Raw genomic sequence first — 57671 nt, 5'->3', positions numbered from 1 at the left:
TTCTCATCACTTTTCTCATAGAGAAATACATTCTCCATATTTCCTGTTCTACATTCTTCGAGTGAAGTGATATGATGTCCTGTGAAGTGCTTCATACATTCGAGTGCACTGTTCTCATCGAGAATCACAGGAATATGCGGTCATTCTTGGGAAAAAGATGAGAGAAAATATTGGAGCATAGTTTTTCGGTTGCGAAATAGAGGAGAATTTGTATTTTCCTGATTTTCTCTATAATCTTCCTAATTGCAAATATTTCTATGCGTTCAAGACTTCTTGCCATCATTATCCTTTTTCTCCTCGTTGTTCTTCCATGAATAGCGTACTGGTATTTTTTCTATGCGAATACGAGTTCGATCACTTTTCAGTCGACTGAAAAGTGACTCACTTTCGATGTTTCTCTCGAAGGAAAGCTCGAATATACATATCTACCACTTGCGGACAAAGTTTTGGTTTTCCATCAGACATGTCAGGAAACTTGTACTATCGTGATTCCTCCCGCAAGATATACGTTCTCGCTCACAGCATCTGGTAAAGAAAATATTTCAGATAATATCACCATGACGATCGGACAAAAACAAAATTATCGTGCTGATTTTACCAATGCTTTTGTCTATTCTCCTATTACTGGAGAAAATATTGATACTACACTTGAATCATCACTTCTTGCGAATGCGATGAATTCTTTTTCCTGATCATTCCAATCTATCGGAACAGGGAAATGAGGGAAATATTTCGTACTTCGTACATTGGATCGTATTTCAGAAATTGGAATTCTTACTGCTGATAGATTTGTGAGCATTTCTTCGCTTCCATTCCAGCCAGAATCGATTGCTCTCGATATTTCGCGACAATATATTGTCCTCCAGCGTTGATCTGCTGACCAATACATTATTTCACTGGATGGCCATGAATCGACCGCATTTCCATATGATGATAGTATTGAGTTGGTTGATAATACGAATTCATGGAAGATCAAGACGAAAAATGGTGTATATGGTTTCGAGTATGGAAATTGGCAGAAAAATCCACGATTTACGGATTATATAGATATCTCACCTTCTCTTCGTATCGGATATATCGACACATCAGATTCAGCCAAACTCTCACTCCAGAATCTGAAAGAAAATACATCGTATATTATTTCTCTAGAGAGAAATACGGGAATTTCGAAAGTTCTCAAGACAGGCATGAATATTCAGGGATTTCTCTTCCACGATGGTTCACCCGCATTTCTCGATACAGAATGACGCGTGAATGAGATGCAGATTCAAGACTAAATTCACTATGATTATCGACACACATGCACATTGCTATTGGGAAACGCTTGAACCTCGCATCGACGAGGTAGTTTCGAATATGAGAAAAAATGGAATCACACAGGCGATTCAGATTGGCTGCGACGTTCTGACTTCCGAAAAAGCTATTGTTCTTGCACGTCGTTTTCCGTGAATTTTTTTCGCAACCGTCGGCTATCATCCAGAAGAATCACAAAATCAAGAAATCGGAGGAAAAGAAATGCAAGAACTCGAGGAACTTATCATCGAAAATCGTGATGTTATCGTCGGGATAGGGGAGACGGGATTGGATTATCATTATTTGACGGAAGGGAAGGAAGAAATACAAAAAGCGAATCAACGGGCTTGGTGGATATTCCAGTGGGAACTCGCTCAGAAATATGACTTACCACTTGTGATTCATACACGAGATGCGCGCGATGATACTCTCGCATTCATCCAGGAAAATGATATCCATCGATGCGTGATGCATTGTTTTTCTGAAGATTGGGATTTTGCCGATGAACTTCTTCGGTTTTCTGAAGATATTTATTTCTCTTTCTCAGGAATTCTCACATACAAAAATGCTTCCAAGATTCAAGAAGCTGCATCAAAAATTCCCTTGAATCGAATTCTTCTTGAGACGGATGCTCCATTTCTCGCACCACAAGAAGTCCGTGGCACGGTGAATGAGCCCGCGAATACACTTCTCACATTCGAAAAACTCTGTACATTGCGTACAGAGTCAAGAGAAGAAATCGAGAATACAGTATATCTGAATTCCCGAAGACTTTATCACATCTAGAAAACTAGAATCCTGTCGGAGTGTCGATATCGTTCATAAAATATCAGATATAGTCTTTCTCATCGACCAATCCTTGATCACGGAGCATATCTGCATATTTTCGCATAGAAATCATACCATCTTGATTTCCTATTTCGATAGTGTTGTTTATCTGTGCGAGATCTCCTTTTATGATGAGGTTTTTGATTCCAGAGTTTACGTACATCATTTCACGTATTGCGACACGACTCTTTTTATCTTTTGTCGGAATGAGTCTCTGAGAGAGTACTCCGATGAGCGATTCTCCGATACGTGCACGAATCTGAGGCTCAACTGTTGTCGGAAAGAATTGTGTCATACGATTGATCGTCTGGACGCTTCCAGATGTATGGAGTGTCGAGAATACAAGGTGTCCTGTTTCGGAGAGGCTGAGTGCTGTTTCCATAGTTTCTGCATCGCGGATTTCCCCGATCATGATGATATCAGAATCTTCACGCATCGCGGATTTGATCGCATTTCCGAATGAATGTGTATCTCGTCCGACTTCTCGTTGTGCGAAAATAGATTTCTTGTTCTTGAAGACGTATTCGATCGGATCTTCGATCGTGAGAATATGACTCGAACGTGTTTCATTGATCGTTTCGAGAATGGATGCCATTGATGTTGATTTTCCACTTCCTGTTGGTCCAGTCACGAGGAATAATCCTTGTTTTGCTTGGAGTACCTTCTTGATACTTTTTGGAATTCCGAGCTCTCCGAGATTCTTCACATTCTCCGAGATTCTTCTGAGTGCAATAGCAACCCTTCCGAGATATATATATGCATTTCCACGATAAGAGCTCCCATCACTATGGATATATCCAAAATCAATTTCGAGATTTTTCTCGAAGAATTCTATACGTTCCTTTTTTTTGTAGAGCAATTCGCTCAGCACTTCCAGCATAAATGGTTGTGTCGGGATGCTCATATCATTACTCCTCAAAAGCTCTCATTCGATGCGGAGAATCATTGGTTGTCCTTCTTTGAGATGGATATCAGATCATCCACGTTCGCTACATTCAGCGAAGATATTGTCGAGAATCATAAAAAAAAGATTAGAGATATGGTAATTGTAGCAGATATTTTCTATCAACACAAAGATACAGTTGTTATTTTTAGAAAATCCTGTTGACTTATAGATATTTTATTCTTTCTTATTGTACTTTCACGAGCACTCTCTGTAATTCCTCGAACTGTTCTATCTGCTTATCAAGCCGAGCCTGTTGAAGTTCAGAAATTTGTTCGAGTTCAATAGTTCAGTGAATATTTTGCTCGACTTCAGACTTGGCTTGTTCGAGAGTTTTCTGCTGTTCTTCGAGGCGAAGCTGGAGGTCGGAACGGAGATTAGAAAGGACATGAAGTATCCATTCTATTGTATCTCTTATTAATCTTCAGTATCTCTTATTAAGAGTTTTCTGTTGTTTTATCTTTTCATCTAACTTACTCAATTCTCCGCGAAATTCATTTATTTCATCGATTTTACCGAGAATTTCATCTATTGATTGTATAAGCTCTAATTTTGAATTGATAATTGTATATAGACTCCTTATATTTCGGAATATTTCTTTCAATCTTATTTTTCAATATTGACTAAAATGATACCGTGTTATACGAAAGAATAATTTTGTTCAATAGAATCATAATATTGGGTAAAATATAAATAAATATTCTACACCAACATCTCCACTACCTCCGACTTTTGTTCAAATCGACATAATAAGAAATGGTAATATTATAAACCATATAATACTCATGAATGATGCATATACACTTGCATCATAGTGAGATTTCTTTTCCAATTCACTTAGAAATCGATTATATCGGTTTAAAAATCGGGGCATTGTGATATTTGTAGAATTTTGCATATTTCCTATTTTACTTTCTCGAACCAACTCTGATGAGATTATATGATGATTCTACCAGAAATTTCATAGAAATACAAAATCCCCAACCGAATTACGGGTATTTCCGATAAATATCTTTCCGATGAAGGAATCTGTCGAGTTGAATATATGTATCTCAGATTATACGAAAGCCTAATCGATATTCTCCAAGCCTTATTCTATAAAACTCCTTGAACCCAGAAAGTTTCTTGATATTTGCAATATCTTGGAGTGAATTAGTTTTCTCTAGTAAGTCGATAAATTCAAAAATCTCCCGAATTTGTTCAGGAGATGCATATTTTTTGATATCTTTCTCGAATTACCTATGATATCTGACTTTCATATTTTGCCTTGAGCTCAGAAATTGGATAAGAGGTTTCTCCATTTTTCGCGATATGAAGACCAAACAGATGGTCTTCGAGTTCATCTAGATTGTATTCACGTACAAGTGTACGAAAGAAATCTTGATATTCTGCTTTCTTCGTTTCAGGAATGTTATCGATAATTACGCTAGTCATGATGGAATTATATCTCTATTTTTAGAAAGTCAATTACACCTTCACGAGCACTCTCTGTAATTCCTCGAACTGTTCTATCTGCTTATCAAGCCGAGCCTGTTGAAGTTCAGAAATTTGTTCGAGTTCAATAGTTCAGTGAATATTTTGCTCGACTTCAGACTTGGCTTGTTCGAGAGTTTTCTGCTGTTCTTCGAGGCGAAGCTGGAGGTCGGAACGGAGGTTTATAAGCGATGAGAGTTGGAGCTTATTGATTTCGGTTGATAAATGTATGAAAGATTTCTGAATATGTGTATTTGAAGCAAGTTTTAGCAACTTCTTATAGAGTATAATTTTCTTAATAGTAGCGTATATGACATAATTACGTATCAATATTTCATTTATTGTCTATATGGCTTCAAGATCTTTTGTAACATTCTCTATTTCTCGATTGAGTCTATCAGGTAAAGAGAGTATTTTCCCTTTGAGAAATCTATAACATGTTATCATCATGATATTCAAAAGCATGATTCCAGTAATAATTATAACTATCATTGTGGGGCTCATGATAGAGAAAGGGTCTTCATATATGGTAGTATAATAAGCAAAAGTAAGAACTATTTCTGATAAGGTTACTATGAAAAATGATTCCATAAAAGATCGTGGCATCTCGATGTTCACTTGTGCAGCAATATCACTTTTGATATCTTGAATATGTTTTTGAATGTTATAATTTTGTAGCATATTTTATTTACCTTGTTTTCTCGAGCCAACTCTCATACACACTCATATCCACCATCTTGAGTGAAGATGGAGTTTCTGCAAGTGTTTTTCGGAGAGAATTCATGGTGATTTTATTTCATTCGAGGAGCTCATTAGTGAGTTTTCCATTTTCTGCTTCATCGACGAGATCGAGGAGATTTCTCGATGCATCACGAGCAACTTCGTCACAGATGGCTTCGATATCCGCTGAGACGTATCCATCAGAGATTTTTGCGAGCTCATCATAGTCGAGCTTCTCATGCGGGCGACCCATTCTCTCTATATACATTTTGAAGAGCTCTTTTCTCGCGATTTCATCAGGAGGTCCGATATAGATTTTTTTATCGAGGCGACCAGATCGGAGAATTGCGGGATCGAGATGGTCAGGACGATTGGTTGCGGCTATTACAATCAGATTCGGTGCTGTTTCGAGTGCATTGAATTCCTGGAGAAATTGTGAAATCTCTTCCGCTTTGTTCGCATCGACGCGGTCGGTACGTGCAGATACGAGCGAATCAATCTCGTCAAGAAAAAGAATAATCGGTTCATTTTCTGCCGCTTTCTTGGCTCCCGCGAAGAAATCTTTGATATTCTTGGTTGTCTGATGGAGATATGATGAACCGAATTCTCCCATATTTTTCGCGACGAATCCGCATCCGAGTTCTTCAGCGAGTTTTTTGGTGATGAAGGTTTTTCCTGTTCCTGGAGGTCCATAAAAAAGCATTCCTGTCGGGATGGAAATCTTGAATTTCTCATATTCGGTGTAGAGCTTGAGGAGGAGTTCTTGTTGTTTCTGTCATTCCGTGCTTGTCACGGAATCTAGTATTTCTGTTTTCTGGATTCCTGCATTCGCAGGAATGACATCACGAGCATCCTCCTCTTTTCGTAGTTTCTCTATGAGAAACTTGAATTTCAGTGGTTTGATGAAGCTATTCTTGAGTTCTTCCTTTAGGTTATCCATCCCAGCAACTGCTTCGAATCCCCATGGTTTTCCTTCTTTTTTCACAAAGTGCTGAACCTCTATAGCTGAGACTTGTTCGTCATCTTTCGGATTTCCAGTTTTTGGTGGATTTTGTGCTGAATTCATCGCTGCGGCTTGCGCTTCTGGAGTGTTGTATGTTGCTTCAAATTCCTTCATCATATCAGCAGCCTTGTCAACTCATGATTGCATACTACGAAGTGAGGCTTCAAGGGCTTCCATGGAATCTCATTTCCAGTCTTTTGTGACTGCGGATTTGAATTCTGGGGAAGTAGTGATTGCTTCGAAGAAAGCGTCGAAACCGGTGTCTTTTGAAGGCATGTTTTTATTGATTAAGTTTGTATTTTGAAATAAACAAAGAAAAAAGAATCTTAAACATTAACAGAACTATAATTCCGCCAATAAATATTGTATCTACAAATGGAAGAGTCTGTATTGTTGGTATGAAATCAACAACAAGCTTATAGAGTATTACGGCACTCCCTATAAATCCAATATTGATGAAAAATATATCTTTAGGTGATTTTTTCATTTCTTCTAAAAGAAGTGTACGAGCAAAGTTCAATGATTTCCAAGTTATGTATATTCATGGAAATGTCATCGGAATGAGTATAAGACAAATCCATCAAATCGGAATATTCCATCAAAGCGAATAGAATCCGAATACACCAAGAAATAGTATACTCACTGAAATTCATAATCCTCAGAAAAACCAAATCACGAATATGTACCAAGAAATAATTCACATAGAGTGTTAGATGAGTTTCCCTTTATATCCCTCGAGCATTCCTATTACTCGTTCGAAACTTTCTTTCTGGAGTATAAGTCTTTCTTTTTGCAGTTCGAGTGGTTTCTGGAGTGATGGATCTGATGTCTCAGAGATCTGAGCATCGAGAGAAATAATGGTTTTCTCGATTGTAGCATGATTGGTCTCAAGAAGCAAAAGTATCGATTCGATTGGTTCGAGGATTTGTCTCTTTACCCAGTTTCCATATTTCACGAAGTTGAAAATATCCTTGTATTTTGATTGTTCGAGTATATTGCGAAGTTTCACAGTATCGCTCGTGGCATCGCCCGCGATTTCTCCGAGGAGTTTCGTAGACTCATTTATCTTCCCGAGAAGATTTTCTTGCCATGCATTCTGTGAAGCCTCATCGAGGAGATTGATGGTATTTTCTTTTTCTATTTCGATTTTCTGTGCACTCTCATCGATTTCTCCGAAAAGCGTCTGAATCGTATGTTCCGTATTGCTCGTTGCCAGGAGATACTTATTAGCAAGCCAAGAAAATATATTGCCAAATATCGCGATAAAGAAAATACCGATAAAATAGACAGCACCCATCATGAAACTATACAAGAATCCAGCAACAAGAATCACGAGAACTATCCCACCAGAATCACGAGAACGTCCGACATTTTCAAGTATTTTTCCTCCACCCATGGCAACTTCTTTGAGATTATCGAAAAGTGCCTTTTTCTCGAGCTCCTTCTTTTCTGCAAGTCCAGACTCTCCTAGAAACTTCTCATGGAAGGTATCTTCGTATCGTGTGAAGCTATTGCGAATATTTTCTATATCGTTTTTTTCGAGGATTTTTCCTCATTGGATATAGTGATTATCGGTGATGACGACATTCGCACCGCGAGTATAGAGATAAGATTTTCCGATGAATCGAATAAAGAGTATTACAGAGACAATCAGGTAGAAAATCCCAAGTACTCCAAGAACAGCGAGAATTGTTCCGAGAATCCCACCAGCAAATCCAATGAATCCCACAATTGCCACTATAATAGCCAGAGGAATGCTAGAAACTCTGACGGTTTTGAGATAATCACTATCAAGTGTCATGCGGAGTTCTTCCTGGGAAATCCATTCATAGAGATAAAAGCCACGTTCGTTCACTTTTTGTTCTATGATTTCTGTATTTTTCTGTGTTGTTCGTTCCTGGGTTCGTGTCAACATGGGAATAGTAGGGAAGAGATATTCCCTTGATTATATGAAAAATAAGAGAAATACAAATCAGTACTTGCTACGGAGACACCAAAAAATCTAACCCATATTTCTGACATTCCTCCTGAAGGATAGAAATGTTTTTCTCTGTCTTATCGAGAGCACGTTTTATGTTTTCTTCGAGTGTGTAGTTAATTACTCGTTCGAGATCGATGAGATCTTTTCCTGATACAGTTGATTTTTTGATAGCATTGAGTGAATACTCTCCTTTGCGAAGGGAATTATATCTCTCTGTGAGAACTCAGCGAATTGTTGTGAGAAGTGAAAAAATATCACGATATAAAGATAGAATATAATCATTCTCCTCGGTAGCACTTTCTTTTCCTATTTTCGTTTCGAGTTTCTCGATTTTTTGGGCTCTAGAGAAGATTTGGGAAAATATTATAGAAATAGTATCAAGGTGTTTTTCGGTATTTCGTGAAAATCATTCTCTCTGAAATACCGTCTGGAATGTATCAAATTCTCGGGAAAAATGCAGTCGCATCTTCTGGAGTTTCCTGCGGAGAAGTTGTGCATAGAGAGAAGCGAAGTATTGAGTCATCATAGATTTATACTATTTTGGTGATCATTATATCCAATCTTTCAATATTTCCATCCAATTCTCTCAATACCTCTTCTCCTCGTCTGGTAGCGAGTTCTCTATTTCCTGTAAGTTCACTTGATTCTCCGACTATAACTTTTGTGAGTTCTTTTTGTGATTGGAGAAGCTCTTCTCTCTGTTCTTCGAGAAACTTCTTCAGTTCCACCAGTGGTGTCACAATATCTGTACGAAGAGAACTAATATACTTCTCAGAATCGAAAAGATTTCCTTTATTTGCTTTCTTCTCGACTCTTTCGAGCTTCAATACGAGTTCTCCAATCTCCGAAAATGTCGTAGAAAGCTTCTCGAATCCAGAATGTAAAACGGAGAAATTCTGATCTTTCTCGAATTCTGATTGGATAATTTTACTCTGTGATTCTATTTCTGGAGTGAATTTCTGGATTTTCTCTCAGATGTTTCAGAAAGCGTAGAGGGGATTGAAGTATGATGAGCTAATTAATACTATTGCAATGAGAAGGTAGGGTACCACTAAAACTATTAGAAAAACTAAATAATATTGACTATATATTCAGTTAAGATAAAGAAAAAGTGATAGTAGTGCAATGAAGAATATGAAGATGAATGTTAAAATAGTAACCACATTACGTCGTATATCATCATTATTTGAACAGGTGTTCTTTATTCTTTTCATAATCAATGGATTATTTATTTTATATTTATTATGAAAGGCAATTAATCCATCTGCAGTATAAAATAGCCTTCCAACGAGGAGTGAGTTTATTATTTTTTGGAATTCGCTTTTTATAGATGGAAACAATTGGTATGTCAAAAATATTAGAATAATTCAAAACAAGATTGATAGAAATATATTGACCATGGGATTAGTATAGGACACCTCTTTTCAGATCCATAGCAGTGGTGCAATAAATGATCAAAAAGAAATACCAGCTGCACATATTATAAATATAAATTCAGTAAGTATTATTATACTGGAAAAGACGCACATCAAATCCATTCTCTTTTTAGTGAGGAATCCTCTTTTTTCCAATTCTTGTCTCTCCTCAGATGTCAGTTCCGTATTTTCCATAAACAAAAAGCTATAATATTTCTATCATAGCTTTTCTTGTGAATTTTTGCAAATTAGGATTGTATCATCCGCATGTAGTCTCTGAGATTCTCATGCACAATATCTGCATAGAAATTCTGGAATATCTCAAGGCTTCCTGTGAGAGAATGAAGGGAAGTGATATAGTCCATACGACGAACAACGGGAAGTACTATCATCGGATATCCGCGACTCATGAGAATCATGTTCGCAAGAAGTCGTGCGGTTCGACCATTCCCATCGACAAATGGATGAATCTTCACGAAGCGGTAGTGGAATTCACTCGCAAGGAGTGCAGGATGAATATCTCCGTGAGTATTGTACCAATCAAGAAGTTCATCCATAAGTCTCTGAACTTCGTCCGATTTTGGAGGTTTTGATTCGTCTCATGATATGAATACTTGGATTTTCCTATATACCCCAGCATTCTCATCATCGATATTCTTCATGATAAGTTCATGAAGTGTCAGAATCGTTTTTTCTGTGATATTTCCATGGTGAGTGATTATCTCATCAATAGCTTTTGCGAGGTTCTCTGCTTCATGCATTTCTCGTATAGATTTCCCTCCGATAGTGATCCCATCCTCGATAACGAGCTTCGTTTCTCCGAGTGTGAGAGTATTTCCTTCTATGGCATTCGAATTATAGACTTCCATCACACGGAGACTCTTCTGGAGCTCTCTGAGTTCTCATGTCGAAAGAGGCTTCATAGAATGGATATCTTCCATGAGGACATCGATTTTCGCGAGAAGTTCAGTAATGGGAGGGAATTGCATGTTGGTATTATATAGGGAATTGGAAAAATACAAAATATCTTCTTACCCTATCTTCCCGATCATTTCTCCGAGTTTGGAGATATTTCCATCCAATTCTCTCAATATCTCTTCTCCTCGTTTTGTCGCGAGGTCTCTATTTCCACTGAATTCACTCGATTCTCCGACTATGACTTTCGAGAGTTCTTTCTGTGATTGGAGAAGCTCTTCTCTTTGCGATTCCAGAAACTTCTTCAGTTCCACCAGTGGTGTCACAATATCTGTACGAAGAGAACCAATATACTTCTCAGAATCAAAAAGATTTCCTTTATTTGCCTTCTTCTCAATTCCCTCGAGCTTCAATACGAGTTCTCCAATCCGAGAAAATGTCTCAGAAAGCTTCTCGAATCCAGAATGCAATACTGAGAAATTCTGATCTTTCTGAAATTCCAACTGAATCAACTTACTCTGTGATTCTATTTCTGGAGTGAGCTTCTGAATCTTTTCTCAGATGTTTCAGAAGGCGTAGAGGGGATGTGAATATTGAATAACGATCTGAACAATGAATGTCAGAAGGACTACGAATATAAGGAATAATCAGCTTTCTTGAGGAAAGACAACAAATGGGAAGATACTATATATTATAAATATAGAAGATGATTCTGCTTGAGAAAAGTTAGTATTTATAATATCTGGATATGTGGCGATTTCCGTTTTTCCATTCATTCATATTGTGTAATAATTGCTACTTTCCTCGTATAAGAAACGCTTTTTATTGAAAAGTACTGTAAACCAACTTCTTGCAACCATAAATATGGATATAATTCCCGTGACTGGAATAACTCCATATTTTAAAACAGAGAGTTCAATGTTTCATGCATTTATTCCAAGTAATCAATAAATAATTCCTGTAATACCAATGTAGGCAAGACATGAAAAAATAACCATTATACCAAAATTCGATCATATTCTTAGCCAAATCTTGAAAATACTCTTTATCGAATTTGTAGATTTTATCAAAAAACCTCTGTGATTCAAAGATTCTCTTTCTTCAGGAATTAAGAAAATACTTTCCATAAACAAAAAGCTACGATATTTCTATCATAGCTTTTCTTGTGAATTTTTGCAAGAATCTATTCGATGGTGACTTTTTTCCTCAGATTTTCTGTCACCGTCTGGAAATCTTCACTATAAGGCGCCTCCATACGAGCTTCGTGATACGCAGAGAGGATATCCGCCTGCTTCACGAGATTCCCATGCTTTTCTTGCCAAGGCTTCAGCATTTTCTTCTTGATGAGTTCGCGGAAGCTATGTCCATCGAGATATGAGAGAAGATAATCCTCGACCATATCGTGTTCGATGTGTTCGATAGCCTCTTCGAGTCCTGGAACCGCCTTCTTGGTCGGAGTGATGATATCACCCGTGATAGCTTCAGGCACATCATGATAGAGCGCTGTCAAGAGCATATCGACGAGTGTGTCTTCATCGAATTCTTCTCTTCGTGCGATGAAGTAGGTGAAAAATGTGATGATATAGGTGTGAGAAAGAACAGAAATAGGATACTTTCGCACCGAACGATTCCAGCGGAAGCTCGATGCCAACCGATGAATCACGAGGAGATACCGTTCGAGGTCATTCTGATTGTGTGGCTCGAAGTCGAGATACGGGAGAAATGGTGCGAAATCAGGATTTTTCGACCGTTCTATCATATTTCGTATGACTTTCCCATAAGCATCTGGATAGACGACAGAATTATTATAGACTTCATAGTATGATGCCCAGAGTTTCGCGAAAGCGATGAGCTCATCTTCCTTGGATTTCTCTTGAATCGCAGAGATATCTTCCCGAATGCGTGCATCCAGATCCCAAGAATTCATATGTTCATAAAGTGCATTCTCGAGTTCTGTATATATTTCTGGATTTTTATTTCGGAGTCGAGACTTCACGTCAGAACTGATATCAGAGTAGGTGAAAGTGAAAAAACCAGAAAACAAGATTTTTCGCAATAAGAGAGAAATGTCGTACTGGACTCACTCTTCCTCCTCTCGAGTGAAGGCAAGCAGAAGGGAAATATGAGCAACAAACGTCAGATGATCGAGTGCTGTGATTTCTCGGAGTCTCGGAAAAGTATTCCAGCGATAGATAGAAAGTCCGGAGAGAATGCTCTCTATGATTGGATGCGATGTGGTGAGAAAAGGAGGCATTTATTTGAAAAGTTTGAGAATGAAAGAAGTAATTCCTGATACCAGTGCAATCACAATGATGGGAACAATACCATTCAGAGTGATGCCTGGCACCAGTTCATCAGCAACTTTCACGACAATCAGACTGATAACGAATGAAAAAAGTCCGAGAGTAATGAGTCGAATCGGAAAAGCAATAATTCGCAATAGTGTTCCAAGGAACAGATTCACGAGTCCAAGTATGACTGCAAAAATGAGAATGGAAGTATATCCATTCTGGATTTCTATACCAGAAACATACCCAGACTGTGCAACAAAGTAGATGGCTCAAGCCGAGATGAGAAATTGGAAAAGATAGTACATAAGAAGTGAGGTTAGGATTTTTTATTTTTCGTATTTGCCCTGATTATATGTACTTTTTTCTTTTTTCGAAAAAGAGTTTCTTGATTTTTGCATTTTTCCATGGAGTATGTTAGACTAGACTCATTCGTAAACCCTTTTCTATGTGACTTTTTGATAATCTTTTTCTCGATACGAATACACCGATGGCAATCAATACCAATGGCACAAAAATGGATGATTCAGTGAAGGCGGTCTCAGAAGAGGCGGTTCATCCTGCAGATCCAGTTCCAGAGGTTCTTTCGGTCGTAGAAAACGATACAAAAAATCCAAGTAATGATGGGAAAACTGTTTCTATTCCTTCTGCTTCTTTTCCTGATATTCCTCTATCATTTGATATTGGAGGATTGGATTTCTCGAATGATTCATCTGTCTCAGATATTGCTTCTCCGGCTTCAGAAGTTCTCGAGCCAAAAGAAATTCCTGTCGAACCATTTGTTCCAATGATGGACAAGACTGATGGTACCACAGATGAGAATATGATAAATGATGTACCAATTCAGTCGATGAATAATTCAGAGAAAGCAAAGTATTCTTCTCGTCTACGTAAGAAGCTCGCAGAACTTGTCTCTGGTCTCAAAGAGCTGAGTAATGATGAAAATGCTGAATTGGCAAAAGCCAAGAAACAAAAAGAAATCGAATTGTGTGAATTTCAGATCAGGCAACTCGAAGAAAAACATATGAAGGAAGTTCAAGAAATCGAACGGAAGAAAGAGAAAATACACGAACAAATGGCATCCATATGAGAAAAACGAAGATATATTCAGCAAGTAGCAGATAAATTCGAGCGTGAACTTGGCACGGTCTCATCCTAACAACTCTTGATTTTTTCTACTTTCCCTTTACTATACGCAATATGCGGTTCAAAAATATCATTCTCCTTTCTTTATTTACCATAGCTTCTTTGGGAATTTTTTCTGGGGCTTGGGCGACTCTCCCATCTGAGCTCAGCGTTGTTGGCGATGTTTCTATAGGAATAGATTCATCAACTTGAGATCTGATCGATCAGACTCAGAGTGTTGGATTCAGGATTTTGTCACTTGCGAAAATTATCATATCAGGATTTGCGCTCATTTATCTAGTGATGATTGGTGTGTATATGGTGGTGTTTTCAGAAAATGAAGAACGTATAAAAGCTCAAAGAAAACAGATTATGCTCGCGCTTATCGGTTTTGTTTTTATCAATATTCCAGGGATTATTTACCAAATATTTTTTTCTACTCCACGAAGTGTTGAGGTTATCGGTGATACACCTATTAGTTGGTCTTCGACGGTCGGAGGATTTTTCTGGGATACGACTATTACCGATGGATTCTTGAGGAATCTTATTCTCTTTTTCCAGGTATTCATATTTGGTGCTGCGGTTATGACGTTTACTTGGTGACTCTTTGCTCTGATCACTTCTGCTGGCAATGAAGAGCAACTCAAAAAAGCAAAAAACCGTATTCTCTACGGAACTCTTGGGCTTCTTTTCTTGAGTTTTGTGCGTCTGTGGGGGACGATGATTACATCATACAATTTTGTGAGAGATGTAACCACAGTAGCAGGAAAATTCTTTGTTTTGGCACTCTACTTTGCTGGTCCAGTTGCAGTATTCTTTCTCATCTGGGGCGGATACTATTATATCACTTCTGGTGGTGATGAAGAACGCACAAAAAAAGGAAAAAATATTATCGTGAATACATTCATCGCTACACTTATCCTGCTTGCCTCATATAGTTTCCTCGCGGATCTTATCAATTTTACTTTTTAGAACTATGAAGAAAATAATAAAACAAGGAATCCTTTTTCTTTACATAGGTAGTCTGCTGATGGTTGGAAATTATGTATTTTCTGCTGAAGCTTCGGTGAGTACTGATTCAGCAATCGGTTCAGATTCCATTCCTAATGGAACTTTTGATATCAATGGTACAAGTACTATGGCTGCCGAAGCTGTCGATAGTGCTACTACAGCATCTTCAACATCGTCTGATCCCACCAAAATCATTGTCACAGAAAGAGTTCCTGGTGGAGATTGTACGTGTATCGCAGAAGGTGCGAAGACACAGTGAGAGGCTGCATGTGGTACACCAGAAAATCGGAAATATGAGTGTACTGTTCCTCAGTGATTGTCAGGTTTTCAAAAAGTTTTTGCACAGATTATTCGCTATTTCATCTATATTGTTCTTCTTCTCGGTGTTCTCGGAATTGTTGGACTTGGTATTGCGTGGGCATTCGCTGGAGGTGATGATGTGAAAATGAAAACAACACTCAAACACTGGTGAGTGAATATTGTGATTGGACTTGTTCTCCTTTTTCTCTTCAGCTATATCCTTACGGCACTGGCTCCTTGGGTCTTCACTTCTTAGATTTTGCGATTTTCTTGGAAAGAGTATGTTTTTCTATATTATAGGAAATATACTCTTTTTTATGATTCCAGATACTCTTCTCATTCAGGTTGCACCAATTCGATGGATAGGGAATTTTTCTTTCATTGATGGGATATATACTTTCATGATTATTGTTCTCATTTTCGTCGTTTTCTCTGTATTACAACTATTCCAAAAACAGAAGAGAAAAAGAAAAATCCAGAAAGAAATTCTCGGAGTTCTCCCGATTCTGGAAGAGAAAAACTTCGAACAACAAGCAGCGGTGTTATTACGAAAGTATATACAACATATTTATCTGCCTCATCCGAGTCAGGCACATACGGCAAAGGATATAGAAGAATATCTGTCTGATCATGAGATTCTTGCTATTCTCATCATGTTGGAACAGGCAGAATATAGAAATACAAGATTGAATAAGGAAGAACAAGTCCGAGTACTTGATTGTCTGAAGGAATTGAGACACAAGATAGATGTATAAAAAATTTCTAAAAAATCCCACTTTTGTGGGATTTTTCTTGATTTGCATGTATAGTAGTCAAATCAACTCTATCAAATTCTTCTGAGACTCAGAAATTTTTGATTTTATGAGTAGAAAAATAATGAAATAAGTAAGTGTGGAACAGTGTATTGAGAATATTACAGTTGTAAAGAGTACAGAGATATATTCGTTCCAGAATTTGCATGGAAACATAATTTATGGTATCATGCATTGTATGTTAGACCAAAGATTACAAGATTTACAAAAAGTGCCTGATAGAACTCCCCAACAAGAGGCTGAACTCCGTGGGTTATTTGCTCATCCAGATAATCCCAGAGCACGAGAGCTTTTATGAAAAGAATATCTTACAAGTGTTTGAGTATGAATGATTTCAGACGATGAGCGAGAGGAGCTTAGAAAAATACGAGCTGCGATTTATGCTAGCCGAAATAAAACAATGGGTATTCTTGAAAATAATCCTGGCGATAGGGAACCTGTGGTAACTATTAACCAGCAAAATCAAAATGGTACCATTGATGAATGGTATTACTTGGCTACTGTTGCCAAATTGCGGTCATTACAAGAATGATGGGGCAATCAAGACCCAAAGAGTTTACTTGATAAATTTATCAATGCTGTTGAATTACCGAAAACTCAAACCATGGAGGAAGCCATGAAAGCTAAGAATGACCCTTCGGATTTTGAGTTATTTATGATATCAAAACTCTGAAATACACAATTTCAATGGTCACGGGAGAATAAAAATGCTTGAAGTTTATGAGTATTAGAAAGTATGGTATGTATGAGGGATTTGGTACGGACTAAGAAATTTTTGCAAGCTATTGCTTGAGATATTACTAAGCTTGATGGTCAAATAGACTGAGAAATATCTATGTGTGATGCATGATGTGGGTCAGTACCAATTCTTGCGATCTATGCCTGCTTATGTTCTCCGAAGGTTCGATGTACATGTTTAGAACTTAATCAGGATGCTATTCCAGTCGCTCGTGCTATAGTTGATTCATTTTGACTGTCTGATAGAATTAATGTTCTACAATGAAATGCAATAACGTATCAACCTGAATCATGATTTAATTATCTTGTCTCTGAAACAATGCATAGCGGATTAACCGAGGAGCCAATGGCGCAGATTTTTGCGAACTTGAGCAAAAAAGTATTAAGTACTTGACTTATACTTCCTCGAAATGTAGATGTGCGTGGTGATTTAGTATCCATACAAGAATTCTTTGCTAGTAAAAAAGTCGTAAAAGTTGGAAGGAATCCTCATCATTATTTCGAAAGGAGGCTCCCATCCAGATTTACACTCAATACACGGAAGCCGGAAGAAGATATAGAATTTGAAGTTACTACTCCTGAAGATGGACATTATCTACTCATATTAACAAGTACTGTGGACCTAGGAGATTTTCAGCTCCGAGAATATGAAGCTCTTATTACTATGCCCCAATCAGTCCAAGAAGAAAATGGAGATCCAAAACTTCTACATTTGAAAAAATGAGAAAAATATAAAGTTTCTTATAAGGCTGGAAGTCGTCAGAGAAACATTTCTATTGCCCCTCTCCTTTAATTTGCATACTCTGATCAATCTTGAATTATAGTTATTCTATGATAAATGAATTAGAAAATCCCTCCAGTAATGGGGGATTTTTCTTGATTTGCATGTATGGTGGACCGGGCGGGGCTCGAACCCGCGACCTAAGGATTAAGAGTCCTCCGCTCTACCAACTGAGCTACCGATCCATGAAATGTGTGTGGAATATAGTGAATTCTTCCGAAAAATCAAATTTTTTCGTGAAAAAACTATATTTTCTTCATCCAGAAGAGGAGAAGCGTATGGAATCCGATAAGTATAATGAGGCTGATGAATAGAGGAAATGAGAGGTGTATTTCTCTTTTTTCTGTGTAATATTCAGGTTTGGTGATGAGTTCAGTGCTGAGGTTGTCGAATATTTTCTCGAAAAGGTGCGTGTCATTTGCTTGGAAAAAGTGCCCACCAGTGGTTTTTGCAATATTTTCGAGCATGACATTATCGATGTCGGCACGGAGCTTTTCTCATTTCTCATCGAAAAAATACTGGCGTTTCCCATCGTTATCGAGATACGAAAGGATAGCTCCAGACGATTCGCCTATGCCGATAGTGTATATGGGAGTTTTGTGATTGTGGAGATATTCGGCTGAAGTGATCGGATTGATTCCGATATTCGCTCGTCCGTCAGTGATGAGTATGACAGTGTTGTTTCCTGATTCATTTCTCACGAGTTTATCCGCAGCGAGGAGTGCATCTCCGATATTCGTTCCAGAGAGTCATGGAAGTTGTTGTTTGATAGTGTCAGTTGTGATATTTTGTATGATATTGATGATAGCAGATCTATCATATGAGAGGGGAGAAAGTGTGAATGCTTTTCCTGCAAAAATCACCAGTCCAAACTGATTGCTACTCTCATGCTCGAGAAAGGAAATGAGTACTTTTTTCGCTCATTCGAGACGGCTCGGAGAGATATCATCCGCGAGCATGGATTTCGATATATCGAGTACGAGCGTGATACTTTTATTCGAATAGAGAGGTTTCTTTTCGGTTTTTGTATAGCTTGGCACCGAGAGTATAAGAAAAGTCAAAAAAATAATACTACATCGTACTATCCAGAGAATCATGAAATTTGGTGACGTTCTCGAATATCTTTTCGCGAGTGAATTCGGGAAACTGTATCCGACTTTTTCACGCCAAAAAATCCACCAGAAGATCAAAAAGGGGATTGATGCGAAAAGCATGAATGAATACTGGAAGTTCATCAGAATGAGTATAGAAAAATTCCTCTCCAAAGCAAGAAAAAGAGGACTCTGAGAGCCCTCTTTCGGAATTATTCACCGCGATGTCCACCATTCTCATCTCGACGAGGAGGTCGGCTCGTATGATGATCATGATCATATGATCGGTATCCGCCAGACGAGCTTCCTCGGTAGCCTCCACCAGAAGAACCTCCACGGTATCCACCTTCTGAACCACCTTCACTTCGTCCACGATAACCTCCACCAGAAGATCCTCCTGATGATGAACCACGGTATCCACCTTCTGAACCACCCTCACTTCGTCCACGATATCCTCATTCGGAAGATGAACCGCTAGAAGAACCTCCACGATAACCTCCACCAGATGAAGAACCTCCGCGATAACTATTTCCCCCTGATGATCTACCTCGGTATCCTCCTCCACCAGATGAAGAACCTCCACGATAACCTCCACCAGATCGCCCACGATAACCGCCTCCGCCTCCACCACCGAATGAACGACGTTCTTCTTTTACACGAGGAACCACATTTCCTTCGATATCGAGCTCAGTGATTTCTATCTTATGCATACGTTCGATGCGTTGGAATGGGCGCATTTCTTCAGTCGAGACGAACATAATCGCGCGACCATCAGCCCCAGCACGACCAGTACGACCGATACGGTGAATATATGACTCTGGATCGTGAGGAACATGGTAGTTGATCACGAGATTGATATTGTTCATGTTGAGACCACGAGAAGCAACGTCAGTCCCGATGAAGATGCGAACCTTTCCCTCCTTGTAGTCCTTGAGCGCCTTCATACGATCGCGTTGGTGCATATCTCCATGGATAAATGCAGCCTGGAATCCATCTCGGAAAAGATAGCGTTCGAGTTCTTCTGTTTCGTGTTTCTTTGCCGTGAAGATCATGACTTTATCCTCTGGATATTTTTCGAGAATACGCTTCAAGACAGGATATTTATCGCGAATACCTACTCTCATGAAAACGTGATTGATGGTATCAACAGTCACAGAAGTAGAGAGTGTGAGAGTCTCTGTTTCACCTTGGATATGTGTATCGAGAAGTCTCTTGATCACTGGGGTGTATGTTGCAGAAAAAGTCATCACTTGTTTGAGGGACTTGAGTGATTCCCAGATTTCTGTCACGGCAGGAGCGAATCCCATATCCATCATCTGATCTACTTCATCGAGAACGAGAGTCGTGACATCATCGAGATTGATCCATCCACGTTCCATGAGGTCGATGAGACGTCCTGGAGTGGCGATAATTACCTGTGGACCTGCGCGAAGTCCTTCTTTTTGTTTCCAGATGGGTGAACCACCGAACACAGCGAGTGAACCCATACGCATGTGGCGAGAAAGGTTGAATACTTCATCACGAGTCTGACAAGCGAGTTCACGAGTTGGTTCGAGGATGAGTACTTGTGGAGTACGCTTTTTGGAATCGATCGTATTGAGTGCTGGGATACAGAAAGCAGCAGTTTTTCCACTTCCAGTCTGTGACTGGACGATGATATTTTTCCCTGCTATAGCAAGAGGAATTACCTGTGACTGGACAGCAGTTGGCTCGTGATATCCGAGATCGGTAAGTGCCTGGAGAATCTCCGGGCGGAGTTCGAGAGTTGCAAAACTCATAGTATAAAAAAGATAATGAGAGAAGACATCAAAAAATAATCAGAAAGTCTTCGTCCAAAAAATAAAAACACGTCAATCCTTCGAGAAAAAGCAAAATGCTCTCAAAAATATATATGCCAGACCTGTGGCAAAAAAGAACAAGATTATCGCTTCAAATAGGGGAGAAGCGATATACAGATTATCTATATGGCTCCTCGGGAAAAGGATTTCGTGTGCGCACTATATAGAGAAATAAGGAAAAAGCAAAAAGAAATTACTCTATCTTCCTGATTATCCCTTCGAGCTTTCCGATATTTCCCTCAATCCTTACTGAAAATAAAAAACCATGATATTTCTATCACAGCTTTTCTTATCAATTTTTGCAACATTACTGATTCAGTTCTTTCGCGAGCTCTTCTTGATCTTTTGCATTGAGAACTTTGACTTGTTTGAGCTGTTCAGATGCATCGTCGAAAGCCTTCTTTTCTGCATCAGCTTCGATTTTTACCTGGGCGCGGTATGCTTCGATCGTTTCGAAGTGAGTCTTGAGTTTTGTGACATTTTCGACGAAGACTTGAGATGAGAGAACTGGCTTCGATGCGAGTTCTTCGCTCTTGCGAGATGATTCGATGGCTTTGTCTGTGAGTTCAGTTGACATCTTGTCGATAGTTTCACCCATAACACCAATCGCTTTCATGCTGGCGTCGAGGGCTTTCTGTGAACTGGTCTCGATGAGAGCCGTCGAGAGAAGTGTCTTAAAAATCGGACGACTAGAGCTCATAGAGAGCGAGAGCTTCGATGCGGCATCGAGACGCATGAGGAGGCGCTTACGAGCCATATCGAGATTTCCGATGAGGACATTGAGATTACTTTGGAAGTACTCTACCTGGCGAATGAACATATCGAGCTTCATTTTCGTATTCTCATCCGTTGTTTCTGCGGATTTCGTCTTGAATTCTTCGATCTTGCTTGAGAGAAAATCACGATAGGCGATTACTTTTCCGAGATTTTCATCGATACCTTCGAGGAATTTTTTCTGCATGTCGACGCTTGTGTTGAGAGAGATGTATGCCTGATCGAATCCTGAGAAAATCATCTCGATTTTTCCCTGAAGTGTCTGGATGTTGAACTTCGCTTCGTCCCACTTCGAATCGAGAGATTTCATGAGAGAACCGAGAAGGGGAACAGATTTCGCTACACGCATGAGTGTACCATCATTGTTGATGATCTCTTTGTAGACGGATTGTACTTCTGTATTCATCTTCGAGAGTTCATCAGAGACATTCATGATAGGATCACTATCGATAACAGTTGCCGTTTCGGCGATGATAGAATCGAGAGGCGCAGTGATTTTTTCTCCGAGAGAACGAAAATCTGTCGCTTCAGCAAAGGTTTTCTCTACTTCTGCTTGTTCTGTGGCAGAGAGAGGTTTTACGACTGCAGATGCTTGAGGGAGCTTGATTTCTGGATCCTGGGTTTGGACTTGAGTATCAGCCATATGAGAGAAATTAAAAAATACTCCCTCAGTGTATCGGAAAGGAGTATTTTTTCAAAATCTTTTATACGAAATGGATTTCTACTTTGAAGACTTTATTTTCACAATCAATACTCATCCGCCATCCCGAAATATCGACGATTTTTTTCACAAGTGCGAGCCCGAGTCATTGCCCTTGAGTATTGCGTGAGACATCCGCCTGATAGAAGGCTTCCGTGAGTTTCTGGATTGTTTCTGTATCCATCTCGCAATCTACGGTATTGGATATTGTGAGGATTCCAGATTTTATTATGACATTGATGATTCATTCGGATTTATATTTGAGTGCATTTTCGATGAGATTCATGACCACACGTCTGTAGAGTTCAGGATTTCATTCGATGATGTTTTTCTTTTTGTCTTGAGAAAAATGGATTTCCTCATTTTCGTAACTCGATGCTATATCTTCGGTCAAGGTATTGATATCGATTTTTTCAGAAGTATGGAAGTGCTTTTTTGGATTTGCCATGAGAAGCAGCGTATCAATAGTTCGTTCCATAGAGATAACTTCTTCATTGGTTGAATCAATGAGTTTTTCTGACTTTGAGAGCTTCAGGAGTTCCATATTGGATCGCATGACAGCAAGTGGAGTCTTGAGCTCATGAGCAACATTGTGGCTATATGATGCGAGCGATGCATTGTGTTCGCGGATTGGCTCGATGACCATTCGGGCGAGAGAAATCGAGAAATAGTAAATCACTATAAATCCCATAAGACTTCCGATAACTGCTAGAGCAATGAGCCATTTATGGAATTCGATGAGTTGTGTGAGGTCACGCGTGAGAAATATTGTATAATCACCGAAATCTTTTTTGTAGATGATATAATAATGCTCATCGATTTCTACGATATTTTTTGTATTATTATCCAATTCATAGAGGCTACCAATCTCATTCATATCCAGATCGAGATAATCATTCTTTATAATGGAATGATTCTTATCAAAAATCAGTATATCTCGAGGTCATCGCGAATCTTTTTCTCCGTCAGAATTGGGAGGTTGTATAATATCTGGAAAAAGTCGTCATGAATCTCAGAGAACTTCCCGAACGTTTTTTCCGACTTTTCCTCCCTCGAATATCTTGATTTCATCACGGAATTCACGATACATTTTTTCTCTTTGGGCATAATAACTTGTTGCGATTATGCTCGAGAGAATACCTATCAGAACCAAAAAAGAGACTCCACTGATTTTGAGTGCGAGTTTCTTTTCTTCAGAAATTCATCTGAATTGATTGGTGATGGATTTTATGGTATTATGTATCATACTCATTTTATGGTTTGGATTATGTCTTTACTGAGTTTCTTGCGAATGGTGGAGATGTGTGCTTCGAGAGTGACACTATCGAATCCGAGATCACGCTCGCGGATTCACCATACTGCTTCGAGTATATCTGATTTGCTCTTTGGGTATCACTTATTACGTCCGAGATATTCGAGTATTCCGTATTCCTTATTGGATATTTCGATGACTTCTTCTCACTTTCTGAGAACTCGTTTCCCGACTTCGAGTTCGTATTCTCCGAAAAAGATAACATTCTCAATTGTTTTTTCTTTTCTTCGAGAAAGAGCGATGATACGTGCTTCAAGTTCTCGAAGATCAAATGGTTTTGTCAGGTAATCATCTGCGCCGAGAGAAAACATTTCGAGCTTATCTTCCATCATAGAGTTGGATGTGAGCACCATAACAGGAATATAGTTTTTCTGTTCACGGATTTTCTGGATAAATTCAGTTCCATTCATCACCGGCATATTCATATCGAGAATGATAATATCATAATTCATGTAGAGTTTCTCGAGTGCTTCTGCTCCATGAATTGCCCCTTCAACGGTATAACCTTTGAGCTCAAGGTAAGTGATGATATTATCACGGATTTTCGGATGATCTTCGATAATAAGGATTTTCATAAGAAGAAAAGTTAAGAAAAGTATATAGAGAAAACAATTTTCGACAAAATTTATAGAAAATATACTAGCCATCCTCTTTAAATAAACTTAAAGTTTCCATAGAAAATACCTGCTTTTATGCAGGTATTTTCTGTTATGAGTAACTCGGAGAATTATGCACTTGTAGTTGCGCTTGTATCATCTTCTTCAGGAGGCTGTCGATCATTGTGAGTCCGACGACTTGCTTTTGCTGCATCATATTTTGTCTTCACTTCTGGATATTTCGAGATGACTGCTTCTGTAGCCGTCTCTTCTTCTGTTCGAAGTGCTTCCATTTTTGTTTTATAACTCTCTCGAATTGTCTTTATTTCTGTTTGAGCATCAGTCGGAAGTGCTGAGAGGATGGAATTCATAGGATTTCATTGTCTTCGTTCACCACGTTTTCCCATTTCTCCACCTTGTGGAAGTGCTGTCTTGAGTTCAGGATACTGAGTCATGAGGGCGTCCATTTCTGTTTTGAATGCCTCCATATTTGCCTTTCGTGTTGCTTCATCTACAGTTGTTGTACTATTTCTTTCTGCGTCCATTTCTGTTTTATGTTTTGTCATGAGTGTCTCGAACGCCGTGAGTGCCTCGGTAGAAACCTTTCCAGAAAGAGATTGTACCATGTCTTCAGGATTTCATCTCTCCATTCTCTGAGAATGTTGAGTTGTAGTATTCGTTGTTGATGTGGATGTAGCTGCGTATATTCCCGTTCAGAGAAGGGCAGATCCGGTGATAGTAAGAGTTGCTACACCAATAATAAGTGATTTTTTCATATATGTTTAAAGATAAGGATAAAGATAAGAAACTCGGAGATAGTGAATATAGAGACCCGGAATCCATATATCCAAATTCTATCGCTCCTCGTATGTGACTCGATACGTGTTGGACTTCAATACGCGAAGGTTAATTTTAATTCTTGTTCGCGATTTGTATGAATGACCTTTTTTATCAGAGTACGTGGCAAGTATAACAATAAGTGTTTAAAAGAAGTTGAAAACAACCATCTTATTACAACAGTATTTTCATCAGAAATATATAGTAAAAGTTTGCAAAAATATATAGTATGATTATACTTCCTGTATGTGAAAAATAGAGAATAGCGTTTCTGACATTTTCGTGAAGAAGATATGTGAAAAGATGTGAAAAATCCTCACAAAGGAGGATATTATCGAGCTCTGGTTACGATCTGGTGGCTCAAAATCGAGGACATCATATGCCATGAGCATCCTTTCGGGAAGAGAATTGATAGATAGAATAGCCAACAATCTCTATAGAATCAGAAATAACGAATGAAAAATAAATAATTCTCATTTTCTCGATGAAAATTATTGGGAAATCATCCGGAAACTCATCACTATTCATGCTCCTGCTGGGGCAATAATTGGTGGAGAAAAAGCACTTGAATTGCATCTTCGAGATTTTGGGATTCCAGATGTATTGATTCTTTATACACGGAATACCAATCTTCGGATTATGCTTTCTGATGGGAAACTTATTCATTTTCGTACACTGGTTTCCTGAGAAAAGACACGCAAAAAGAATCTTTTTACCGTAATCTCAGAACACCAAGAATTTCTCTCGGAAATTGCCAATATTTCTCTTCCATCGCGAGAATTCTCCCTTCTCGAAGCGCTCACGATTCGTCGACATGATGAATGAGTCTGAGAATACAATGTGATTCGTTTTCTCAAACGTTATGAATCAGAGATTGACCAAATATTCCTCGCGAAACTGGTCTCACTTCGGTATATCCGCGCTATCAATCGTCTTCGAAGTCTCGCGAAGGCACAAGGTTTTTCTCGAATATACCAAGTGTGTCTCGACATTATCAAAAAAGAGGGTGGAGGATGTTTCGTTTCTTTTTAGATGATATTTTCGATTTCCTGTCTTTTTGGAATTCTATTCTTGATTACTTGATAAATAGAATGTGCATGAGGAATATAGTGCACTTTTCTGACATCATTTCGTTGTTCGAGTATGAGATGTCCATAGTTCAGTATATTTGCGATGATTCCATGACGTTCCACATCAACTTTTATGATGCTTTTCATATCCATGAATTCGATGTCATCGACCAAGAGGAGGCTCGTATGGATAAAAATAATCGAATGATCACCCACGAGCATGATTCGTCCATAATAATCAATAGCATTCAGAATGAGCTGAAGAAAAATATAATTGATAGTCAGAAGAAGAATAGGAAGTACGATGAAATTGCTAAAATCCGCTGGGAAGACTCAGCGATACTGGGCAAAAATCCAAATAAGAAGTCCGAGTGGAATAAGAAAAAATATGAATTTTGAAATCATGAAGAAAAGAAGAACTCCATGGCGACGAATTGATTGATAGTTGTTGTCCATATTGAGAAAAAAGATTATTTTCTATTGCTTGATAAATAGAAGAATCACAAAAATGGATGTAGCATAGGCAATGAGTCAAAATGTGATTGAAAGCACCCACGGCTTCTTGTATACAGGCATAATATAGGCGCTATCATAATCTTGCATTCTTCGCTCCGTTCTCTGACGTATTATGTAGAGCCTTCGCAGGATAAAATACATTCCACCGAACCAAATAACAGTATATCCGATGATTACCAAGAGAAACGAGAAAAGCATAGGAGTTTTTTATAGATTCTATAGGTTCGCATTTTACCGACAATGAGATTCTTTGCAATAATATTTTGTCTTTTTCTGATTTTTGTATATTCTCCGTATCTATGAAACTCCAAAAATATCTCGCACATGCTGGTATCTGTTCTCGCCGGAAGGCTGAAGAATATATCGAAAAATGAATGGTCACTGTGAATGATGTAGTTGCCCATATCGGGCAGGTTATTGATCCAGAGAAGGACATCGTGAAAATGTCCGAGACCATTATCGAGGATCAGGAAAATCTCGTGTACTATACCTTCAATAAGCCTCGTGGAGTAGTGACCACTTGTCTCTCTGGAAAAGATGATGAGAAGTGAATCCTTGATATCGTGAACATACCCGAGCGGGTATTCCCAATAGGGAGACTAGATAAGGAAACAACAGGACTCATCATCCTCACGAATGATGGACGACTCTCGAACTATCTCATGCATCCGCGCTATGAGCACGAGAAGGAATATATCGTGGAAGTATATGGAAAGATCGAAGATGAAGCACTCGAAAAAATGAGAAGGGGAGTGCGCATAGAACTCAAGGATAATGGAACACGCAAGATTGTACGTCGAATTGGCGGGGAAGATACGGTTATCACCAAGAAATACACTACCAAACCGTGTGAGATTACTCGTCTTTCCTCTTCCAAGTTTTCTATCACGATTCGTGAATGAAAAAACCGACAAATCCGTCGTATGGTGGAAGTTGTTGGTTATGATGTGAAGAAGCTGAAGCGCATTCGCGTCGAGAATATCATGCTCGGGGATCTCGGAGAAGGGGAATGGAAGCGATTCACAGAGTCTGAGCGAAGAAGTCTTTTTGAGAGAATCAATAGTATCGTCGAATGAGAAAAAACATCCGCTTAAGCGGATTTTTTTGGATTTTTTGGAGGCATGTCTATCTCTGTTGTTAATTTTCGGTAAGCATTTTGATAACGTCTTAGTGCATCTGTGCTGCCAAAGTGTAGAGAAGCAGGATGTCTAGTCACATCTCGCCACACATCCACACCTACTACAAGTCCTGCAGTCTTGGCAACTGATTCCATAGATATTCATTCCATATCTGAAGAGTAAGAAAGTAAAAACTATTTATGGAACTTCTGATGTGCCTCTTTGAGTTTCGGATTCGTGACATGAGTATAGACTTGTGTCGTGGTGATCGAGGCATGACCGAGAAGTTCCTGTATTATACGTATATCAGCACCATTTGTCAATAAAGTTGTCGCAAAACTATGACGAAGCGTATGTGCATGTAGATTCTTGAGGATTCCAGCCTTGAGTCCGTAGTCTTTCACCATGTTTGTAATAAAAAATCTTGTAAGGCGCACTTTCTCATCATCGAGAAGGGAAGAATTGATATTTTCTATCGAGAAATTGTGACGGATAAAAAGCGGAGAAAAGAAATCATCTCGCTTATCGAGGTATTTTCGTATCGCATCGCGGGCAGTTTCGGTGAGATAAACGGTTCGGAGTTTGTTTCATTTCCCACGAACGGCGAATTCCATAGTCTCGAGATTGACATCATTTCGATTCAGATTCGTGAGTTCTGAGATACGAAGACCAGTGGAATAGATACATTCACAGATGGCAAAATCCCGAACTCACTGGATATCTTCCTGGTCGATGATAGCAAAAAATCTCTCGATTTCTTCATTGGTAAGAAAAGTTACTTCTCTATCTGCTGCCTTCATGAGATCGAGGCTTGTCGGGTCGATAGATTGGATTCATTCTTTTTTCAGGTACTTGAACCAACTTCTCATAGTGATGATGTGAGCATTTACGGTTTTTACCGAGAGTCCAGAATCTGCAAGATCCAGTCGCCAAGCATCGATATCATCTTTTTTTATTGATTCAATCTCGATAGGGAAGAATACCTGGAGTTCTCGTATCATTGCACGACGTTCGAGATTTTTCTCGCTACTTTGGGGAAGGAAAGTAAAATGGTTGACTCATTCTGGGAGATTTTTTACCGTTTTTGGTTCGAGCCACTTGATAAAACGCCATATATGAAAGGCATATTGCTCCAATGTTCTCATGGACCGACCCTTGTGGAGGCGGAGATAGATGAGGAAGTTGTCGAGGGAAGTAATAATGGACATTTTATAATTGTTAATTGACTTTCTCCTAATAGAGTATATATTCACACTTATGACACAAGAGATACAGAATACATCCGAGGTGGGCGCGGAAAAATGAGGTTGTGCAGAAGCTTGTGCTTGTTTGGAGTGTATTTCTCATATTGCAAAGAAGATAGATGAGGGAATTGCAGGAATGGATACAGTAGATCTTTCTAGAAGTGCTTTTCGTATACAAAATTCTTCAGTATTTAGGAAGCTAGGAGAATTGAGGGACGAAGAGCGAATGTGTAGAATGGATAAAATCTATATTCAAGGAATAGATATTATTAGTGAGTTATTGATGAAACGAGATAAGGCAGTTGGATTCGTATTACTTGATGGAATATTATTGAGTGACAATGAGCATAATCAGCTTATTGCTGATTGGATGTGATTTTTTCACCGAATGATCGCAGAAAAGAAGAGTGTTCATATGGGTAAGGATTATAATTTGCGGTTATCCATAAGAATAGTGTGAGAGTCGAGTTCGTTCGTACTCGAGAAGATAAGAGTAAATACTGATATATAAAACATTCATTCTCGATTTCTCAATCCCTTCACATAATGTAACTTATGTGAAGTGATTATACTATTTTTATAGGAAATGCAAATATTTGTCAGACATTTCATTATTTCTGATTTGTTATACTTTGGATACTTATTCTGATATCTTGGTTTGTTTTTCTGGAAATGAAAAATCTCAAAAATATTTCTCCAAATATAATTCTCTCGACGATAGAATGTTCAGAAAAAATATAAAAACCTCAGAAAACGCAAAATCTGAAGACATTTGATATCTCATACATTACTACTATTAGAATAATGAATATATAAAATGAGAATTATTCTCATTAAATGGAAGTTGATTTTTTGGGATTATCTGTACACTTTTCGTATTCTTTTTTCTATTTATGAACCAACTCGAACAAGCTTGTCATGATGTCATCTATAAGAGCATGAGCTATACGGATGAGACGTTGTATTTTCTCTATGATACTGAGTCTCCCCTTGCAAAACTGCTTTCTGATGCGTATCTCTCGGTATTGCCAAAGTGAGGAAAATCACGGGAATTCATCAATCCACCACAGCCACTGTATCGTGGCGGGCTCATCAATCCTGATAATCCTCATATTCATCAACAAAATCGTGTTATTACTCTTCATAATATGGCAGAAAATGAACGTGTAGGACTCGATCATCATAAGGTTCTCGAAGTAAAATCCGAGGTCGAACCACTTGATCCACAAGTGGAATCTATCAAAGATGAGCTTATGAATCTTCCAAAAGGTTCGATTGTGATTCTCGTGCAGTCTTCGAATTTTCGTCTCTCGACATTTCGTATTCGTCTCGAGCTTTTTCACCGCGGTATTCATGTGATCGAACACAATCATCTCGCGTATATCAAAGAGTCAGAATTCGATACTTTTATCGACTGCATCCAGTATCGTACACCAGAATATGTTCGATTGCTTGAGGTGTTTACTGATCTCTTCGCGAAGGCAAAAGAAACTCGACTTATCTCGACTGATGGTTCTAAACTTGTTTTTGGTCCTGTAGATCGAGTTCTTGGAAATACTGGAGATTATTCCAAAATGGAACACAAATGAGGAACGCTTCCGGTTGGTGAAGTTCTCACGGAAGCCCTGGACTTGAAAAACGTAAATGGGAAATGCCTCATCGATACGTATCCTGGTGATGATTTCAATATTCGTATCTGTGATCCATTCGAAATGGTTGTTGAGAATGGACGAGTACTCCCCTCTCTAGATTTTCCTCCTGAATTCCAGAAGCTCTATAATATGATCCGCGATAATGAGAATGGTGAAGTGCTTGTGCGTGAGCTTGGGCTTGGACTCAATCCAGCTCCAACCACAGAGACTCCCCTATCAGATATCAATTTCCATGAGCGGAAAATCGGGATTCACCTCTCAATCGGGAAAAAACATGGGCTCTATGGAAAAAAGCTTCCAAAAACGGAAGTTCAACGATTTCATATTGATATATTTATCGCCCTCGAGAGTATGTATGTGGGTGATGTTAAAGTATTCGAAAACGGCAACTGGATTGTTTAAATCAAAAAAAGAAGGATTCTTATCCTTCTTTTTTATTGGAGAACATCACGAATTTTGCTGCGAGTATCATATGAATGTTCTTTCGTTCACAATGGTTTTCCTGTCATTGTTTCTGTGCTTTTCGGAATATCTTGCTCTCTTGGTTTCTGTATTTGTTCATCTTCATCGAGTAGGGATTGGATTCCTGCGACAACCCCATCAGGATCAGTGACATAGTACATGCTCATTGTGCCCATCATCGCCTGCGTATCACCTTCTGTGAGAACATCGACGGTACCATAGTTGAAGAAGCTTGCTATTTTACTCGGAAAGCTCGATCGTACGGTTTTTATTTTGGTACTTTCTATTGTTTGAATGCTCGATAGGACTCCTGACTGATTCACAAAGTAAATCTTTCCGGGAACAATCACATTATAGTCCATCTCGAGATCCATCATGCGTTTGCGATACATCTTGAGAAAAACGATTTCCATAATCATGACGAGTGTATCAGTCGTGAGGATCCAAAAATGACTTCCGAGTTGTTCTTGATAAAGAATAATGAGAACTATTTCTCAAATCATAGTAAGGACGAGAATAACCTGATTGGTGATAGATGCATTGAAGAAATGGATAAAATAATTATCTCATTTTTGGAGGTTGTTTCTCAGTTCTGTGAGATTTTCTGATATGATAGCCGTACTCTGAATCTCTCGGAAATGACGAATATAATTCCAGGATGATACAATCAGTATGCATCCCATGAGGATATTTCCTCCTATGATAGTATACTGGATATAAGCAACACTAATACTCGCATAGGCTATATATACACTGATACCAGAAAGAATGAGTATCAAGAGTGGAAGCCATATCACGAACAGTGCAAAAATCCACGATCGCTTTACGATCATGAGTTTCTGGTATCATTCCTCGATGAGGCGGTCTATCAGTTCAGTTTCTCCAGATATGCGAAATGACTTAAAAAGCCAAGAATAGATAATATGAAATGGTATCATAGTGGCTATGATACTCATTTTCTCAGATTTTCAAGACAATAAGAACTCTTTCTTGTGATTTCTTTACACATTGATAGTTTTTTCGATTCGAACCGCCAGTCATCCTATAGGGCTTTTTGAAAAAGTGAGACTATCAACAAGTTTTTCTGTGATATGAAACAGTCAACGACCACGCTTTCCCATATAGACTCATTTATGTCGTGTGTGTGTCTCCATGATTTTTCATATATCTTGTACTCTACCTGAATCTTTTCCATTTCCTGTATCTTGGACTTCTAGGGAAATATGAAAGCGCTTATCATCTCATTTTTCCGCATGGATAACACATACATCGAGATCATTTTTTGCACTTCCATGTTCGATAGCATTATTGATAAGTTCATCAGTAATCAGAATAAAACGTCATCTCCAGCGTGTATGAATGTGGTGTGCATCGAAAATTTTCCCGACAAAATCCCGAATAATTTTTGACTGGCTATAGTCGACTCAGAAATATATATTACAATGAACATGAGTAATATCTTCAATGTTTGAGAGAATATATTTCATTGCCTCATTATAATCTTTATGCGCGATATTGAGCTCAGCCATGAAAAAGCAAAAGAGAAAAATATACTGGTTTCAATATATACCTTTTTCCTGAAAAAGACAAAAAATGATGAGTTTTATTGAATATTTTTTCAAAAAAATCCTAGGATATTTTCCTAGGACAAAAAAACATCCCCTTGGGGATGTTTTTGAGAAACTATCTAACAGCTTCCTTGAGAGTCTTACCAGCACGGAAGACAGGAGTCTTCATAGCAGGAATCTTAATCTTAGCACCTGTCTTTGGGTTTACACCGTTACGAGCAGCACGCTGAGATACCTTCCATGCACCGAAACCTGTAACATTTACTTCCTCACCCTTCTTGAGTGACTTAGTAATAACCTCGATCATAGCACCGAGAGATTTTGCAACAGCATCCTGACTGAGACCAGCCTTAGCTGCTACTGACTTGATAAAGTCCTGCTTTTTCATAGGTGAAAAAGTTAAGAAATAAAGGACAAGACCGATTATAAGAAAGACTTTTAGAATTGCAAAATTTTTTTTCCCTTTTTTCTCGATTCCCCTTCTGTCAATACTATTTTTTTGCGCTTTGTAGAGCTAAAATATCACTATTTCTTGTTTTCGCTTCTGGATGCGGAAACCGCTTCTGGATGCGGAAATAATCAATATGTACTGTATACAAAATATATGCAAGATTCCTGTCTTGCAAAAAAATAGATTTTCATATACTTCGACTATCTTTTTACGTATTTTTATGGTAGATCAAATATTTATTCTTGGTTCATTGGTTCTATCTTTTGCTATTACCTTTCTCATGATGCCTCACGGGATCATGCTGCTGAAGAAATACAAAATAGGAAAACAGATTCGAGAAGAGGCACTTATTGGAAAAGCAAAAGAGTTTTTTTTGCTCCATGGAGCAAAAACAGGAACGCCTACTATGGGGGCTATTATGATTCTTCTATCTGTTTTGGTGCTTGTACTGCTCTCGATTCTTGCCCAGAACCTAGCTCCATGGATGGATTCAATATTGGGATTCAGTTTCAAATATAGTCTCTGGAATCGTAATGAGACATATATTGTATTATTTACCTTTTTTAGTGTTGGTATTATTGGGCTTGTGGATGACTATCTGAATGTTCGTGAAATCGGAAGAACAAAATGACTCTCAGCGCGAGTAAAAATGACTCTCTTGATCATTTTTGGATTGGTTGGTGCATATTGGTTCTATGTCAAACTCGGATACTCCACTGTCCATATTCCATTTCTCGGATGAGTTGATATTGGATGGTTTTATATTCCACTTTTTGTTTTTGTCCTGGTTGCCACTGCAAATAGTGTGAATTTTACTGACGGACTGGATGGGCTCGCAGGATGACTTCTTCTCTTCTCTTACACGATATATGGATTTATTTCATATTCGAAATGACTGTTCATTCTTACAGCATTTTGTCTTATCATTGTTGGAGCACTGATTGCTTTTCTGTGGTTCAATATACGTCCAGCACAAGTATTTATGGGTGACGTCTGATCTCTTTCTCTCGGTGCAACACTTGCTGTGATTGCATTCATGACTGATACACTTCTCGTTCTCGTGATTGCGAGTGGAATTTTTATTTTCGAAGCACTTTCTGTCATCATCCAACTTCTCTCGAAGAAATTCAGAAATGGAAAAAAAGTGTTCCGAATTGCGCCATTTCATCATCATCTGGAGGCAATTGGCTGGAAAGAAGAGACTATTGTTATGCGATTATGGCTTATAGGGATGATCCTCGCGGTAGTGGCACTGACGTTTTGACTGATTCGTTAGGAACTATTTTTCTGGTGAGAAAATATAAGGAATGAGAAAATTCTGTATATCTTTTTCGAATTCTTCATTTTCTTCGGGAACATTCACACTGATGACATAGAGGAGATCATTCGCATTCGGGATTTCTGTAGTTATGGTTACTTTTATGGGTGAATATTCCGCGATTTTTCCCTCGATGAGCATCAAAGCATCTTTCACTTTTTCTGAATTCCCTGAGTTTTTCTTGAACGGAATTTTGAATGTATACACATAAAATCTTCTTCGTGAAAGATTTTCTAATTGTTCTGTATTGAGCACTTTATTTGGCATAAACACAACTTTTCCATCTGTGCTCATGATTTTTGTATAGTTGAGATTGATTTCTTCGACGATTCCTTCGAGATTTTTGACTCGAATCGTTTCCCCGATTTCGAATGTTTTACTCATGATGATGGAGAGACTTCCGAGAAGATTGGCTACGAGATCTTTGCTCGCGAGTGCGAACATGACTCATCCGATTCCAGCTCCAGCGAGAAGTCCATTCGTGTTGAATCCAATGGTTTGCAGTACGATCAAACTTCAGATAATCCAAATAACAAGAATCACGAGAAAACGAATAATTGGGAGAAATTTCCGAATCATGAGATAATTCATGGAAAAAGCATACTGAACTTCATGGAATATGAGGCTTACAATATTGGTGATGATAAGGATAATAAAGAAACCGAGGAGTGCAATATATCCCTGATCGATATATGTCCATACATTTGGTCCGAATCGAAATATATCCGATTCTGTAATCATATGATATACTACAACTATGAAGGCGGTTGAGAGTATCCATGACAAGAGATACCAGAGATGAGATATACGAGTTTTCATAAAATAAGTGCAAGAATTTGGTATTAAGTATATAGATGATATATCTGTCAACTCTTCATAATGTAGCATATTCTTTTTCTTTTTGCAATTTTTGGAACACGATTGCAGATGACGAAAAAGAATTCGTAGATATTCGAGGAAATTCTTGCATTTTTTATTATTTCAGTATGCTCGTAGAGCGAAAATAGAGAAAAATATATCGCATCTTTTTTGTAATTTTTTGTATTTCATGAGTTTCCGTTTTGCACATATTCACGAATACAATCGATTCATTGCTATCGATCTCGGTTCATATCGTGTTCGTGCTGCTATATATGAACTGGAATCATGAGAACTCATTCTCAAAGGGAAAGCGAGCGTTCGGCAGAATCGGAAAAATTTTCTCGACGGTTCTATTACAGATTTGCAAGGAGTTGCTCTGACAATCGAACGTGCTATTGTAGAAGCTGCAGCGAAGATTGATACCATTCCTGATGATATTATTCTTGCATTTTCTCCAGAGGTGACAATTTTCGATGCTATCACGACACAATATATTCGATCAGATAAAGATTCGACGATTACTATGGAAGAGATCGATTCCATGATTAAGAAAATAGAACACGAATCTCTGGAACGGGCAAAAGAAAAATCAAAAAAACAATATGGAATTATTCATGATGATGTACGATTGGTATCGAGTACACTCACGTCGATCACTATCGATGGCAAGAAGGTGATGAATCCTCTTGGTTTTTCCGGAGGAAATGTGCGAATTAAGGTTCTGAATGTTTTTGTTCCATCGAGCGAGTTCAATATTATGCGTTCGATTATATCCAGTCTTGGGAAGCGTACGATTTCTGTTGTTCCGACTCCCCTTCTTTTCTCGAAAATCGTCGAACGAAGTAACTATTCTTCTGAAGGAAATATATATCTCGATATTGGGTTGATGCATACAACGATTGTCTTTGAAGCGAAAAATGAAATCCTTTCTTTTGAGACGTTTCCGTTTGGTACAAAAATGCTTCTCGAAATGCTGTCTCAGGCGTTCGAAGATAAAACATACCTCGAAATAGAAAATATACTTTGTAGTGAAAATGATGAGAATATGAAGATAAGAAATACGATTATTTCGGAATTCTTTCAGTATGTAGCGGATGTTACTTTGGCACTGCTTTCGAAAGAAAAAGAAGTAATCAATATGAAAAATATTTTTCTCTCTGGATGAATATTTCGGAATGAGAAATATAGAAGTATGTTTTATGATACATTTCATACTACATACAAAACTGATATAAAATGACTCGAACTCGCAAAAGTTCCTGAAAGAAAAGTTGATTCTGATTTTATCATGTGTTACGCATTGGGAATACTCGCAGAGGAACTTCTCGTGACGAAAAAAGATCCATTGATACGAATTCTTCGATACGTTCTCTATAATTACGAATAAAATATCTTTTCTATGCAAACGAGTAAAATCATCATTCCAAAAACTGCTTCTCTTTTCGAATCCATAAAATTGATTCAGACAGGAATCAAAGAAAAACCACTTCCTCTCACGGTAGATATGAGTGAAGTATCTTTTCCATTGACGCGCGATGTTTTTTTTGTCCTTGCGAAACGTTTTAAAGTCGATCAATTCAAACTGATTCTCCGACACGAACACCAAGTAGAAATGGCTCGTTCCGCTTCTATTAACGCTATTGTTTCTGGGATTTCTGCCGAATTCGATCGAGAATTTGGAGCGAATAATCTCCTGAAACACAACTTCACTATGTGGGAATATTTCGTATATGAACTCAAAAGATGAGTTTCCTATATGAAGTTTCTTTTTATTCGCAAAAAAGAAAAAATCCCGCTCTATAAGATGAAGAAGGCTTCTCCAAATATGTTTCTCATTGTGAGTGGATTGATTATGTCACTTTCGCTCCTGTTATTTATTTTCTATTTTACTGTTTCGAAGACGTATGTATATGTGACGCCACAGATTTCTGTTCGTCCTATCAGCGCGAATATTGTTTTTTCTCAGAATACAGGATCTTTGGTACAATCAAAAAATACCATGAGCATGAAGAAATTAACACTTCCGATTGAGCATGTTATGAAGTTTTCGCTCGATACTATCGATGCAAATTCTGCAACCAGTGCACAATGAACAGTGACTATTTATAATGAGCTCACAACAGATCAGGCACTGAAGCCAAATACTCGTTTTATCACGGAAGACGGAATTGTATTTCGTACTGATTCGTGGGTGAATGTTCCGAAATCACGAACCGAAAATGGTATTACACAAATTGGTACTGTCGATGTTCTTCTCCGTGCAGACCCTTCTGATGAATCAGGAAAAGTTATATGATCCCGAGGGAATGTACCTATTGATACGATTTTTTCTATTCCAGGACTCAAATTCAATCGTGATAAAGTATATGCAAAAGCAAAGGAAGCTTTCAATGGTGGAACAGACCCGAAGATTCATGTTGTTACTGAGGCTGAAGTGCAAAAATTCAAGGGCATCATGCATGAGCAACTTTCCCGTGTTGCTCGCACAAAACTTCAGACATGGATCGATGAGTCCAATACAAAATGAGGCGAACAGTATGCGCTTCTCATGGGTGATACTGTGACACTGAGTGGAGAATTGATCGATATCCAATGAGGCAAAAAAATCGGAGATCTTGCCGATGATATTGAGCTCAAATGAACACTGAATGTTACGGCGCTCGTCTATGATCGAAAAGCTACTGTAGATTATCTCACATCTATTTTTCGAGAAAAACTTCTCTACGGAACAGATAAGGAACTCGGAATACATGATGATACTCTGCGATTAACGAATATTGTCAGTCGTGCAGACGATGATTCAAGTATCAAGGCAACCATGGAAATGAATGCTACTATCACGTATGATCTCGAAAATGCGAGTAATGAAATGACCCGAAGAATGAAGGTAATCATCGCTGGACTTCCTGAGAATGAAGCTATCACTCGGCTTATCAATGAATGACATGTTCGTGAGGTCAGTATCCGTTTTTCTCCATTCTGGATGTCACATGTTTCGTCGAATATGGATAATATAGAATTTATTATTAAAAACGAATAAATGTCACTTTCCCAAGACATAGAATCCCGTATCAATATTCTTGATGTGGTGAATCGGTATGTCCAGACGAAAAAGGCTGGAGTGAATTATAAATGACTGTGTCCTTTTCACAGTGAAAAAACTCCGTCATTCGTTATTTCTCCGAGCAAGAATATCTGTCATTGTTTCTCGTGTGGAAAATGAGGTGGGCCCATTCGTTTTCTGATGGAGATGGAGAAAATTGATTTCCGGGAAGCAGTTGGGATTCTCGCGAAAGAAGCAGGAATCGAGTTCAAGACCGACTTCATGAAGGAACGACAAGAAAAATGAGAAGATATATATGCACTCTATCGTGATGCAGCACTCTGGTATCACGAAGCATTGTTTCAGAAAGAAAATGAGAAATATCTGAACTATCTCTTGGATCGTTCTATCTCACTCGAAACTATCAAGAAATTCCAACTCGGATGTTCGACGAGTCCGCGAGATCTCTGGTTTTATCTGAAGGAAAAGGAATATATGCCGAATTTTATCATTGATTCTGGACTTTTCGTCTCAGAATGACGGGATAAATTCTTTGGCCGAATCACTTTTCCGATTGCGAATAGTATGGGACATGTAGTGGCTTTCACCGGTCGTGTTCTCGATAATGCTCTTCCGAAATATCTGAACTCCCCTGCCTCGAATATTTTCGACAAAAGTGCTATTCTCTATGGCATGCATCTTGCGAAACAATCCATCGCAAAATCAGGAGAAGTATTTATTGTCGAATGACAGATGGATACAATTGCACTTCATCAAGCAGGAGTCGATAATGTAGTCGGAATCAGTGGTACTGCATTGACGAAGGATCATATTCGTGCACTGAAACGTTTCGCGAAAGTTATTTATCTTTCCCTTGATTCTGATGATGCTGGTGTAAAGGCAACATTTTCTTCTATAGAAAATCTCGTGAATGAAGACATGGAAATCCGCGTCATTCGCATTCCGAATGGGAAAGACCCAGACGGATATATAAAATCAGGAAACAATTATCTCGATCTCAAGGATGGTGCCCTCTCCCCTATTGCATTCTATTTGCTTGAAGGAAAACGTCAGTTTGATATTTCGACTACTATTGGCAAGAAAAAACTGATCGAAAAGTGTCTCGAATTTCTCCTGCCACTTCGTTCCCAGATCGAGATCGATATGCATATTCATGAGATTTCCGAAATGCTCAAAGTGGGCAAAGAAGCCATTTTTGCTGAATATAAAAAAGCAATGCAATCGGCTCGCATGAAAAAAACAGAAAAATATGATTCTGTTTCCGAGGAACAAATCATAGAAAAACCAGAACCATTTACTCCTTTCGAGCTTCTTGCAGGATATATTTCACATTATTCACTTTTTGACTTGTTTTTTCGTGAATTTCGATATACTACTGACGACCTTTCAAGAGAGAGGAATTTTTCGCTACTTTTTGATGTCTTATCCAACAAGACACTTGAACCAGATATTCAAGAGCGACTCAAAATCATCACTCTCTCTATCGAACAATCACATCCTGATGATGATCGAACCTTTATCGAAAAGGCATGTATCGATCTCATAAAACAACTTCATACCACTTTGCTTATCCAGGAACGACAAAGAGTTCTCGAAAACCTAAATCCTGTAGAGGAGGAATACCGACGCCAAAATTTGTCGTTCATTCTTAAGGCTCGATCTCTTTGACTTTCTCAAAGTATATTTCAATAGTATTGTATTTTTATTATGGCTTCAAAAAAACAACAACAGGATGGTGCTGCAGAAGAGGTAGATCTCACAAGTATAGATATCAGCGCTCTGGATTTCCCGCTTCCTGGAGAAAATATGGCTCAACCTCCAGTGGAAAAATCAAAAAAACAAAAGAGTGATTTTTCTGATCATGATCATCCATGAATGGACGATTCCATTGCGACAGAAGAACATACATTCGATGATGCATTCGATGATGATTTTGAAGAAGAGGATTCTCTGATTGAGGAGGGAGAAGATGCTGATGAGGATGGCTATGTCGGTCCGAAAGATTTCTTCACTGACAAACGTAGAAAGAAAAACCTCAAAAAATTTCTCGATGTGACGGTTCCTCAAGAATTTCTTGATGGCATGACGGAAGATATTCAGCTCCTTTTCAAGAAAGGAAAAGTAGAAGGAAAACTTGTCTATGATGAGGTTATGAGTGCACTTCCACTCGGAGACGATATCGAACTCATGGATGAAGTATTTGCTCGGCTCGCAAAACTCGGTATCGAACTCGTTGATTCTCTGGATCATGATGAGATGTTCAAGGATGCAGGAAAGAAAAAAGAAGAAGTGGATCTCTCAGAGATTTCGGATGATTCTATCCGAATGTATCTGAATGAGATTGGCCGCTTTCCTCTCATCGATGCGGAAGAAGAAGTTCGTCTTGGTCGTCTCATTCAGAAGTGAGATCAGGAAGCAAGAAAACGTCTCGCTGAAGCGAATCTTCGTCTCGTTGTCTCGATTGCGAAAAAGTATATGGGTCGTGGACTGGGTCTGCTCGATCTGGTTCAGGAAGGAAATGTTGGACTCTTTCGTGCGGTAGATAAGTTCGATCCAGATCGTGGATTCAAGTTCTCGACGTATGCAACATGGTGGATCCGTCAATGAGTCACTCGTGCTATTGCTGATCAGGCTCGTACTATCCGTGTTCCAGTGCATATGGTGGAGACGATCAACAAATTCAACCACACCTATCGTCGCCTCACACAAGAGCTCGCACGTGAGCCACTCATGGAGGAGCTCGCACTCGAGCTTGAGATGGATGTTCGCAAAGTCCGTCAGATTATGCGTATCTCTCAAGATATTCTTTCTCTCGATTCTCCAGTTGGTGGTGAGGAAGACACAACTCTCGGGGATTTCGTTGAAGATGACAAATACCTCACTCCAGAAAAAGCAACAAACCTTTCTATTCTCAAGGAAAATCTCTATGAGATGCTCGACTTTCTCACTCCTCGTGAGAAAAAGATTATCGTCATGCGATTCGGGCTCGATGGTGGTGAGATGCATACACTGGAAGAAGTTGGGAAAGAATTCTGAGTGACACGTGAACGCGTACGTCAGATCGAAGCAAAAACTCTCGATAAGCTTCGTACCCATCCAAGTGCTGATCGTATCAGATTCTTTAACTAAAAAATACTCCTCAGAATTTCTGGGGAGTATTTTCGTGAGGAGATGTTTATACAAGAGATGGAATAGGAGAGGCATCTTCCGATGAAGCTTTTTCTTTCTTTGTTTTTTTTGCAGCAGCTTTCTCATCTTCTGAATCATTCTCGGTTTTTTTCTTTATTGTTTCTGTGACGGTATTTTGTACAGCAATATTGGTGAGAGTTGTTTCTACAGTGTTTTGTGACTTTTCCGAGTCGGAATCGGTCTTCATTTTTGGATTTCCTGAGAGTTCTGCTTCAAGAAGTTCACGTACATGAAGGGTTTGTGATTTCTCAGAGTCGAGACGAGCTATTTCTGCATATGTATTTTCTTCGAGCTCTGCAAAACGTTCTTTTTCTTTCTTGTATCATTCGGCTTCTTGAACTTTGGCAGCATGAGTCGTATCAATATCTGCAACCATTGTATCGACATTCTCGATAGATTTCGAGAGAAATTCCCGAAGATGAAGCACGTCTTCCATATCTGAACTTAGTTTTACAGTGTTTTCAGTAAGTTTTTCTGTTGATTCTTCTGTGTTCCCGAAAGCAAAAATATCATTATTTGATGTTTCAGTCGACTCGAGGGGAGTTACCACAGGTGCAGGTGTTTCTGGAGAAATCATATTTTCCTCTACAGTTATCGTAGGTTCTACCTCTATTGTATTGATAACGATTGAGTCAGTTCCTGTTTCTATGGGAACAATCGGAGATGATTCTTCGACTTTATTTATGATTGGAGATACTGCAGGCGTTTCTGGAGAAATACTAGCAGATTCTGTTGGCATACTTTCATTTACAGGATTCTCGAACAGAGATTTTTCCTCCGTTTTCTCGATCATAAATTCTGGCATACCGGTGATACTTGTGTCATCAGTTGGTGGATTTCCTCCAGTTCCCGATGTTGTACTTCCCTGTTCAGTAGTATCAGAAGGTGTTGTTTCCTGAGGTTTTTTCAGGATGTCATCAAAGAGTCCCATATGAATAAAATTAAATAATACTCATATACTCTAGCATTCTTTTTTTGAAAATGCAAATTTTAGAAGTTTTTGTAGATTCGAGTAGAAATACTGCCAAGTTCAAAGCCATTGTATAATGATTCTATAGCTCTTTCTTCGCTTGCACCGATGAAGCTTATAAACGGATAGAAATGGTCTGGAGTGGGTACAGATATAGATGATCCAGGGATATTTTTGTAATCAATAATCTTTTTTCGATCTCTATTTTTTGCGATTTCTTCTACTTTCGTATCGAACTCTCCTGCCCATTGTGGGGTTCTGGAACCATCCCAATCAATCCGAGAAAGGTTATGAACGATATTTCCACTTGATATGAAGAGTGTATTATCATCAAAATGCTCTGCAAGAATCTTTCCAAGCTCGAAGTGAAATTCCGGATTTGCATCATAATTCACAGAAATAGGAATAATGGGAACTTCGGCATTTGGGAAAAGGTGTATGAGAACACTCCAAACACCATGATCAATCCCTCTTTTTTCATTGAATATATTTTGTATTCCATTTTTTGAGAGGATTTCTGAAAGTTTACTCATATCTTCAGAATCTGTGTTCACCCCGTATTGAACCTCATACAGTTCAGGAGGGAAACCATGCATATCGTATATCATCGGTGGTTCTGGATGACTTCATATTTCTACTCATTCCCCTTCTGTGAGCCAATGTGCGGATAGTATAATAATTTTTTTCGGCTTCTTCATACTCATTCAGAGTGTCTTCATGGCCTGAGTAAATGGATTATCCAGAAGTGTATTCATCGGATTCCCATGATCTATATGAATACTTATCATACAATTACTTTATAAAATAAACTAAATTGAATATAAGGAAAGAGAAAGAAAATGCAAATATAAATTGATACAGAAATCTTTTTTCCTATAATGCCGAAAACCTTTTTCCTTATGTCTTTTGTTCATCTTCATACGCACACACATTATACTTTCCAGCGAGCACTGGGTGATCCTGTGAAGCTCGCGAAACGTGCGAAAGAACTGGAACAGAATGCTATTGCTATCACTGATGCGGGGAATCTCTATGGTGCATTCGAATTCTATCGGGCGTGTCAGGATCTCGGAGTGAAGCCGATTATTGGTGTGGAATTCCAGATATCGAAAAAATGACGAGCGAATCGTGATAAGGATAATGAACTCTATGAGATCGTATTGCTCGCAAAAAATCATGCCGGATACCTCAATCTTATCAGTCTCGTGACACGTTCACAGATGGAATGATACTATAATGGTCGACCACGGATTGATTTCGAACTTCTCGAGGAATATGCGAGTGATATTATCGCATTGTCTGGTTCTATGTATGGTGAGATTGGGCAGATGATTATCACTGGGAAAGATGAGTCATTTATTTGTGAGAGGATAGCGTATTATCAGAACCTTTTTGGGAAGGAGAACTATTTTCTCGAGATTGAGGAGCATCCTGATAAGCCGATGCAGCCGAAAATCAATGAAACTATCATTGCACTCTCGAAGAAGTATGGATATGAATATGTCGGAACAAACAATACCTATTATATGAGTCCTGATGATGCTGATGTTCAGGATATGATGATGGCCGTCTCTGATGGACGTTCTCTCGATGATCCGGATCGCAATACGCTCATGAATGGTGATTATTCTATTCGTCCTTCTCGTGAGATGGAAGAGCTTTTTGTCTATACTCCACGAGCGTATGAGAATGCTCAGAAGATTGCGGATATGATCGATATCCAGATCGAGTATGGTTCATATAAAATCCCGAAATTTCCACTCTCAATCGAAGAGAAAGAAAAGTATGAAAAGTATGGATTATTCATTTCGAGTGAAAATGAGAGAAATGATCTAAAGTTTCAAGCACTTTCTGAAGAAGAGTGGCTCCTCCGCACCATGTGTATTGATGGTCTCAATTTTCGCTATGAATTCGGACTCTCTGAAAGTCAGAAAAGTATACTTTTGCATAAAATCGCAATACCGAAACCAGAGAAGAAACTCTCGGCGATGTCTGTAGAAGAATTGTATACACTTGCAGAATCATACTATTCCGACTCAAAAAAAGAAATCGTATCTTCCCTTCCTGATGAGAAAAAATCAATTCTCCGACGTCTGGAATATGAGCTTGCAGTGGTGGATATTATGGGGTTCAATGGATATTTCTGTATTGTGGCGGATTTTATCCGATATGGAAAAAATAATGGAGTTCCAGTTGGGCCAGGTCGTGGTTCTGCAGCGGGAGCGATTCTTGCCTATCTCTCAGGAATCACGGATATTGATCCACTTCGTTATGGATTGCTCTTTGAACGTTTTCTGAATCCATCTCGTGTATCGATGCCAGATATCGATGTGGATTTCTCGGATGGAGGACGTGATAAGGTACTTGCCTATGTGCGTGAGAAGTATGGAAAAGATCATGTGGCTCAAGTGTGTACATTCGGTACGCTTGCGGCTCGTGCGGCCGTGAAGGACTCTGGTCGTGCTCTTGGTATTCCCTTCCAGGAGATGAATGATTTCGCGAAGCTCATTCCTGCGCGTCCAGGAATCACACTCAAGGAAGCACTCGAAGAAGCAGTAGAATTCAAGGAGGCGTATGATACTGAAGATAAATATCGGAAAGTGGTCGATGCGGCGCTCAAACTCGAGGGTTCTGTCCGTCAGCTCGGAGTTCATGCCTGTGCGGTAATCATCGCACCAGAACCGATGACACATTTTTGTCCGTTGCAGCCACCACCGAAAGATCCAACTTCCACTGTGACACAATTCTCGGCTCATCCACTCGAAGATCTCGGGCTTCTGAAGATGGACTTTCTCGGGCTTCGCAATCTCTCTATCCTTTCTCGTGCCGTCGAGATTGTGGAAGAAGTTCATGGAGTGAAGATAGATCTTCTGAAGATTGATTATGAAGATCCGAAAGTGCTGGCGCTTTTTGGTGAAGGAGATATGACAGGGGTGTTCCAATTCGAGTCATCTGGAATGCGTCGGTATCTGAAAGACCTGAAACCGTCGTCATTCGAAGACCTCATCGCGATGGTATCCCTCTATCGTCCTGGACCGCTCCAATATATCCCAGAATTTATCGATCGAAAATTCGGTCGCAAGAAGGTAGAATATCCACACCCATCACTCGAATCCATTCTGAAGCCGACATATGGTATCGCGGTCTATCAGGAGCAGATCATGCAACTGGTGCAAGCGTTTGCCGGTTTTTCTCTCGGTGAAGCAGATATTCTCCGTCGTGCCATTGGTAAGAAGAAATATGAACTCCTCATGGAACAGCGTGGGAAATTCATCGATGCTGCGAAAGTTCAGGGTCATCCTGAAGAACTCGCTATATATATTTTCGATGAGATTATTGAGCCGTTCGCGGGCTATGGTTTCAATAAGTCGCATGCGGCATGTTATTCGATGATTGCCTATCAGACGGCATATATGAAGACCTACTATCCGACAGAATCGATGACAGCACTCATGATCTCCGACGAAGAAGATACGGATCGTATCCGTATGGAAATCGAAGAAGCACGTGCTAAGAAAGTCCAGATTCTTCCTCCTGATGTGAATGAATCTCGTCGGCATTTTACCTTTATTGATGCTACTCATATTCGATTCGGGCTTCAGGCTATCAAGGGTCTCGGTGAAGGTCCGATCGAGACTATTCGTGCCGCGGTGCGTGAGAAAAAATTCACTTCTATTTATGATTTTATCGAGCGTACTGGTGGTGATGTGATCAATAAGAAATCCCTCGAATCTCTTATTCTTTCTGGGGCACTTGATGCTTTCGGTGACCGTGCGCGGCTCATGGCTTCGATAACAAAAATGAGTGCTTATCAGAAAGAAATCGAAGCGAAAAAACAAACTTCTCAGATGGGACTCTTCGATATGGGAGCTCAGGATGGTGGGACGGTTGTACATTTTGAACTCGAAAAAGCGGAACCAATGACGTTCGAAGCACGTATGAAGTGAGAAAAATCTATCATCGGATATCCAGTATCGGGTCATCCGCTCGATGGTATCGAAGAGTTCGTGAAGGCAAAGTCAAAAAATATTCACCTCATCTATGATTGGATTGAGTCGAAGGCAAATGGAGTAGAAGTGGAATGATGAGAAATAGTAGATATAGAGGTTGCCCCAGAAGTAAAAACTCCATCCGAAGAATGAGAAATTCCATCACCAACACCAGATGATTCTGATATTCCTCCTGTTCCTGAATCTGACGAGATTATCGAGGCTCCTGTAGTAGAAAAAGCCAAAGAAGAGAATGTTTTCGCGACACTTATTGGACTCGTACATGATGTCCGTAAGATGCAGACGAAATCAGGTGGTATGATGCTCATGGCGACAGTTGAGAGTGTCGGGTTCGACTTCAAGCTCGTGATATTCCCACGAGACTATGAGACGTACGAGAACAAGGTGGTTGAAGATATGATTGTGGTCGTTGATGGTCGTCTCCGATTCGATACTGAACGCGATGAGGTATCTATCTCTCCAGGTGCAGCATTCGGGAAAAAACGAGGAGATTCCGCTGGTTCTATCAAAAGCTTCTCGATATCGCAATTCCATCAATTTGCTGGAAAACAAGAAGAGAAACAATTGGCTCGTAATGAGGACGGGACTATCCAGCTCGATGCATCATGAGTCGCTCTTGAGGATAATCGGTATTTCATCGATGTTCCATGATATTGGACGAAAGACGATTTGTTGGATCTTCGTGACTATCTCACGAAAGCAGATGTCGGACTTGTGCCTGTCTGGATTCGTGTGAATGGTATGGAGAAAAACACGAAATTCACTATCCAGGATATAGAATGACTCAAAGAATGGGTACAAAAAAAAGGAGTGTAATTACTCCTTTTATAATGAGAAATATTATATCATTAATCCTCTCTTTCTTCATCCAAATGAGGAGGGTGGATTATGGGTTTATGATTTCATCTGTAGTTTGTATGTTTCCGAGCTTTCCGATACCAATCAGAGCTGCTTCATGGTGTTCGAGAGAGACTGTTCCGCAGGCATCAGATACGACATTAAAGCGAAAATCCCTATCATGAAGGTCGCGAGCAACACTGGAGACCGCAAGTTCGGTAGCAACCCCGGCAACCACGACCTCATCTATTCCCTTCTCTCGGAGATATGCCTCAAGTTCTGTCTGGTAAAATGGACTAACGCGAGTCTTGGTAATGGTTTTCTCATTCTGATTATGTCCGAGTTCCGCGAGGAATTCTGTCGACCAAGTGTTCTCTCGGAGAATCCCGAGGCTCGGCGCTGACTGGAATCGAGGAGAAATCTTCGAACAATTATCGTAGTTTTCATGAAATCCGAGATGAACCCAGATGATTTCTTCTCTATTTTGTCGGAAGTGTTTGATAAGCTTCACAACATTCGTGATAGTTAAGTGCTCTTCGCAGAACTTTCCCATTCCTTGCGGAGCGATCTTTCCTTCTGGATGGAGGAATTCATTGATAAAGTCGATGAGGATAAGTGCGCGAGACATAAGTTAGGGTAAAAGTTTGCAGTGGTGGAAATGAGACAAGGTTAATTAAGGCTAAAAGTGAAAAGTTATGAATGAGTTTTATTTGCAATCTCTAGAACTTCCTGTAATACATCAAATACTTCTATACAAACATCCTTAAATATTCATTCGAGCGCAAACTGTCTAAATAGTAGATTACTTTTTTTTGGATGGAGCATCTTCGGTTCAGTAGATGATAAATTTAATACTGCAACAGGCATTGTTTCTTTTGAGAAATAGTAGTCAAATAGTCTCTTGAATAATCAATGTTGAACGACGTTTCTGTATTTTGAATAAAATGATTTAAATTCCTTTAACTGCTCTTTTGTTATTAAGTCCTCCTTGTGCAATTCTTTACATATATCATTAAAAGAGAATTTATTTTTCTCTAGAGGTCAGTTTTTATCAATAAAATCAATATATTCTTCAAGTTTCCTAAAAATATCTTCTCTTTTTATATCTTCCTGTATTCCATAACCTTCAACGGCCATTCTTAGTGCCTCAGAATAGTTTTTTCATTTTCCACCTCAACGGTCTCACTCTTCGATTAACTCCTCTATTTCATCTAACAAGAGAAGGAATTCACCTTCTTTACGTGATTTAGTTCTCCAGAAAATCAATTCACTTCGTAGAAATTTCTCTATAAATATGAATCATGTTGGAGCTGCAGAGATAAAATTATTATCAAGTAATGATTTAGAAAAATAACTTAAGTAGATTTTGTCGTCATTTCAAATTTTCAGTTCATTAATTCCATCACTGAATCTTTGAATAATTCTTCTTTCATGTTCGTTTAATTTAACTTCTTCTGGCATATACATTGAGTTAAATGTGCATAATCTAGATTCCTGCCTTCGCAGGAATGACAAAACTCCTATTAATTATTATCATGAACAACTTACACAATTCTCTTTACTTACCTCACTCGAGAGTGAACGGACGTAGTACACGGTCTTTACACCCTGCTTCCAACTCTTCATATAGTATCCGTAGAGCTGAGCTGGAGATACCTTCGATGGGTCGATCATCCACTCGAATGAGATAGACTGATCAATCCAACGGTAGATAGTGGAGATCATATCGATGACGTCGTTCATATCCATATTCACGTATTCCTTGTAGAACCAGAAGTTCTCAGCATTGAGCTTCGGCGCGATACGGATTGTCGGAGAGGAGAGATTCGTCTCGACGAAATACTTCTTGTAGATCGGGAGGAGGGCTGCTGTCGTACCGACGATACCTGCAGTAGAGGTATTTGGTGCTGGAGCAGAGTGATATCCAAATCGAGTTCCCGTTTTCTTCATGTCTTCGAGAAGTGCTGTCCAGTCGAGATGCTTGTTGTGTGTCTCTGCTGTGAGAGTCGCTGCATCTCGTCCGAGAACGATTCCCTTCGAGTGTTCACTGCCTGGAAAGAGTGGATAAGCTCCACGTTCGCGAGCGATGTTCACAGAAGCGCGATAGGTGTAGTAGGTGTAGAGCTCGAAGAGTTCATCGACCTTTGCTCGTGCCTCAGCAGAGTCGTACGCCATAGAACGAGTCGCGAGGTACTCGGCGAGACCGAGGTACCCGATACCGATAGAACGGTACTTCATCGCTGTGAGTTCTGCGTTCTTGATCGGGAACTTGGTGATCGTGATGACATTGTCGAGGAGACGACAGATGACGTCCATAGTCTCGGCAATCGTTTTCTCATCGTAGACTTTCGCCATGTTCACAGACGCGAGATTACAAGTGACAGTATCACCTGGCTCATAGCGGAGAACGATATTTCCCCCTTCGATGGTTTCTTCGATGAACTTCGCTGGTGAACTGTTCTGACAAATCTCTGTACAGAGCTGGCTCGAATAGACATTTCCTGCGTGCTTGTTCGGATTCATCGCATTCACCGTGTCGCGGTAGAATACGTATGGCATACCCGTTTCGACGGTTACCTTGAGGAACTGTTTGAAGAGATCTTTTGCTTTGATGACTTTCTTCATTTCGAGGGTTTCATCTTTTTCGATTGCTTCATAGAAAGCATCGAACTCCGCTCCGAAGTGATCTTCGAGTTTCTTTCCGTATTTCTTATCGACTTCGTATGGATCGAAAAGTGTCCAATCATCACCAGATTCGACGCGACGCATGAAAATATCGGGAACAGAGATAGCTGGGAATACATCGAAGGCTTTTCCTCGGATATCTCCTGTCTCTGTCTGAAGGTCGAGAAAATCATGGATATCGCGATGCCACACATCGAGCGTCACAGAGACTGCACCGAGACGAGCTCCGAGCTGATTCACGGCAACAGCCGTATCATTGATGACCTTGATCCATGGATTCACACCTCCAGCTGCACCCTTGATCCCGCGGATAGATGCTCATTGTGAGCGAATATGTCCGAGATAGACACCTACACCTCCACCATATTTCGAAATCTGAGCGATATCCTCGATACCGTGGTAGATAGAACGGAGATCATCACCGACATTGAGCTTGAAACAGCTCGTGAGCTGATGCCAGTTGGTACGTGCATTGATAAGCGTCGGAGTTGGGAGAGAGATTTTCTGTCCAGAACACTGCTCGTAGATTTTGAATGCGAATTCGAGACGGTTCTCATCTTTCTCAGGAATCGCGAGAAAAAGCGCAACGGACATGTAGAGTTCCTGTGGAAGCTCGCGGACGAATTTGTTCGGATTGAGGAGGTAACGTTTTCCGAGAGAGAGGATAGTCGTGTATCCATATCCCATATCATTCTGTTTTCCGACTTTTGCGAGGATTTCTCCAGCCTTCCGGATATCTGCTTCACTGTAGTACTTCATGAAGTCTTTGTAGTAGAGTCATTCTTCGACGTAGGCCTTGAAAAATGTGAGATATGATTCTGGTGTGTAGATTTCCTTTTGTCCGATGTTGCGGTTCTTCCCTGCTTTTTTGTAGAGGTCAAACAGTGCAAGGCGTCCAGCGACATGTTCCCAAGCGATATTCTCGACGCTCACGAGGTCGATACACGTCTTGATGAGGAGTTTTGCGATGTCGGCTGTCTTGATATCTTCGACGATATTTTTCTTGAATGCCTCCATGAGATCATCGAATGTACATTCTTTCTCATATCCTTTTGCTGCATGTTTGAAGAGGCGTTCGATTTTCGCAACGTCGAAAAGCTCTTTGTGTCCGTCAGATTTTGTCACTTGGAGTTTGTTTTTTTCGAATTCCTTGATACGTTTCTTGTTTTCTTCTTCACGTTCTCCTTGGCGTTCTGCACGATAGATGATGTATTGTTTCGCGACTTCGAACTTGTTGAACTTCACAAGATTTCGTTCGACGATATCCTGAACATCTTCCACGGATGGGATACGATTCACGAAAATCTCACTATAGACATGTTCGAGATCTTTGACGATAAAATCAGTAACGACAGGGATGAATGATTTCTCATTCTCACCACAAGCATTACAAGCCATTTCGATAGCTTCTTCGATGCGTATACGGTCGAATTCGACGATATCACCATTGCGTTTGCGGACTTTTTCGAGGGACATAGTTCAGTTAAAGGTGAAAAATTAAAAGTGAAGAATTGTGGAACGAGAACAAAAAAATCGACCACGTATTTGTATTTGTAGACCTATCAAAAATCTATATACTACTGGTCGAAATTGGAGATGAGAAATGAGAAAGAGTATCACATAGATATACAAGATATTGTGTTATTGAATCTACTCTTTCCACCATATCTTGTCAAAAGAATTTTGAAAATTGTGCACCTTTTGTGTACATAAAGGCGTTGTATCTCATATTTGACTTATCCTCTCATTATGTCATTGACTGGTTTATCTGATTCTGATGCGGAAGATAGTACTTGAAAATCTCTTAAAGCCCATAGAGAAAAGACGCTTGACCATGTGATGACTTTCGGTACATTTGATATTTTCCATCCTGGGCATGTTTTTTACCTTTCTGAAGCGCAAAAATTCGCGAAGAAAATGACAGTTGTCATCGCTCGTGATGCACGAGTTCTCTCGGGAAAATGACGAAGTCCGGTCGATAATGAGAATGTGCGTCTCTCGAATGTGCAGAAATCCTTTCCAGATGCGAATGTGATTCTCGGAGATGAAGTGGACATGTTTGCGCCGATTCGCACGCTCCATCCAGACATTCTCGCTTTTGGCTATGATCAGCGAGTTCCTGAGGGGAAGATCCATGAGTGCTTCCCTGCTCTCGAGTTTGTGAGAATAGGTGGGTATGAGACGGAGAAATGGAAGAGTAGTATTCTAAGAAAAACTTTTTAATTATTTTTAAGAAACTCCTCCAATGCTTTTTCAACATCAGAATCTAATGAATGTATGTTATAGGGGGCACTATGTTGAATTAATGTACTATAATTGTTAGTGCTTCACCAGAAAATAAATAATAAAATACGTATTATTAAGTACCAATAAGTAAATTTTGTTATTAGTACGATGTTTCTTAAGTTTTTGGAGAAGATAGCAATAAGTAGATAATTAAGATATACTATAGGGTACAGGAGAGATCAAACCATAAATAATACTGGAATCAACACAGATATTCATATATATTTTATAGATCCAATCGCCGCCAATCCCATTATATTTGCTATAAAAAGAAATGGATATAGTATCAATGGTAAAGCTAGTATAACAATATGAATGTATTTTCTCATGATATTTATTAATACAGAACAGCAATAAAATAATACTCTATTAAACAGTAAATTGCAAATTTCAGAATTTCAAAGTTCTTTATCTTATATTCATAAATGGAATGTTCCCCTATCTCCTCCTCTTCATCAACCTCCTTGCCTACGCTATCATGTGGATAGATAAGCTGAAATCCATCTACAAATGGTGGAGAATATCAGAGAAAACCCTCTGGATTTTTGCGATTCTCGGATGAGTTTTTGGTATATGGCTCGGGATGCAAGCGCCACTCTATCACAAAGCAGGAAAGAGGAATTTTCGAGTGTGGATTCCTGTTATTCTCCTTTTTTGGACAGTGTTTATCGTATATTACTTTATAAAATAAATTGATTTATCAGATTTTCTCTATAGGATAAGAGTTATAACTTATCCTATTTTTATGCTCAAAAAAAACATCAGACTCGAACATCCTCGAAGAAATCATATGGTGGGTGATGGATTCCGTGTTTCACAATATATTCCTGGATATGGTCGTGAGATGAGCAACGAGACGAGCCCATTTCTCATGCTCGACTACAATGCTCCATGGAAGATCGAACCACAATCAGGTGGGCATCGTCCTGGGGTGGGATATCATCCGCATCGAGGATTCGAGACGGTGACGATTGTCTACTCGGGTCAGATCGAACATCAGGATACTGCGGGTCACGGAGGAGTGATTGGCGCTGATGAGGTGCAGTGGATGACTGCGGGGAGTGGACTTCTGCACAATGAGTTCATGACGGAAGAGTTCGCTCGGATGTGAGGCGTACAACATGTGGTGCAACTCTGGGTGAATCTCCCTCGCGAACACAAGATGGCCACACCGCACTATCAGTCATTAACCCGCGATATGATCCCAGAAGTGGCTATTGATGGAGGAAGGGCTCGGGTTATTGCAGGAAATCTTCAAGTGAAAAATGAACAATGAATCAGTATTGAACAATCAGGAATCACAAAAACATTCTCTCCCGTAGAACTCTATGATATCCGTCTTGAATGAGTATGAAAAAATATACTCACATTTCCTGAGTGATACAATGCGATGATTCTCGTTGTTGAATGAAATATTGCTCTCAATGATAAAGCTCTCACAAATGGTGACATGATATTTCTCTCCCAAGATGGAACTGAGGTTCAATTTGTATCAGATAGTCCTGTAAAAATCCTTGTCATGGCAGGAAAACCGCTCGATGAGCCTGTGGCTGCATATGGCCCATTCGTCATGAATACGGATATTGAGATTATGCAGGCATTCCAGAATTATCGGGATGGGAAAATGGGGGAATTATAGTTTCTCTATCGGCGCAATCTCGATATTCATCTTCTTGATTCCTGTTCCGGAGAATGCGATATCTGCGATTGCTTCTTTGAGCGAAACAATCGTTCCGATTCCATACTGAGGATGTTTGATACGATTCCCTACAGCAAAGTCTGAGGCATTGTTCTTCTTGCCTGATTTTTGTACAGGACTGATACCTGGTTTCGGAGTTCATAATGTTCCTCCGAGCGAGCTTCCGAATGCACTTCCGAATGTCGAGAATCATTCACTTCCACCGCCGAAGATACTCTTCGCTGAACCGCGATTCTCCTCGACATGGATATATTCTGCTGGGATTTCTTTCACGAATCGACTCTTCGGATTTGCGCTATAGTTTCCGAAATTATATCGCTCGTGGGCACGAGAAATATAAAGAGTTTCCTTGGCGCGAGTGATGGCTACATACATGAGACGACGCTCTTCTTCGATAGCACTGGCCTCGAGGAGTGATCGTGAATGTGGAAAGACTCCTTCCTCAGCTCCGGCGATGACGACATGCGGGAACTCGAGTCACTTCGCGAGATGGACGGTCATGAGTGATACCATATCTTGGCTATTCTCATTATCACGATCTTGGTCGGTGATGAGTGCAATATCTTCGAGGAATGTGGCGAGATTTTCTGGGAATAGCATCCCATCATAGCGTGATGCCATATTGAGAAATTCTTCCACATTTTCTACCTTTCCCTCGTATTCTTCTTCGGTGTATTCCTCCTTCAGATAGTCGAGATAGTTTGTGCGCTTGATGAGACTCTCCATGACTTCAGCTACAGAACCTGTTTTCGCGAGCTCACGGAGCGTCTTGTATGTGAGGCAGAATCCTTGGATTCATTTTGCACCAATTCCTGTGAGGGAATTCAGGAGAAAATCATTCTCTGCGAATTCATCGAGCGTGAGGTGTTCACGGCTGAGGACTTCGAGGAAGTTTTCGAGCGATTTCTCACCGATTTTTCGACTCGGGACATTGATGATGCGTTTCATACTCATGCTGTCTCCAGGGTTGAATATGAGGCGCATATAAGCAAGTATATCTTTTATTTCTTTTCGTTCATAGAACTTCACTCCTCAGAATACTCTATAGGGTATATTTTTTCGGATGAGTGATTCTTCGATGAGACGGGATTGTCCGTTCGTACGGTAGAGGATCGCCCAGTCTCAATACTTAATTCAAGATTTATCTTCCGTTCCATTTTCTCAATTTTGAATTTTGAATTTTGAATTTTGAATTTGCGAAGCAATCAGTTCCGTCTCGTGTTTCTCATCGAGTCCATCGAGCATAGTGATTTTCTCGCCCACAGGATTTTTCGTGAAGAGGGTTTTCTTCATCTGATTCGTATTGTTTTTGATGACTGCATTCGCGGCATCAATAATCATCTGTGTCGAACGGTAGTTCTCTTCCAGGTTGATGACTTTCGCTTCTGGGTAATCCTTCTTGAAGGAGAGAATATTCTCGATGTCTGCTCCACGCCATGAATAGATTCCTTGCCAATCATCACCGACCACACAGAGGTTGCGCGTATTGCTCGCAAGGATACGGATCATCTCATACTGGAGGAGATTCGTATCCTGATACTCATCGACCATGAAGTATCGGAACCGATTATGGAAATATTCCACCACTTCATCGATATCGAGTATCTGACGGAAGAGGAGAAGGAGATCATCGAAATCGAGTGCATTGTCCGCTTTGAGTCGTGCCGCATATTCCTTGTAGACCTCAAGTACGACCGACTTCGCATAGGAATCAACCGTTGCTGAGTATTCATTCGGTGTGAGTCACTTCCCTTTTGCTCCTGATATCATCGAGTGGATCGCGCGAGGGTTGAATTCCTTGTCATCGATATTCTGACGCTTCATGATCTCCTTCGTGAGGCGAGTACAGTCGTCACTGTCATAGATAACGAAATCCTTCGAATATCCAATCTTGTCGATGAACATGCGCAAGAAAAACGATGCCACCGAGTGGAATGTTCCAATCGTTGGAAGTCGATTGTTGCGAAATGGGTTCACACCGTTCATATCGACTCCGAGACGTTTCCCGATACGTTCGCGCATTTCTCGGGCTGCCTTGTTCGTGAACGTCACACAGAAAATCGATCGTGGGTCGATATTTCGATCCTCGATCATATGAACGACACGTTCAGTGATGGTATGGGTTTTTCCTGATCCGGCTCAGGCGTTGATGAGGAGTGGGCCATCGATGGTGAGGACAGCTTCTTGTTGTTGTGGGTTGAGGTTGGACATGTGCGGCAGTGTATGGAAAAAGGTGAAAAAATCGAGGGAAAATTCATTTTTCTTGCAATTCCCTTCCTTTCTGATATACTCCTGGCTTAGTATACCTTATCTGTTCCATACCTCGTGGATCTCGTCAAACTTTTTGGTTCGCGTTCGCGCGTCAAACTTCTCGAAAAACTCGTCATCGAAGATGTTGTAGCTCGCTCTAGCACTGGGTTTTTTATCCGTGAATTGTGTCGTGACACTGATGAACAGATCAATGCTGTTCGCCGTGAGCTCATGAATCTCGAAGCACTCACGATACTGAAGTCATACGAACAGAATAAGAAAAAGTATTATATGATGAATCACAATTGTGCGATTTATCATGAGATTGTCGAGATGTTTTTGAAGTCGTACAATATCCTTGTGCCAGTGAAAGAATTCTTCAAGTGACGCAAAAATCTGGATCTCGTGACGATTTCTGAAGCGGTTCTGGATTTTCGCAATGAGACCACGAACAATATCGTCGACATCTTCATTATCGGAGATCTCGATAAGATTGAGTTCAATAACTTCCTCGAGAAAACGTTTTTCGGAAAGAAAGTGAAATATGCCATCATGTCGCTCGATGATTTCTCGAATCGCCTCGAATACAACGATAAGCTCGTTCTCTCGATTCTTGCTCAGAAAGGCAATATATTCCTCCGTGATCGACTCGAGATCGAATGAACGGTCGAGAACAAGCTTCGCGCTATGAAGATGTTTAACTAAAAACTCCTGAAATTCAGGAGTTTTTTTGTAGGAGATTTCTAATAGTATCTCTCGAGAAATGAACGAGCTTCTTGGAGGCGTTTGATGACTTGTTCATCTTCTCCGGCAGAGAGTTCGTCTGCGTTCACGAGGAGTGTGAATGGGCCATTGTATCCAGATTCTTTCATGCGGATAAGGAGACTCTCGAGAGGCATATTCCCTTCTCCTGGGAAGAGATAGTTTTTCTCTTCAGTCTTGTCAGTTAGATAGACATGATTGATCGTATTTCCGAGGAGTGTGAATGTTTTCATGAGATCGATTCCACTTTCCGGTTCGACATTTCCGATAGAGAGTGCCGTATGTGATGTGATCTTTTTGATAGTTTCTGGTCTGGCATCACCATATTCAGAGATGATGAAGAGCCAAGTTTTCGGAGGAGCATTCGTGACGGCGATGGTGATATTCGGATATTTTGCTTCGAGGATTGTGAGATATTCGCCGAACCAATCTTTCTCTTTATCGAGTCTGTGTGGCGGATGAAGATTTACAAGAGAAACCCCAAGTTTCCCAGCAATAGCGAGTACTTCATCGACTTGTTTTTTTGTGACTCGTCTTTCTGGCGCGGAGATGCTTTCGACTTTCACTCCAGATATTTCGACGAGACTTGCTATATATTCCGCATTGCACGTATCGTATTGATCGAAATCAATCACCAGGTCGATACCATCGTATTTCGCTTCTTTCGCGAGAAGAAAAACCTTATGGAGTCCATATCATGCGAGCGACGAAGTCGAGAGGAGAAGCATATTTTTCGGATTACAGAATAAACAAACATCCAATATTGTTCTTATCTTATCAGAAAAGCAGAAATATTCCAAACTTTTGTACGTGTTTCGCCGAAAATGCTAAATTCAGAATCCATTTGTTTTTTGTGTCACTCTCGGTATACTTTTTGTATCTTAT

Annotated in this window: 55 protein-coding genes and 1 tRNA gene (1 of these 56 only partly in view); 21 read left to right on the top strand and 35 right to left on the bottom strand. The window is 39.6% G+C overall.

What is annotated here, in order from left to right; all coding sequences use genetic code 25:
* A protein-coding gene (locus PHY14_03395) for a hypothetical protein (protein ID MDD2693953.1) crosses the window boundary here: on the bottom strand, positions 1–179 show its 5' end (the start). The gene continues 499 nt to the left of window position 1, outside the view; only the first 179 of its 678 coding nucleotides appear in the window; it begins with the start codon at positions 177–179; its stop codon lies off the left edge, out of view.
* A gap of 78 nt (positions 180–257) precedes the next feature.
* Between PHY14_03395 and PHY14_03390 the strand changes: the two genes are divergently transcribed.
* Both PHY14_03390 and PHY14_03385 read left to right on the top strand, forming a co-directional pair.
* Positions 258–1277, top strand: a complete 1020-nt coding sequence (locus PHY14_03390; protein ID MDD2693952.1) for a hypothetical protein — start codon at positions 258–260, stop codon at positions 1275–1277.
* A 7-nt stretch (positions 1278–1284) separates the two neighbouring features.
* On the top strand, positions 1285–2079 hold the full coding sequence (locus tag PHY14_03385; GenBank protein MDD2693951.1) for a TatD family hydrolase: 795 nt from the start codon (positions 1285–1287) through the stop codon (positions 2077–2079).
* A gap of 4 nt (positions 2080–2083) precedes the next feature.
* On the opposite strand, the gene PHY14_03380 is transcribed toward PHY14_03385, so the two are convergent.
* The 12 genes from PHY14_03380 to PHY14_03325 all read right to left on the bottom strand — a co-directional run bounded on the left by PHY14_03380 (position 2084) and on the right by PHY14_03325 (position 13167).
* Positions 2084–3142, bottom strand: coding sequence for a PilT/PilU family type 4a pilus ATPase (locus PHY14_03380; GenBank protein ID MDD2693950.1), 1059 nt, complete (start codon positions 3140–3142; stop codon positions 2084–2086).
* Positions 3143–3251: 109 nt separating this feature from the next.
* A complete protein-coding gene (locus tag PHY14_03375; protein ID MDD2693949.1) occupies positions 3252–3545 on the bottom strand; it encodes a hypothetical protein in 294 nt (97 codons plus the stop codon).
* Positions 3546–4303: 758 nt separating this feature from the next.
* The gene (locus PHY14_03370) at positions 4304–4498 is read right to left on the bottom strand and encodes a hypothetical protein (protein MDD2693948.1); all 195 of its coding nucleotides are present in this window, start codon (positions 4496–4498) and stop codon (positions 4304–4306) included.
* 33 nt (positions 4499–4531) lie between these two features.
* The gene (locus tag PHY14_03365) at positions 4532–4810 is read right to left on the bottom strand and encodes a hypothetical protein (GenBank protein MDD2693947.1); all 279 of its coding nucleotides are present in this window, start codon (positions 4808–4810) and stop codon (positions 4532–4534) included.
* A 415-nt stretch (positions 4811–5225) separates the two neighbouring features.
* A complete protein-coding gene (locus tag PHY14_03360) occupies positions 5226–6536 on the bottom strand; it encodes an ATP-binding protein (GenBank protein MDD2693946.1) in 1311 nt (436 codons plus the stop codon).
* Between the two features lie 433 nt (positions 6537–6969).
* Positions 6970–8175 (bottom strand): hypothetical protein, encoded by a 1206-nt coding sequence (locus PHY14_03355; protein MDD2693945.1) that lies wholly within the window; start codon positions 8173–8175, stop codon positions 6970–6972.
* Between the two features lie 67 nt (positions 8176–8242).
* Positions 8243–8767 (bottom strand): hypothetical protein, encoded by a 525-nt coding sequence (locus PHY14_03350; protein MDD2693944.1) that lies wholly within the window; start codon positions 8765–8767, stop codon positions 8243–8245.
* A 4-nt stretch (positions 8768–8771) separates the two neighbouring features.
* Positions 8772–9293, bottom strand: a complete 522-nt coding sequence (locus tag PHY14_03345) for a hypothetical protein (GenBank protein MDD2693943.1) — start codon at positions 9291–9293, stop codon at positions 8772–8774.
* A gap of 611 nt (positions 9294–9904) precedes the next feature.
* On the bottom strand, positions 9905–10645 hold the full coding sequence (locus tag PHY14_03340) for a Fic family protein (GenBank protein MDD2693942.1): 741 nt from the start codon (positions 10643–10645) through the stop codon (positions 9905–9907).
* Positions 10646–10687: 42 nt separating this feature from the next.
* Entirely contained in the window at positions 10688–11347 is a 660-nt protein-coding gene (locus PHY14_03335) for a hypothetical protein (GenBank protein MDD2693941.1), read from the bottom strand.
* A gap of 407 nt (positions 11348–11754) precedes the next feature.
* Positions 11755–12825, bottom strand: a complete 1071-nt coding sequence (locus tag PHY14_03330; protein ID MDD2693940.1) for an HD domain-containing protein — start codon at positions 12823–12825, stop codon at positions 11755–11757.
* Positions 12826–13167: a phage holin family protein gene (locus tag PHY14_03325; GenBank protein MDD2693939.1), complete on the bottom strand. Its 342-nt coding sequence runs from the start codon at positions 13165–13167 to the stop codon at positions 12826–12828.
* 140 nt (positions 13168–13307) lie between these two features.
* On the opposite strand from PHY14_03325, the gene PHY14_03320 reads away from it, so the two are divergent.
* The 5 genes from PHY14_03320 to PHY14_03300 all read left to right on the top strand — a co-directional run bounded on the left by PHY14_03320 (position 13308) and on the right by PHY14_03300 (position 17638).
* On the top strand, positions 13308–14018 hold the full coding sequence (locus PHY14_03320; protein MDD2693938.1) for a hypothetical protein: 711 nt from the start codon (positions 13308–13310) through the stop codon (positions 14016–14018).
* A gap of 89 nt (positions 14019–14107) precedes the next feature.
* Entirely contained in the window at positions 14108–14956 is an 849-nt protein-coding gene (locus PHY14_03315) for a pilin (GenBank protein ID MDD2693937.1), read from the top strand.
* A gap of 4 nt (positions 14957–14960) precedes the next feature.
* Positions 14961–15551, top strand: a complete 591-nt coding sequence (locus PHY14_03310) for a hypothetical protein (protein ID MDD2693936.1) — start codon at positions 14961–14963, stop codon at positions 15549–15551.
* Between the two features lie 61 nt (positions 15552–15612).
* On the top strand, positions 15613–16050 hold the full coding sequence (locus PHY14_03305) for a hypothetical protein (protein MDD2693935.1): 438 nt from the start codon (positions 15613–15615) through the stop codon (positions 16048–16050).
* 235 nt (positions 16051–16285) lie between these two features.
* Entirely contained in the window at positions 16286–17638 is a 1353-nt protein-coding gene (locus tag PHY14_03300; GenBank protein MDD2693934.1) for a hypothetical protein, read from the top strand.
* Between the two features lie 97 nt (positions 17639–17735).
* On the opposite strand, the gene PHY14_03295 is transcribed toward PHY14_03300, so the two are convergent.
* The 7 genes from PHY14_03295 to PHY14_03265 form a co-directional block, all read right to left on the bottom strand.
* Positions 17736–17811, bottom strand: a tRNA-Lys gene (locus PHY14_03295).
* 60 nt (positions 17812–17871) lie between these two features.
* Complete coding sequence (locus PHY14_03290; GenBank protein MDD2693933.1) at positions 17872–18687, bottom strand: VWA domain-containing protein; 816 nt, start codon at positions 18685–18687, stop codon at positions 17872–17874.
* A 242-nt stretch (positions 18688–18929) separates the two neighbouring features.
* Complete coding sequence (locus PHY14_03285; protein ID MDD2693932.1) at positions 18930–20495, bottom strand: DEAD/DEAH box helicase; 1566 nt, start codon at positions 20493–20495, stop codon at positions 18930–18932.
* A gap of 367 nt (positions 20496–20862) precedes the next feature.
* Positions 20863–21972 carry a hypothetical protein gene (locus PHY14_03280; protein ID MDD2693931.1) on the bottom strand — a complete coding sequence of 370 codons (1110 nt, stop codon included), beginning with the start codon at positions 21970–21972 and terminating at the stop codon, positions 20863–20865.
* 61 nt (positions 21973–22033) lie between these two features.
* Positions 22034–23275, bottom strand: coding sequence for a HAMP domain-containing sensor histidine kinase (locus PHY14_03275; protein MDD2693930.1), 1242 nt, complete (start codon positions 23273–23275; stop codon positions 22034–22036).
* Positions 23257–23916, bottom strand: coding sequence for a response regulator transcription factor (locus tag PHY14_03270; protein MDD2693929.1), 660 nt, complete (start codon positions 23914–23916; stop codon positions 23257–23259). The genes PHY14_03275 and PHY14_03270 overlap by 19 nt, the downstream gene beginning before the upstream one ends.
* A gap of 152 nt (positions 23917–24068) precedes the next feature.
* Positions 24069–24713, bottom strand: a complete 645-nt coding sequence (locus PHY14_03265) for a hypothetical protein (GenBank protein ID MDD2693928.1) — start codon at positions 24711–24713, stop codon at positions 24069–24071.
* 307 nt (positions 24714–25020) lie between these two features.
* On the opposite strand from PHY14_03265, the gene PHY14_03260 reads away from it, so the two are divergent.
* Complete coding sequence (locus PHY14_03260) at positions 25021–25806, top strand: hypothetical protein (protein ID MDD2693927.1); 786 nt, start codon at positions 25021–25023, stop codon at positions 25804–25806.
* Here PHY14_03260 and PHY14_03255 read toward each other — a convergent pair.
* Both PHY14_03255 and PHY14_03250 read right to left on the bottom strand, forming a co-directional pair.
* A complete protein-coding gene (locus PHY14_03255; protein MDD2693926.1) occupies positions 25803–26300 on the bottom strand; it encodes a hypothetical protein in 498 nt (165 codons plus the stop codon). The two genes, PHY14_03260 and PHY14_03255, sit on opposite strands and share 4 nt — an antisense overlap.
* 21 nt (positions 26301–26321) lie before the next feature.
* Positions 26322–26558: a hypothetical protein gene (locus tag PHY14_03250; GenBank protein MDD2693925.1), complete on the bottom strand. Its 237-nt coding sequence runs from the start codon at positions 26556–26558 to the stop codon at positions 26322–26324.
* Between the two features lie 101 nt (positions 26559–26659).
* On the opposite strand from PHY14_03250, the gene PHY14_03245 reads away from it, so the two are divergent.
* Positions 26660–27454 (top strand): pseudouridine synthase, encoded by a 795-nt coding sequence (locus PHY14_03245; protein MDD2693924.1) that lies wholly within the window; start codon positions 26660–26662, stop codon positions 27452–27454.
* Here PHY14_03245 and PHY14_03240 read toward each other — a convergent pair.
* Positions 27451–27633, bottom strand: coding sequence for a hypothetical protein (locus PHY14_03240; protein MDD2693923.1), 183 nt, complete (start codon positions 27631–27633; stop codon positions 27451–27453). The genes PHY14_03245 and PHY14_03240 overlap by 4 nt on opposite strands.
* Positions 27634–27672: 39 nt before the next feature.
* Positions 27673–28686 carry a tyrosine-type recombinase/integrase gene (locus PHY14_03235; GenBank protein MDD2693922.1) on the bottom strand — a complete coding sequence of 338 codons (1014 nt, stop codon included), beginning with the start codon at positions 28684–28686 and terminating at the stop codon, positions 27673–27675.
* A gap of 49 nt (positions 28687–28735) precedes the next feature.
* Here PHY14_03235 and PHY14_03230 point away from each other — a divergent pair, with 49 nt between their 5' ends.
* Together PHY14_03230 and PHY14_03225 are read left to right on the top strand one after the other, a co-directional pair.
* Complete coding sequence (locus PHY14_03230) at positions 28736–29233, top strand: hypothetical protein (protein ID MDD2693921.1); 498 nt, start codon at positions 28736–28738, stop codon at positions 29231–29233.
* A gap of 382 nt (positions 29234–29615) precedes the next feature.
* Positions 29616–30776, top strand: a complete 1161-nt coding sequence (locus PHY14_03225) for a hypothetical protein (protein ID MDD2693920.1) — start codon at positions 29616–29618, stop codon at positions 30774–30776.
* Positions 30777–30808: 32 nt separating this feature from the next.
* On the opposite strand, the gene PHY14_03220 is transcribed toward PHY14_03225, so the two are convergent.
* The 3 genes from PHY14_03220 to PHY14_03210 all read right to left on the bottom strand — a co-directional run bounded on the left by PHY14_03220 (position 30809) and on the right by PHY14_03210 (position 32792).
* Positions 30809–31774 (bottom strand): hypothetical protein, encoded by a 966-nt coding sequence (locus PHY14_03220; protein ID MDD2693919.1) that lies wholly within the window; start codon positions 31772–31774, stop codon positions 30809–30811.
* Positions 31775–31837: 63 nt separating this feature from the next.
* A complete protein-coding gene (locus PHY14_03215) occupies positions 31838–32365 on the bottom strand; it encodes an ATP-binding protein (GenBank protein MDD2693918.1) in 528 nt (175 codons plus the stop codon).
* 154 nt (positions 32366–32519) lie between these two features.
* Positions 32520–32792: an HU family DNA-binding protein gene (locus tag PHY14_03210; GenBank protein MDD2693917.1), complete on the bottom strand. Its 273-nt coding sequence runs from the start codon at positions 32790–32792 to the stop codon at positions 32520–32522.
* A gap of 283 nt (positions 32793–33075) precedes the next feature.
* Here PHY14_03210 and mraY point away from each other — a divergent pair, with 283 nt between their 5' ends.
* A complete protein-coding gene (mraY, locus tag PHY14_03205; protein MDD2693916.1) occupies positions 33076–34131 on the top strand; it encodes a phospho-N-acetylmuramoyl-pentapeptide-transferase in 1056 nt (351 codons plus the stop codon).
* Positions 34132–34134: 3 nt separating this feature from the next.
* Here mraY and PHY14_03200 read toward each other — a convergent pair whose 3' ends face one another.
* Entirely contained in the window at positions 34135–34992 is an 858-nt protein-coding gene (locus PHY14_03200; GenBank protein MDD2693915.1) for a mechanosensitive ion channel, read from the bottom strand.
* A 229-nt stretch (positions 34993–35221) separates the two neighbouring features.
* On the opposite strand from PHY14_03200, the gene PHY14_03195 reads away from it, so the two are divergent.
* The 4 genes from PHY14_03195 to PHY14_03180 all read left to right on the top strand — a co-directional run bounded on the left by PHY14_03195 (position 35222) and on the right by PHY14_03180 (position 41227).
* The gene (locus PHY14_03195) at positions 35222–36421 is read left to right on the top strand and encodes a hypothetical protein (GenBank protein MDD2693914.1); all 1200 of its coding nucleotides are present in this window, start codon (positions 35222–35224) and stop codon (positions 36419–36421) included.
* Between the two features lie 12 nt (positions 36422–36433).
* Positions 36434–38074 (top strand): hypothetical protein, encoded by a 1641-nt coding sequence (locus PHY14_03190; GenBank protein MDD2693913.1) that lies wholly within the window; start codon positions 36434–36436, stop codon positions 38072–38074.
* Positions 38075–39790, top strand: coding sequence for a DNA primase (gene dnaG, locus PHY14_03185; protein MDD2693912.1), 1716 nt, complete (start codon positions 38075–38077; stop codon positions 39788–39790).
* A 390-nt stretch (positions 39791–40180) separates the two neighbouring features.
* The gene (locus PHY14_03180; GenBank protein MDD2693911.1) at positions 40181–41227 is read left to right on the top strand and encodes a sigma-70 family RNA polymerase sigma factor; all 1047 of its coding nucleotides are present in this window, start codon (positions 40181–40183) and stop codon (positions 41225–41227) included.
* 46 nt (positions 41228–41273) lie between these two features.
* On the opposite strand, the gene PHY14_03175 is transcribed toward PHY14_03180, so the two are convergent.
* Entirely contained in the window at positions 41274–42218 is a 945-nt protein-coding gene (locus PHY14_03175) for a hypothetical protein (GenBank protein MDD2693910.1), read from the bottom strand.
* Positions 42219–42277: 59 nt separating this feature from the next.
* Complete coding sequence (locus tag PHY14_03170; protein MDD2693909.1) at positions 42278–43045, bottom strand: class III extradiol ring-cleavage dioxygenase; 768 nt, start codon at positions 43043–43045, stop codon at positions 42278–42280.
* Between the two features lie 111 nt (positions 43046–43156).
* Between PHY14_03170 and dnaE the strand changes: the two genes are divergently transcribed.
* On the top strand, positions 43157–47083 hold the full coding sequence (dnaE, locus tag PHY14_03165; protein ID MDD2693908.1) for a DNA polymerase III subunit alpha: 3927 nt from the start codon (positions 43157–43159) through the stop codon (positions 47081–47083).
* A 70-nt stretch (positions 47084–47153) separates the two neighbouring features.
* Here the strand turns inward: dnaE and PHY14_03160 are convergent, their stop codons facing one another.
* The 3 genes from PHY14_03160 to PHY14_03150 all read right to left on the bottom strand — a co-directional run bounded on the left by PHY14_03160 (position 47154) and on the right by PHY14_03150 (position 51265).
* Positions 47154–47732 (bottom strand): cysteine hydrolase, encoded by a 579-nt coding sequence (locus tag PHY14_03160; GenBank protein MDD2693907.1) that lies wholly within the window; start codon positions 47730–47732, stop codon positions 47154–47156.
* 65 nt (positions 47733–47797) lie between these two features.
* Complete coding sequence (locus PHY14_03155) at positions 47798–48565, bottom strand: hypothetical protein (protein ID MDD2693906.1); 768 nt, start codon at positions 48563–48565, stop codon at positions 47798–47800.
* 69 nt (positions 48566–48634) lie between these two features.
* Positions 48635–51265 (bottom strand): ribonucleoside-diphosphate reductase subunit alpha, encoded by a 2631-nt coding sequence (locus PHY14_03150; protein MDD2693905.1) that lies wholly within the window; start codon positions 51263–51265, stop codon positions 48635–48637.
* 273 nt (positions 51266–51538) lie between these two features.
* Between PHY14_03150 and PHY14_03145 the strand changes: the two genes are divergently transcribed.
* From PHY14_03145 to PHY14_03135, 3 genes are all read left to right on the top strand, one after another.
* Positions 51539–52012: an adenylyltransferase/cytidyltransferase family protein gene (locus tag PHY14_03145; protein MDD2693904.1), complete on the top strand. Its 474-nt coding sequence runs from the start codon at positions 51539–51541 to the stop codon at positions 52010–52012.
* Between the two features lie 493 nt (positions 52013–52505).
* Complete coding sequence (locus tag PHY14_03140; protein MDD2693903.1) at positions 52506–52766, top strand: DUF1294 domain-containing protein; 261 nt, start codon at positions 52506–52508, stop codon at positions 52764–52766.
* A gap of 54 nt (positions 52767–52820) precedes the next feature.
* Positions 52821–53714, top strand: a complete 894-nt coding sequence (locus PHY14_03135; GenBank protein MDD2693902.1) for a pirin family protein — start codon at positions 52821–52823, stop codon at positions 53712–53714.
* Here PHY14_03135 and PHY14_03130 read toward each other — a convergent pair.
* Positions 53709–55985 (bottom strand): UvrD-helicase domain-containing protein, encoded by a 2277-nt coding sequence (locus PHY14_03130; protein ID MDD2693901.1) that lies wholly within the window; start codon positions 55983–55985, stop codon positions 53709–53711. The genes PHY14_03135 and PHY14_03130 overlap by 6 nt on opposite strands.
* Before the next feature lie 114 nt (positions 55986–56099).
* Here PHY14_03130 and PHY14_03125 point away from each other — a divergent pair, with 114 nt between their 5' ends.
* Complete coding sequence (locus tag PHY14_03125) at positions 56100–56729, top strand: hypothetical protein (protein ID MDD2693900.1); 630 nt, start codon at positions 56100–56102, stop codon at positions 56727–56729.
* Between the two features lie 38 nt (positions 56730–56767).
* Here the strand turns inward: PHY14_03125 and PHY14_03120 are convergent, their stop codons facing one another.
* Positions 56768–57514 (bottom strand): TIM barrel protein, encoded by a 747-nt coding sequence (locus tag PHY14_03120; GenBank protein MDD2693899.1) that lies wholly within the window; start codon positions 57512–57514, stop codon positions 56768–56770.
* Between the last annotated feature and the right edge of the window lie 157 nt (positions 57515–57671).

The sequence above is a fragment of the Candidatus Gracilibacteria bacterium genome, assembly GCA_028687475.1.
Lineage (GTDB): Bacteria > Patescibacteriota > Gracilibacteria > BD1-5 > UBA2023 > STC-74.
This window is presented reverse-complemented; position numbering and strand designations above follow the sequence as displayed.